Origin of the sequence: Streptomyces sp. Ag109_O5-1, assembly GCF_003814875.1 — a bacterium.
GTDB classification, from domain to species: Bacteria; Actinomycetota; Actinomycetes; order Streptomycetales; family Streptomycetaceae; genus Streptomyces; species Streptomyces sasae.
In genome coordinates, this window is sequence record NZ_RKQF01000001.1 from 7,410,625 (window position 1) to 7,466,256 (window position 55,632).

At 69.1% G+C, this 55,632-nt stretch carries 55 protein-coding genes, 1 tRNA gene and 1 pseudogene (1 of these 57 only partly in view); 29 read left to right on the forward strand and 28 right to left on the reverse strand.

The genetic code is table 11. The annotated features are described in order from the left end of the window. A protein-coding gene (locus EDD90_RS33610; RefSeq protein ID WP_123976641.1) for a PTS transporter subunit EIIC crosses the window boundary here: on the reverse strand, positions 1-170 show its beginning. It extends 1,129 nt beyond the left edge of the window; the window shows 170 of its 1,299 coding nt (coding positions 1-170); the start codon lies at positions 168-170; its stop codon lies off the left edge, out of view. 178 nt (positions 171-348) lie between these two features. Between EDD90_RS33610 and EDD90_RS33615 the strand changes: the two genes are divergently transcribed. From EDD90_RS33615 to rdgB, 4 genes are all read left to right on the forward strand, one after another. Then, positions 349-582: a glucose PTS transporter subunit EIIB gene (locus EDD90_RS33615; protein WP_123976642.1), complete on the forward strand. Its 234-nt coding sequence runs from the start codon at positions 349-351 to the stop codon at positions 580-582. Between the two features lie 77 nt (positions 583-659). Beyond that, complete coding sequence (rph, locus tag EDD90_RS33620; protein ID WP_123976643.1) at positions 660-1,400, forward strand: ribonuclease PH; 741 nt, start codon at positions 660-662, stop codon at positions 1,398-1,400. 129 nt (positions 1,401-1,529) lie between these two features. After that, complete coding sequence (locus EDD90_RS33625) at positions 1,530-1,934, forward strand: hypothetical protein (protein WP_123976644.1); 405 nt, start codon at positions 1,530-1,532, stop codon at positions 1,932-1,934. Positions 1,935-1,995: 61 nt separating this feature from the next. Continuing rightward, positions 1,996-2,598, forward strand: a complete 603-nt coding sequence (gene rdgB / locus EDD90_RS33630; RefSeq protein ID WP_123976645.1) for an RdgB/HAM1 family non-canonical purine NTP pyrophosphatase — start codon at positions 1,996-1,998, stop codon at positions 2,596-2,598. Positions 2,599-2,653: 55 nt separating this feature from the next. On the opposite strand, the gene EDD90_RS33635 is transcribed toward rdgB, so the two are convergent. Further along, a tRNA-Leu gene (locus EDD90_RS33635) sits at positions 2,654-2,736 on the reverse strand. Between the two features lie 184 nt (positions 2,737-2,920). Beyond that, a complete protein-coding gene (gene bcp, locus EDD90_RS33640; protein ID WP_123976646.1) occupies positions 2,921-3,388 on the reverse strand; it encodes a thioredoxin-dependent thiol peroxidase in 468 nt (155 codons plus the stop codon). A gap of 96 nt (positions 3,389-3,484) precedes the next feature. On the opposite strand from bcp, the gene EDD90_RS33645 reads away from it, so the two are divergent. The 3 genes and pseudogenes from EDD90_RS33645 (at position 3,485) to EDD90_RS33655 (ending at position 4,716) form a co-directional block, all read left to right on the forward strand. Next, entirely contained in the window at positions 3,485-3,817 is a 333-nt protein-coding gene (locus EDD90_RS33645) for a DUF3618 domain-containing protein (RefSeq protein ID WP_123976647.1), read from the forward strand. A 24-nt stretch (positions 3,818-3,841) separates the two neighbouring features. Next, a complete protein-coding gene (locus EDD90_RS33650; protein WP_123976648.1) occupies positions 3,842-4,198 on the forward strand; it encodes a co-chaperone GroES in 357 nt (118 codons plus the stop codon). Positions 4,199-4,364: 166 nt separating this feature from the next. After that, a pseudogene (locus EDD90_RS33655) lies at positions 4,365-4,716 on the forward strand (DMT family transporter). On the opposite strand, the gene EDD90_RS33660 reads toward EDD90_RS33655, so the two are convergent. Continuing rightward, complete coding sequence (locus EDD90_RS33660; RefSeq protein WP_123981928.1) at positions 4,710-7,034, reverse strand: transglycosylase domain-containing protein; 2,325 nt, start codon at positions 7,032-7,034, stop codon at positions 4,710-4,712. The pseudogene EDD90_RS33655 and the gene EDD90_RS33660 sit on opposite strands and share 7 nt — an antisense overlap. Before the next feature lie 837 nt (positions 7,035-7,871). On the opposite strand from EDD90_RS33660, the gene EDD90_RS33665 reads away from it, so the two are divergent. The 5 genes from EDD90_RS33665 to EDD90_RS33685 all read left to right on the forward strand — a co-directional run bounded on the left by EDD90_RS33665 (position 7,872) and on the right by EDD90_RS33685 (position 12,990). Beyond that, complete coding sequence (locus tag EDD90_RS33665; RefSeq protein ID WP_185149645.1) at positions 7,872-8,657, forward strand: ABC-2 family transporter protein; 786 nt, start codon at positions 7,872-7,874, stop codon at positions 8,655-8,657. After that, on the forward strand, positions 8,650-9,471 hold the full coding sequence (locus tag EDD90_RS33670; protein WP_123976650.1) for an ABC transporter permease: 822 nt from the start codon (positions 8,650-8,652) through the stop codon (positions 9,469-9,471). The genes EDD90_RS33665 and EDD90_RS33670 overlap by 8 nt, the downstream gene beginning before the upstream one ends. Next, positions 9,429-10,463 (forward strand): ABC transporter ATP-binding protein, encoded by a 1,035-nt coding sequence (locus tag EDD90_RS33675; RefSeq protein ID WP_123976651.1) that lies wholly within the window; start codon positions 9,429-9,431, stop codon positions 10,461-10,463. The genes EDD90_RS33670 and EDD90_RS33675 overlap by 43 nt, the downstream gene beginning before the upstream one ends. A gap of 33 nt (positions 10,464-10,496) precedes the next feature. Further along, positions 10,497-11,237 (forward strand): DUF1707 domain-containing protein, encoded by a 741-nt coding sequence (locus tag EDD90_RS33680; RefSeq protein WP_123976652.1) that lies wholly within the window; start codon positions 10,497-10,499, stop codon positions 11,235-11,237. Positions 11,238-11,691: 454 nt separating this feature from the next. Then, a complete protein-coding gene (locus EDD90_RS33685; RefSeq protein WP_123981930.1) occupies positions 11,692-12,990 on the forward strand; it encodes a DUF445 domain-containing protein in 1,299 nt (432 codons plus the stop codon). Between the two features lie 66 nt (positions 12,991-13,056). Here EDD90_RS33685 and EDD90_RS33690 read toward each other — a convergent pair whose 3' ends face one another. Continuing rightward, a complete protein-coding gene (locus tag EDD90_RS33690) occupies positions 13,057-13,995 on the reverse strand; it encodes an AraC family transcriptional regulator (protein ID WP_123976653.1) in 939 nt (312 codons plus the stop codon). 102 nt (positions 13,996-14,097) lie between these two features. Between EDD90_RS33690 and EDD90_RS33695 the strand changes: the two genes are divergently transcribed. Continuing rightward, positions 14,098-15,009, forward strand: a complete 912-nt coding sequence (locus EDD90_RS33695; protein ID WP_123976654.1) for an MBL fold metallo-hydrolase — start codon at positions 14,098-14,100, stop codon at positions 15,007-15,009. Here the strand turns inward: EDD90_RS33695 and EDD90_RS33700 are convergent. Together EDD90_RS33700 and EDD90_RS33705 are read right to left on the reverse strand one after the other, a co-directional pair. After that, positions 15,003-16,454, reverse strand: coding sequence for an alginate lyase family protein (locus tag EDD90_RS33700; protein WP_123976655.1), 1,452 nt, complete (start codon positions 16,452-16,454; stop codon positions 15,003-15,005). The genes EDD90_RS33695 and EDD90_RS33700 overlap by 7 nt on opposite strands. Before the next feature lie 87 nt (positions 16,455-16,541). After that, entirely contained in the window at positions 16,542-17,000 is a 459-nt protein-coding gene (locus EDD90_RS33705; protein WP_123976656.1) for a hypothetical protein, read from the reverse strand. A 155-nt stretch (positions 17,001-17,155) separates the two neighbouring features. Here EDD90_RS33705 and EDD90_RS33710 point away from each other — a divergent pair, with 155 nt between their 5' ends. Continuing rightward, entirely contained in the window at positions 17,156-18,109 is a 954-nt protein-coding gene (locus EDD90_RS33710; RefSeq protein WP_123976657.1) for a GlxA family transcriptional regulator, read from the forward strand. A 246-nt stretch (positions 18,110-18,355) separates the two neighbouring features. On the opposite strand, the gene EDD90_RS33715 is transcribed toward EDD90_RS33710, so the two are convergent. The 7 genes from EDD90_RS33715 to EDD90_RS33755 form a co-directional block, all read right to left on the reverse strand. After that, complete coding sequence (locus EDD90_RS33715) at positions 18,356-18,658, reverse strand: hypothetical protein (protein WP_123976658.1); 303 nt, start codon at positions 18,656-18,658, stop codon at positions 18,356-18,358. A gap of 297 nt (positions 18,659-18,955) precedes the next feature. Further along, a complete protein-coding gene (locus EDD90_RS33725; RefSeq protein WP_260328278.1) occupies positions 18,956-20,638 on the reverse strand; it encodes an LCP family protein in 1,683 nt (560 codons plus the stop codon). Then, positions 20,626-21,909 (reverse strand): hypothetical protein, encoded by a 1,284-nt coding sequence (locus EDD90_RS33730; protein WP_123976660.1) that lies wholly within the window; start codon positions 21,907-21,909, stop codon positions 20,626-20,628. Before EDD90_RS33730 ends, EDD90_RS33725 begins: the two co-directional genes overlap by 13 nt. A gap of 29 nt (positions 21,910-21,938) precedes the next feature. After that, a complete protein-coding gene (locus tag EDD90_RS33735) occupies positions 21,939-22,451 on the reverse strand; it encodes a SigE family RNA polymerase sigma factor (protein WP_123976661.1) in 513 nt (170 codons plus the stop codon). A gap of 108 nt (positions 22,452-22,559) precedes the next feature. After that, on the reverse strand, positions 22,560-23,102 hold the full coding sequence (locus tag EDD90_RS33740; protein WP_185149308.1) for an MOSC domain-containing protein: 543 nt from the start codon (positions 23,100-23,102) through the stop codon (positions 22,560-22,562). Between the two features lie 570 nt (positions 23,103-23,672). Beyond that, the gene (locus EDD90_RS33750) at positions 23,673-24,845 is read right to left on the reverse strand and encodes a serine hydrolase domain-containing protein (protein WP_123976663.1); all 1,173 of its coding nucleotides are present in this window, start codon (positions 24,843-24,845) and stop codon (positions 23,673-23,675) included. A gap of 160 nt (positions 24,846-25,005) precedes the next feature. Beyond that, positions 25,006-26,925, reverse strand: a complete 1,920-nt coding sequence (locus EDD90_RS33755) for an N-acetylmuramoyl-L-alanine amidase (RefSeq protein WP_123976664.1) — start codon at positions 26,923-26,925, stop codon at positions 25,006-25,008. A 410-nt stretch (positions 26,926-27,335) separates the two neighbouring features. Here EDD90_RS33755 and EDD90_RS33760 point away from each other — a divergent pair, with 410 nt between their 5' ends. From EDD90_RS33760 to EDD90_RS33790, 7 genes are all read left to right on the forward strand, one after another. Continuing rightward, positions 27,336-28,172: an alpha/beta fold hydrolase gene (locus tag EDD90_RS33760; RefSeq protein WP_123976665.1), complete on the forward strand. Its 837-nt coding sequence runs from the start codon at positions 27,336-27,338 to the stop codon at positions 28,170-28,172. Beyond that, the gene (locus tag EDD90_RS33765) at positions 28,165-28,755 is read left to right on the forward strand and encodes a TetR-like C-terminal domain-containing protein (protein ID WP_123976666.1); all 591 of its coding nucleotides are present in this window, start codon (positions 28,165-28,167) and stop codon (positions 28,753-28,755) included. The genes EDD90_RS33760 and EDD90_RS33765 overlap by 8 nt, the downstream gene beginning before the upstream one ends. A gap of 425 nt (positions 28,756-29,180) precedes the next feature. Then, positions 29,181-29,657, forward strand: coding sequence for a DUF6924 domain-containing protein (locus EDD90_RS33770; protein ID WP_123976667.1), 477 nt, complete (start codon positions 29,181-29,183; stop codon positions 29,655-29,657). A 154-nt stretch (positions 29,658-29,811) separates the two neighbouring features. Further along, the gene (locus tag EDD90_RS33775) at positions 29,812-30,714 is read left to right on the forward strand and encodes a hypothetical protein (RefSeq protein ID WP_311737232.1); all 903 of its coding nucleotides are present in this window, start codon (positions 29,812-29,814) and stop codon (positions 30,712-30,714) included. Between the two features lie 155 nt (positions 30,715-30,869). Then, the gene (locus tag EDD90_RS33780) at positions 30,870-31,094 is read left to right on the forward strand and encodes a winged helix-turn-helix transcriptional regulator (protein WP_185149309.1); all 225 of its coding nucleotides are present in this window, start codon (positions 30,870-30,872) and stop codon (positions 31,092-31,094) included. Between the two features lie 153 nt (positions 31,095-31,247). After that, positions 31,248-31,718: a GNAT family N-acetyltransferase gene (locus tag EDD90_RS33785; protein WP_123976668.1), complete on the forward strand. Its 471-nt coding sequence runs from the start codon at positions 31,248-31,250 to the stop codon at positions 31,716-31,718. Positions 31,719-31,807: 89 nt separating this feature from the next. Then, positions 31,808-32,284, forward strand: coding sequence for a hypothetical protein (locus EDD90_RS33790; protein ID WP_123976669.1), 477 nt, complete (start codon positions 31,808-31,810; stop codon positions 32,282-32,284). Positions 32,285-32,321: 37 nt separating this feature from the next. On the opposite strand, the gene EDD90_RS33795 is transcribed toward EDD90_RS33790, so the two are convergent. Next, on the reverse strand, positions 32,322-32,945 hold the full coding sequence (locus tag EDD90_RS33795) for a DUF4097 family beta strand repeat-containing protein (protein ID WP_185149310.1): 624 nt from the start codon (positions 32,943-32,945) through the stop codon (positions 32,322-32,324). An 898-nt stretch (positions 32,946-33,843) separates the two neighbouring features. On the opposite strand from EDD90_RS33795, the gene EDD90_RS33800 reads away from it, so the two are divergent. Then, a complete protein-coding gene (locus tag EDD90_RS33800; protein ID WP_260328778.1) occupies positions 33,844-35,799 on the forward strand; it encodes a polyprenyl synthetase family protein in 1,956 nt (651 codons plus the stop codon). Between the two features lie 363 nt (positions 35,800-36,162). Here the strand turns inward: EDD90_RS33800 and EDD90_RS33805 are convergent, their stop codons facing one another. Then, on the reverse strand, positions 36,163-36,735 hold the full coding sequence (locus tag EDD90_RS33805; RefSeq protein ID WP_123976672.1) for a hypothetical protein: 573 nt from the start codon (positions 36,733-36,735) through the stop codon (positions 36,163-36,165). A gap of 38 nt (positions 36,736-36,773) precedes the next feature. Next, complete coding sequence (locus tag EDD90_RS33810) at positions 36,774-38,993, reverse strand: MMPL family transporter (RefSeq protein WP_311737233.1); 2,220 nt, start codon at positions 38,991-38,993, stop codon at positions 36,774-36,776. Between the two features lie 761 nt (positions 38,994-39,754). Between EDD90_RS33810 and EDD90_RS33815 the strand changes: the two genes are divergently transcribed. Then, a complete protein-coding gene (locus EDD90_RS33815) occupies positions 39,755-40,546 on the forward strand; it encodes an IS5 family transposase (protein WP_123976674.1) in 792 nt (263 codons plus the stop codon). On the opposite strand, the gene EDD90_RS33820 is transcribed toward EDD90_RS33815, so the two are convergent. Beyond that, positions 40,503-41,039 (reverse strand): hypothetical protein, encoded by a 537-nt coding sequence (locus EDD90_RS33820; RefSeq protein WP_123976675.1) that lies wholly within the window; start codon positions 41,037-41,039, stop codon positions 40,503-40,505. The two genes, EDD90_RS33815 and EDD90_RS33820, sit on opposite strands and share 44 nt — an antisense overlap. Before the next feature lie 510 nt (positions 41,040-41,549). Further along, positions 41,550-42,404 carry a helix-turn-helix transcriptional regulator gene (locus tag EDD90_RS33825; protein ID WP_185149311.1) on the reverse strand — a complete coding sequence of 285 codons (855 nt, stop codon included), beginning with the start codon at positions 42,402-42,404 and terminating at the stop codon, positions 41,550-41,552. Between the two features lie 301 nt (positions 42,405-42,705). Here EDD90_RS33825 and EDD90_RS33830 point away from each other — a divergent pair, with 301 nt between their 5' ends. Further along, a complete protein-coding gene (locus EDD90_RS33830; RefSeq protein ID WP_123976677.1) occupies positions 42,706-42,921 on the forward strand; it encodes a tautomerase family protein in 216 nt (71 codons plus the stop codon). Between the two features lie 25 nt (positions 42,922-42,946). Next, a complete protein-coding gene (locus tag EDD90_RS55765) occupies positions 42,947-43,087 on the forward strand; it encodes a hypothetical protein (RefSeq protein WP_185149312.1) in 141 nt (46 codons plus the stop codon). 25 nt (positions 43,088-43,112) lie between these two features. On the opposite strand, the gene tgmC is transcribed toward EDD90_RS55765, so the two are convergent. Genes tgmC through EDD90_RS33845 form a run of 3 tightly spaced genes read right to left on the reverse strand, consistent with a single transcriptional unit; the run spans position 43,113 to position 45,564 of the window. Further along, positions 43,113-44,312 carry an ATP-grasp peptide maturase system methyltransferase gene (gene tgmC, locus EDD90_RS33835; RefSeq protein WP_123976678.1) on the reverse strand — a complete coding sequence of 400 codons (1,200 nt, stop codon included), beginning with the start codon at positions 44,310-44,312 and terminating at the stop codon, positions 43,113-43,115. After that, positions 44,296-45,327, reverse strand: coding sequence for an ATP-grasp ribosomal peptide maturase (tgmB, locus tag EDD90_RS33840; RefSeq protein ID WP_123976679.1), 1,032 nt, complete (start codon positions 45,325-45,327; stop codon positions 44,296-44,298). Before tgmB ends, tgmC begins: the two co-directional genes overlap by 17 nt. 3 nt (positions 45,328-45,330) lie before the next feature. Next, the gene (locus EDD90_RS33845; protein WP_123981935.1) at positions 45,331-45,564 is read right to left on the reverse strand and encodes a putative ATP-grasp-modified RiPP; all 234 of its coding nucleotides are present in this window, start codon (positions 45,562-45,564) and stop codon (positions 45,331-45,333) included. A 269-nt stretch (positions 45,565-45,833) separates the two neighbouring features. On the opposite strand from EDD90_RS33845, the gene EDD90_RS33850 reads away from it, so the two are divergent. The 3 genes from EDD90_RS33850 to EDD90_RS33860 are packed head-to-tail and all read left to right on the forward strand — an operon-like array spanning position 45,834 to position 47,474. Then, positions 45,834-46,094: a hypothetical protein gene (locus EDD90_RS33850; RefSeq protein WP_123976680.1), complete on the forward strand. Its 261-nt coding sequence runs from the start codon at positions 45,834-45,836 to the stop codon at positions 46,092-46,094. Next, positions 46,066-46,599, forward strand: a complete 534-nt coding sequence (locus tag EDD90_RS33855; protein ID WP_123976681.1) for a DUF6879 family protein — start codon at positions 46,066-46,068, stop codon at positions 46,597-46,599. Before EDD90_RS33850 ends, EDD90_RS33855 begins: the two co-directional genes overlap by 29 nt. Positions 46,600-46,622: 23 nt before the next feature. After that, on the forward strand, positions 46,623-47,474 hold the full coding sequence (locus EDD90_RS33860) for a helix-turn-helix transcriptional regulator (protein ID WP_123976682.1): 852 nt from the start codon (positions 46,623-46,625) through the stop codon (positions 47,472-47,474). A gap of 61 nt (positions 47,475-47,535) precedes the next feature. On the opposite strand, the gene EDD90_RS55770 is transcribed toward EDD90_RS33860, so the two are convergent. From EDD90_RS55770 to EDD90_RS33880, 5 genes are all read right to left on the reverse strand, one after another. Then, positions 47,536-48,048: a nucleoside deaminase gene (locus EDD90_RS55770; protein WP_185149313.1), complete on the reverse strand. Its 513-nt coding sequence runs from the start codon at positions 48,046-48,048 to the stop codon at positions 47,536-47,538. A 40-nt stretch (positions 48,049-48,088) separates the two neighbouring features. Next, positions 48,089-48,634: a hypothetical protein gene (locus EDD90_RS55775; RefSeq protein WP_185149314.1), complete on the reverse strand. Its 546-nt coding sequence runs from the start codon at positions 48,632-48,634 to the stop codon at positions 48,089-48,091. Continuing rightward, entirely contained in the window at positions 48,631-50,349 is a 1,719-nt protein-coding gene (locus EDD90_RS33870; protein WP_123976684.1) for a hypothetical protein, read from the reverse strand. Before EDD90_RS33870 ends, EDD90_RS55775 begins: the two co-directional genes overlap by 4 nt. A gap of 141 nt (positions 50,350-50,490) precedes the next feature. Beyond that, on the reverse strand, positions 50,491-50,709 hold the full coding sequence (locus EDD90_RS33875; RefSeq protein WP_123976685.1) for a DUF397 domain-containing protein: 219 nt from the start codon (positions 50,707-50,709) through the stop codon (positions 50,491-50,493). Next, complete coding sequence (locus EDD90_RS33880) at positions 50,709-51,554, reverse strand: helix-turn-helix transcriptional regulator (RefSeq protein ID WP_123976686.1); 846 nt, start codon at positions 51,552-51,554, stop codon at positions 50,709-50,711. The genes EDD90_RS33875 and EDD90_RS33880 overlap by 1 nt, the downstream gene beginning before the upstream one ends. Positions 51,555-51,776: 222 nt before the next feature. Here EDD90_RS33880 and EDD90_RS33885 point away from each other — a divergent pair, with 222 nt between their 5' ends. Further along, the gene (locus EDD90_RS33885) at positions 51,777-52,424 is read left to right on the forward strand and encodes an ATP-binding protein (RefSeq protein ID WP_123976687.1); all 648 of its coding nucleotides are present in this window, start codon (positions 51,777-51,779) and stop codon (positions 52,422-52,424) included. Here the strand turns inward: EDD90_RS33885 and EDD90_RS33890 are convergent. Continuing rightward, on the reverse strand, positions 52,411-55,494 hold the full coding sequence (locus tag EDD90_RS33890; protein ID WP_185149315.1) for a DUF3427 domain-containing protein: 3,084 nt from the start codon (positions 55,492-55,494) through the stop codon (positions 52,411-52,413). The genes EDD90_RS33885 and EDD90_RS33890 overlap by 14 nt on opposite strands. Between the last annotated feature and the right edge of the window lie 138 nt (positions 55,495-55,632).

Sequence of the window (55,632 nt, forward strand, 5' to 3'; positions counted from 1 at the left end):
CCCTGGTCGCCGAACACATCCGGCTGGCCCAGCCGGTTCAGGATGCCCGCCGCCGGCAGCACCGCGATCGGCAGCTGAAGACTCCGCCCCATCTTCTGCAGCCCCTGGAAAAGGGTGTGCCACCGCTCCCGCGCGGGACCGACCGTACTGCCGGCGCTCTCGGCACTCATGGACACGTCCTTTGGGCCATGGGGGGTTTGTCGACCGGGTGTCAGCTGGTGTAGACCAGTCGACAGACGGTTCCGCCGCGATGCTCGCCATCATTCGGCACGCGCGGCACGACCGCTCGCAAAGATGGGCCAACTGTGGGTTACTGCGACAAAGCGGTTCGGATCAGGGAGAGAACACATGGCCACCAAGGCTGAGAAGATCGTCGCCGCACTGGGCGGCCTCGACAACATCGAGGAGATCGAGGGCTGCATCACCCGGCTGCGCACCGAGGTCAACGACGCCTCGCTGGTCGACGAAGCCGCCCTGAAGGCCGCCGGAGCCCACGGCGTCGTCAAGATGGGCACTGCCATCCAGGTCGTCATCGGCACCGACGCCGACCCGATCGCCGCGGAGATCGAAGACATGATGTGAACCTCGCGGTTCACCCCGAAGGGGCTCCTCCCACCTAGGGAGGAGCCCCTTCCGCCGCTCCCGATAGGCTCATGGCCATGTCTCGAATCGACGGCCGCACCCCCGAACAACTCCGCCCGGTCACCATCGAACGCGGCTGGAGCAAGCACGCCGAGGGCTCCGTCCTCGTCTCCTTCGGCGACACCAAGGTCTTCTGCACCGCCTCCGTCACCGAAGGCGTCCCCCGCTGGCGCAAGGGCAGCGGCGAGGGCTGGGTCACCGCCGAGTACGCCATGCTCCCCCGCGCCACCAACACCCGCGGCGACCGCGAGTCCGTCAAGGGCAAGATCGGCGGCCGCACCCACGAGATCTCCCGCCTCATCGGCCGCTCCCTGCGCGCGGTCATCGACTACAAGGCCCTCGGCGAGAACACCATCGTCCTCGACTGCGACGTCCTCCAGGCCGACGGCGGCACCCGCACCGCTGCCATCACCGGCGCCTACGTGGCGCTGGCCGACGCCGTCGCCTGGGCCAAGGAACGCAAACTCATCAAGGCCGGCCGCCAGCCCCTGACCGGCACGGTCTCCGCCGTCTCGGTCGGCATCGTCGGCGGCGTCCCCCTCCTCGACCTCTGTTACGAGGAAGACGTCAGGGCCGACACCGACATGAACGTCGTCTGCACCGGCGACGGCCGCTTCGTCGAGGTCCAGGGCACCGCCGAGGCCGAGCCCTTCGCCCGCGACGAACTCAACGCCCTCCTCGACCTCGCGGTCACCGGCTGCACCGAACTCGCCGCCATCCAGCGGGCCGCGCTCGAAGCCACCCTCGCGGCAAAGTAAAGGGCGACCAAAAAGCGGAGGTACGGCAGGGCAACCCGAGCGGCGGACCCCGCGTCCCTATGGATACGGGCGCACGGCATCACCACCGTGCGCCCGGCCAGTCGTACACAACGGGAGGGGAACACCGTCATGGCCGCCGACCGACGCCGAGGCCGTCGCATCACCGCCATCGCCGCCGCAGCCGCGACCACCGCGCTCACCGCCGCCCTGCTCACCGGCTGCGACTCGATGAACAAGGCCCTGGACTGCGTCCAGACCGCCGACACCATCGCCGACAGCGTCACCGACCTCCAGCAGGCCGTGGAGAAGGCGTCGAACGACCCGACCCGGATCGAAGCGGCCATCACGTCCATCGGGAACAACCTCGACAAGATCCACAACAAGACGGACAACGTCGACCTCGACAAGGCCACCCAGGACATGCGCCAGGCCCTGGCCAAGGTCCAGACGGCCGTCCACAACGGTGACAACACACCCGACATCAGCGGGGTCACGGACGCGGCCGGCGAACTGACGAAGGTCTGCAAGCCGTAGCGGGCGACCGGCGGGTGGAACCCGGCGCGGGGGCCGCGGCGCTGCCGGGATACTGGTCCCCATGACCCGCCTGATCCTCGCCACCCGCAACGCCGGAAAGATCACCGAGCTCCGTGCCATCCTCGCAGCGGCCGGCCTGCCCCACGAGTTGGTGGGCGCGGACTCGTACCCCGACATCCCCGACGTCAGGGAAACGGGCGTCACCTTCGCCGAGAACGCGCTGCTGAAGGCCCACGCCCTCGCCCAGGCCACGGGCCTTCCTGCCGTCGCCGACGACTCCGGCCTCTGTGTGGACGTCCTGAACGGCGCCCCCGGCATCTTCTCCGCCCGCTGGGCCGGCCGCCACGGCGACGACAAGGCCAACCTGGACCTCCTCCTCGCCCAACTGTCGGACATCGCCGACGAGCACAGGGGCGCCCACTTCGCGTGCGCGGCGGCCCTTGCGCTGCCCGACGGGCGGGAGCAGGTGGTCGAGGGCCGGCTTCGCGGCGCGCTCCGCCACACCCCGACGGGCACGAACGGCTTCGGCTACGACCCGATCCTCCAGCCGGAGGGCGAGACGCGGACCTGCGCGGAGCTGACCCCCGACGAGAAGAACGCGATCAGCCACCGGGGGAAGGCGTTCCGGGCGTTGGTGCCGGTGGTGCGGGAGTTGTTGGGCTGATTGCCCGCACGGAAACGGCCTGCGTATCGCTCCTTGGATCCGCAGGCCGTTTGTGTGCGGCGGAAGGGATTCGAACCCTCAAGCCCGTTAAGGGCCACAGGACCTAAACCTGCTGCGTCGCCGTTGCGCCACCGCCGCCAGCGCCTGTCATCGTACCGGGAGTTGTCCGCTGCCGTTCGCCTCCCCTGCGTCATGTGCTGGTGATCGCGTGGCAGTTCGGGTACGGCACGGGCTTGTCGAGCCGGCCGGGACCGGAGAAGAGGAAACGGCTCGCACCAGGTCGATCCCGGTGCGAGCCGTCAGTGGTGGATGAGGGTGGGCGTCAGATGCCCAGATCCTTGATGATCTTGGCTACGTGGCCGGTCGCGCGGACGTTGTAGAGGGCCTTCTCCACCTTGCCCTGCTCGTCGACGATGATCGTGGAGCGGATGACGCCCAGGTAGGTCTTGCCGTAGTTCATCTTCTCGCCGAAGGCGCCGTACGCGTCCAGGACCTTCTTGTCGGGGTCGGCGAGGAGGGTGACCTTGAGATTCTCCTTCTCGCGGAACTTGCCGAGCTTCTCGGGGGCGTCGGGGGAGATGCCGAGGACGTCGTAGCCGGCGTCGGCCAGGAGGGAGAGGTTGTCCGTGAAGTCGCAGGCCTGCTTCGTGCAGCCGGGGGTGAGCGCGGCCGGGTAGAAGTAGACGATGACCTTGCGGCCCTTGTGGGCGGAGAGGGACACCTCGTTGCCGTCGGCGTCGGGGAGGGTGAAGTCGGGGGCTACGTCCCCGGGCTGGAGTCGCTCGCTCATCGGTCTAGCGTAACGGGGGGTCCTGGCATGGCGGCGGCGGCGAGAGCTGACAGACTGTCCGGAACAGGCAGTACGGCAGACTTCGGAGGGCCTACGGTGGCGGAGACGTCGGACACCAGAACCCCGGCGCAGATCGAGGCGGACATCAAGCGCCGCCGCGACGTGCTGGCCGAGACGCTGGACGAGATCGGGGTGCGGGTGCACCCGAAGACCATCGTCGGCGATGCGAAGGCCAAGGTCGCGGCCAACGTCGATCACACGATCGGGCGGGCCTACGTCCAGGTCAACCGGGTCGTGAGCGATGTGAGGGCCCAGTTCGTGGACGAAGAGGGCGCGCCGCGGCTGGAGCGGGTCGTGCCGGTCGCCCTCGTCGCCGTGGGTGTGGTCGGGCTGCTGGTCTTCAGCAGCACCCGGCGGCGTAAGAGCTGACCAGAGGCAGGTAGGTTCAAAGCCGTGAGCGCCAAGAGAGACGAGCAGAGCAGCCAGCACGACAAGCTGCCCATCCGGATGCTGCACGACCGGGTCCTGGTCAAGCAGGACGCCGGGGAGGGCGAGCGACGGTCGGGCGGGGGCATCCTGATTCCCGCCACGGCGGCCGTCGGACGCCGGCTGGCCTGGGCCGAGGTGGTCGCGGTCGGGCAGAACGTGCGGACGGTGGAGCCCGGCGACCGGGTGCTGTACGACCCGGAGGACCGTGCCGAGGTCGAGGTGCGGGGTGTCGCGTACGTGCTGATGCGTGAGCGCGATCTGCACGCGGTGGCCGCCGACCGGTTCGAGGGCTCGGAGGACTCGACCGGCCTGTATCTGTGAATCGACGGTAGAAGAGGGCTGGTGGCTGCGGTCACCAGCCCTCTTTGTCATTTCTTTGCTACCTTCGAAGGAGCGAGCCCGACGAGACGCGCCGTACCGGAACCGTGAGAGCAGCAGGGCAAAGACGACGCACCCCGTTCAGACGTGTGTCCCGGAGGTGTCTGTCATGGCCTGGGTTCTGCTTGTCGTCGCCGGTCTGCTGGAGGTCGGCTGCTCCGTCGGCATGCTGTGCTTATCTGGGGGACACCCCCAGACCCCCGTACACCGACGGGTTCACCCGGCTCGTGCCCAGTCTGTTCACCGGCGGCGGGATCGTCGCCGGCATGGTGCTGCTGTCGTACGCCGCCCGGTCCCTGCCCATCGGTACCGCCTACGGCGTCTGGGTGGGGATCGGGGCGGCGGGGGCGGCGGTGTTCGGGATGGTGGTGCTGGGGGAGCCGGCCACCGCCGCCCGGATCTTCTTCGTGTGCCTGTTGCTGGTCGCCGTGGTGGGGCTCAAGGCGACCAGCGGTCACTGAACGAACCCGAACCCGCCTCCGTCGCCCGCTGTGGTGCCCGTGGTGGTGCCGGTATCGGTGCCCGTCGTCGTACCGGTACTGGTGCCGTCGGTCGTGGTCCCGGTGGAGGTGCCGGAGTCGGTGCCCGAGGTCGTCGTCCCCGAGCTGGTGCCCGAGGTCGTCGTACCGGACGTGGTCGTACCGGAGGTGGTGGAACCGTCCGTGGTGGAGCCGTCGGTGGTGCCGCCGTTGTTGTCACCGCCGGTGGTGCCGCCGTTGTTCTGGTCGCCTCCGGTGGTGCCGCCGTTGTTCTGGTCACCGCCGGTGGTGCCACCGTTGTCCTGGCCGCCGGTGCCCGGCTGGGTGGCGGGCTGGGTGGCCGGGGCCTGGGTCTCGGCGCCGGCCTGGAGGTCCAGGTCGAAGGCGAAGGGCGCGGTGCCCTTCAGGGCGGCCTTGGTGTACTGCGCCCAGATCTCCGTCGGGGCGCCGCCGCCGTTGATGCGGGCGAGGCCGAGCGCGCCGTACAGCGACTTGTGGGCGGCGGTCACCGGGTCCTGGCCCATCACCGAGACGACGGTGGCGAGGTCGGGGGTGTAGCCCGCGAACCAGGCGGCGGTGTCCTCCTCCGCGGTGCCGGTCTTGCCGGCCGCCGGACGGCCGGCGCCCTGGGCGGCGGTGGCGGTGCCGTTGTCTACCACGCTCTGCAGTATCGAGGTGGTGGTGTCGGCGGCCTGGCGGCTGACGGCCTGGGTGGTCTTGGACTCCGGCAGCTTGATCTCCTGCGTACCGTCCTTGGTGATCTTGTCGATCATGGTGTACGTGCCGTGCTTGCCGTGGTTGGCGAGCGTGGCGTACGCCTCCGCCATGTCCAGGACGCTGGCGGTCGCGGTGCCCAGCGCGATCGACGGGTACGGCTGGAGGTCCTTGGTGTCGGAGGGGATGCCCAGGCCGACGGCGGTCTGCTTGACCTTGGTGGGGCCGACGTCGACGGCCATCTGCGCGTACACCGAGTTCACGGACAGGTCGGTGGCCTTGCGGACGGTGATCTGACCGTACGACTTCTGGTCCTCGTTGTCCGGTGCGTAGGAGCTGCCGGGCCAGCCCTGGACGGAGCGTCCGTTGGTGCCGTCGTAGTAGGTGTTCGGGGTGATGGTCTGGCCGGACTGGGTGGTGGAGCCGTTGTCGACGGCGGAGGCGAAGACGAACGGCTTGAAGGTGGAGCCGACCTGGAAGTCACCGCGGGTCGCGCCGTTGGTGTACTGCTTCACGTAGTCGATGCCGCCGTACATGGCGACGAGCCTGCCGGTCTTCGGGTCGACGGAGGCGCCGCCGGCGCGCACGTAGTTGTCGGCCTTGTTGCTCTTCTTGTCCAGCTTGGAGATCAGCTTGTCGTTGACCGCCTTGACGAAGGCGTTCTGCTTGTCCTTCTCCAGGGTGGTGGTGATGCGGTAACCGCCGGCCTCCAGGGAGTCCGAGTCGACGATCTTGTTCTTGATCAGATAGTCGTTGACGGCGTTGACGATATAGCCGCGCTGCCCGGACATGCCGGTGGAGACGGTCTGCTCCTTGGGCATCGGGAAGGTCATCCCCTGCCGCTTGGAGGCGTCGAGCCAGCCCTTCTTGACCATGCCGTCCAGGACGTAGTTCCAGCGGGCGACGGCGGCGGCCTTGTTCTCCGGGTGTGCGACGACGTCGTACTCGCTGGGCGCGTTGACGAGCGCGGCGAGGTAGGCGGCGCGGGCCGGGTCGAGGTCCTTGGCGTCCTTGCCGTAGTAGGCCTGGGCGGCGGCCTGGATGCCGTAGGCGTTGCGGCCGAAGTAGCTGGTGTTGAGGTAGCCCTCCAGGATCTGGTCCTTGGAATCGCTGCGGTCCAGCTTGATCGCGACGAACACCTCCTTCACCTTGCGGGTGACGGTCTGTTCCTGCGCGAGGTAGTAGTTCTTCACGTACTGCTGGGTGATCGTCGAGCCGGACTGGGTGCCCTTGCCGGTCGCGGTGTTCCAGGCGGCGCGCAGCATCGCCTTGGGGTCGACGGCGGACTCGGTGTAGAAGTCCCGGTCCTCGGCGGCGAGCACGGCGTGCTGGGCGTCCATGGAGACCTGGGCGAGGGTGACGTTCTCCCGGTTGACCTCGCCGTCACGGGCGAGCTGGGAGCCGTCGGCGTACAGGTACACGTTGGACTGCTTGGTCGCGAACGCGTTGGCCGCCGGGATCTTCACCATCGAGTAGCCGACGAAGAACAGGCCGATCAGCAGCAGTGTCCCGACGAAGAAGGTGCCGAGCAGCATGCGCCAGGTCGGGAGGATCCGTCGCCACCCGGTCCGCTTGGTCCGCTTCATCTTCTTCCCGCCCCCCTTCGTCTCCAGGCCGGTCACGGACGGTTCCGCCGTGGCTGCCGTGGCTGCCGTGACCGCCTTGGCCGCGGTGGCCGTGCTGGGCGCTTGTGCCTTCGGCGCCCTGATCGCCGCGAGTTGCCGTGTCTGCGTGTCCGGGGTGTCCTGCCCGCCCCGCGTGTACCGCGCGTCCTGCCTGTCCTGCCGGTTCTCGGCCGCCGCCGGCGGCCGCGCCTTCGGTGCCGTGACCGCGGTGAGCTGCTGCGTGTGCGTGTCCTCGGCAGCGGCGGCCGGCGGTGCCTTCGGCGTCTTCGGTGCCTTGATCGCGGTGAGCTGCTGGGTGTGCGTGTCCTCGGCCGCCGCCCGCGGCGGTGCGATCTTCTTCTCGCCCGCCGGCGGCCGGGGGCGCGTGTCCCCGGCCGCCGGCCGCTGCTCCGTCCTCGCCTCCTCGGCCGCCGCGGGCGGTTCCGTCGTCTTCTTCTCCCCGGCCGCCGCGGACGGCTCCGGCTCCTTCGCCTCGGCCACCGGCTGCGGCGGGTTCTTCTTCTCCTCGGCCGCAGCCGGAGGCTCCGTCGGGCCTCCGCCGCCCTGGTTCGGCTGTTGCGGCTGCGGCTCGTCGCTCATGTCGTGCACGGACTCCTGTTTTTCGCGTCGTACGTTCCCGTACGACCTCGTACGCCTTCTGCGCCCCCTGCTGAAGACTCTCGCACCACGCGAACCGTTCCCGGATTCCGGCACTCTTCGGTCACGGATATTGCGTGGCCTGCGAGGTCGCCCGCGCAGTAGGCTCCTGCGCTTCGTGTCGGGTGGTCCGGGAGGTCGGTTGGTGTGGGTGCGGGGCGGTTGTACACGGCCGTCGCGGCGGGGGGTTTCAGACGTTACGCGACGTATCGGGCGGCTACTGCGGCCGGGGTGTTCACCAACACGGTCTTCGGGATCATCCTCGTCTACACGTACTTGGCGCTGTGGGACGAGAAACCGCACCTCGGAGGCTATGACCAGGCGCAGGCGGTGACCTATGTGTGGCTCGGGCAGTGCCTGTACGCGACGCTCGCCATCCAGGGCGGGGGTGTCGAAAAAGACCTGATGGAGCGTATCCGTACGGGTGAGATCGCTATCGATCTCTACCGTCCGGCCGATCTTCAACTGTGGTGGCTGGCGACCGATTTGGGTCGCTCGCTGTTCCAGATGCTGGGACGGGGGGTGATCCCGTTCGTGTTCGGCGCGGTGTTCTTCTCCATGTACCTGCCGACGGACGTGGTGACATGGATGACATTCGCGGTGGCCCTCCTCCTCGCAATGGTCGTCAGCTTCGGCATCCGCTACCTCGCGGCGCTGAGCGTGTTCTGGCTGATGGACGGCATGGGCGTCAGCCAGGCCATGATGGTCCTGGGGATCTTCTGCTCGGGCATGACGCTGCCGCTGAACGTCTTCCCGGGCGCCTTCGGCGAGGTCGTACGGGCCCTGCCCTGGGCGGCGCAGCTCCAGGTACCGGCGGACGTCCTGATGGGGGAGAGCACTCCGCTGCGGGCGTTCGCCTTCCAGGCGGCCTGGGCGGTGGCGCTGCTGGCGGCGGGGCGGCTGTTGCAGACGGCGGCGACCCGGCGGGTGGTGGTGCAGGGTGGGTGAGGTCACACGGCTCGGGGAGGGCCTGCGGGCGTACCGGCTGATCGCCGGGATGTGGATCCGGTCCTCCCTGACCTACCGCGCGTCCTTCTTCCTCACGCTGATCGGCAACCTGGTGGTGACCGGTCTGGACTTCGCCACGATCCTGCTGATGTTCACACAGGTCGACCGGCTCGGTGGCTGGACCATGCCCGAGGTCGCCTTCCTCTACGGCCTGTCCGCGACCGCGTTCGGCTTCGCCGATCTGGTGTTCGGCTCGCTGGACGTGCTGGGCACCCGGATCCGCGACGGCTCCTTCGACACGCTGCTGGTGCGGCCCGCCCCGGTGCTGGCGCAGATCGGCGCGGACCACTTCGCGCTGCGCCGCCTGGGCCGGATCTCCCAGGGCGGGCTGGTGCTGGCGTACGCGCTGACCGCCATCGATGTCGACTGGACGCCGGAGAAGGTGCTGCTGGTGCCGGTGACGGTGGCCGGCGGTGCGGTGATCTTCTGCGCGCTGTTCCTGATGGGCGCGACGTTCCAGTTCGTGGCGGGGGACGCGGCCGAGGTGCAGAACGCGTTCACGTACGGCGGTACGACGCTGTTGCAGTACCCGCCGACGGTGTTCGGGAAGGACTTCGTGCGCGGGGTGACGTTCCTGCTGCCGCTGGCCTTCGTCAACTGGATCCCGGCCGCCCACATCCTCGGGCGGCCGTATCCGCTGCGGCTCCCGGAGTGGACGGCGTGGGCGCCGCCGCTGGTGGCGGTGGCGGGCTGTGCGCTGGCAGGTCTGGCGTGGCGGGTGGGTCTCAGGTCGTATCGGAGTACGGGGAGTTGAGCGTGTTCATCGAGGTCGACGGGGTCGAGAAGGTCTTCGAGGTCCGCAAGAAGACGGGTTTCCTGAAACGGGAGCGCCGGCAGGTGAGGGCGGTCGACGAGCTCTCCTTCACGGTGGCGCGCGGCGAGATGGTCGGCTACATCGGCCCGAACGGTGCGGGCAAGTCGACGACGATCAAGATGCTGACGGGGATCCTGACGCCGAGCGGCGGCCGGCTGCGGGTGGCCGGCATCGACCCGTCCCGCGAGCGCACGAAGCTGGCCCACCGCATCGGCGTGGTCTTCGGCCAGCGCACCACCCTGTGGTGGGACCTCCCCCTCATCGACTCCTACCGTCTGATGCACCGCATGTACCGCATCCCGGACGCCCGTTACCGCGAGAACCTCGACCGCCTGGTGGAACTCCTGTCCCTGGACACCTTGTTGGACGTCCCGGTACGACAGCTCTCCCTCGGCCAGCGGATGCGCGGCGACATCGTGGCGGCGCTGCTCCATGACCCGGACGTGCTGTACCTGGACGAGCCGACGATCGGCCTGGACGTGATCTCCAAGTCCAAGGTCCGCGATTTCCTCCGGGAGTTGAACGAGGAACACGGCACCACGGTCCTGCTGACCACCCACGACCTCCAGGACATCGAGCAGTTGTGCTCGCGCGTGATGGTCATCGACCACGGGCGGCTGATGTACGACGGTCCGCTCGCCGGCCTGCACGAGGTGGGGGAGAGCGAACGGACCCTGGTCGTCGACCTGGAACGGGAGCTGCCACCGATCGACATGGGCGGGGCGGCGCGGGTGGTGAAGGTCGAAGGCCCCAGGCAGTGGCTGGCGTTCCCGGCGTCGGAGTCGGCGGCGCCGCTGGTGGCGCGGGTCGCGGCGGAGTATCCCCTGGTCGACCTGTCCGTTCGCGAGCCGGACATCGAGACGGTGATCGCGAAGATGCTGCATTCATTGGGAGACACCCCCAAACCCCCGTCGGACAGGACTACCGCATAGTGCCGGCCGACCATAACTCGTAGTCTGCTCTGTATGACCGACGATGCCCCGGAGCTCCGTGCCTCCGACGCCGATCGTGAACGAGTCGCCGAGGTCCTCAGGGACGCCCTCGCGGAGGGTCGGCTCGACATGGAGGAGTTCGAGGAACGGCTGGAGGCGACGCTCAAGGCCCGTACGTACGGGGAGCTGACGCCGATCACGCGGGACCTGCCCGCCGCGGCCGCCTCGGCGCCGGTGTCGTTGAACAAGGCTCCCGTGGACAGGGGTAGTTGGGGAAGCCGGATCGTGGGCGGCGAGGGCTCGTCGACCTGGGCGGTGGCGGTGATGTCCGGGTTCCAGCGCAAGGGGCGCTGGACCGTGCCGAGGCGCTTCGACTCCTTCGTGTTCTGGGGCGGCGGCGAGATCGACCTGCGTGAGGCGGACTTCGCCGACGGGGAGGTCGTGCTCAACTGCATCGCGATCATGGGCGGGATCAGCGTGATCGTGCCACCGGGCGTCCAGGTGGTGATGCGCGGCATCGGCATCATGGGCGGTTTCGACGAGCGTGAGCACGACATGGCGCCGGACCCGGGTGCCCCGCGGGTCATCGTGACGGGCTTCGCCTTCTGGGCCGGCGTCGAGGTGAAGCACAAGATCACAAAGGCGGAACAGCAACGCCTGAAGGAAGCACGCCGCCAGGAAAAACTCGACCGCAGGTCGGCCCGCCAGGAACTGCACGCGGCAAGGCAGGAGTGGCGCGACGAACGCAGGCGCCGAAGGCACGGCGACTACTGACGAGGACCGGGCGCAGCCGACCTGGGCGCGGGGCCTACCGGCGAGGGCCAGGCGCAGCCGACCCAGGGGCGGGGCCTGCCGAGCGACGGTGACGCAGCCGACCTGGGCGCGGGCCTGCCGAGCGACGGTGACGCAGCCGACCTGGGCGCGGGGCCTGCCGAGCGACGGTGACGCAGCCGACCTGGGCGCGGGGCCTATTGAGTGACGGTGACGCCAGTCAACCCAGGGGCGCGGGGAACTGCGCGACCAGCCCCAACCGGCCCGCGGGTGCCCACCGGCCGGTTCGGCACCGCCGAAATCCGCCGTCGTGGCTGATCGCCGTTGCGGCGGGATTGTTCTCGGCGTCGGCTGTAGGCGCGGCGGGAACTCTTGTTCCGTTCCGGGAGTAGTCAGGAAGGGACAATATGTGCGGGATCACCGTGAGGGTGTGACCGGCTGCGAACGGGTGGAGCAGATGGCGGAACCTACGGATACGGCGTCCTACAAGTCCATGAACGCCTTCACACCCGCCGACGAGGAGCGCCAGCGCGGCGTACGGCGCATGAAGCGCACGGCGACCGGCCTACTGCTGCTCGTCGCCGTGGTGTACGCCCTGGCCAAGGTGGCGTCCGGCGCGGGCGCCGGCGTCTGGGCGGACTATGTCGCCGCCGCGGCCGAGGCCGGCATGGTCGGCGCGCTCGCCGACTGGTTCGCGGTGACCGCCCTCTTCCGCCACCCGCTCGGCCTGCCCATCCCGCACACCGCGATCATCCCGACGAAGAAGGACCAGCTCGGTGTCTCGCTGGGCGAGTTCGTCGGCGAGAACTTCCTCTCCCAGGACGTCGTACGACAGCGGCTGCACTCCGTCGGCATCGGCAGCCGGCTCGGCGCCTGGCTCGCGGAGCCGGCACACGCCGACCGCGTGACGGCCGAGCTCGCGACAGCGCTCCGCGGCGCCCTGACCGTGCTGCGGGACTCCGACGTCCAGGCCGTGGTCGGCGAGGCGATCAACCGGCGGGCCGACGCGCAGGAGATCGCCCCTGGCATCGGCAAGCTGCTGGAGCGGATCGTCGCCGACGGCGGCCACAAGCGGGTCGTGGACCTCGTCGTCACCCGCGCGCACGACTGGCTGGTGCTGCACGGGGACTCCGTGATGGACGCCGTGCAGGGCGGCGCCCCCGGCTGGACGCCCCGGTTCGTGGACCGCAAGGTCGGCGAGCGCGTCTACAAGGAGCTGCTGCGCTTCTGCGCCGAGATGCGGGACATGCCCTCCCACCCGGCGCGCGGCGCCCTCGACCGCTTCCTCACGGACTTCGCGAACGACCTCCAGTCCGACACCGACACCCGGGCCCGGGTCGAACGGCTCAAGGGCGAGGTCCTGGGCCGGGGCGAGGTGCAGGACCTGATCGCGTCCGCCTGGACGGCCGTACGATCCATGATCGTCTCGGCGGCCGAGGACGAGCGCAGTGAGCTGCGGCTGCGCGTCCGCGCCTCCCTGATCTCTCTGGGTGCCCGGATGGCCACGGAGCCCAAGGTCCAGGAGAAGGTCGACAGCTGGGTCGAGGGCGCGGCCGTCCACGTGGTGACGACGTACCGCAAGGAGATCACGTCCCTGATCACCGACACGGTGGCCGGCTGGGATGCGGAGCACACCACCCGGAAGATCGAGGCGCACATCGGGCGCGACCTGCAGTTCATCCGGATCAACGGCACGGTGGTCGGGTCGCTGGCCGGCGTGCTGATCTTCACGGTGTCGCGGGCGCTGGGGGCGTAGGGGGCTGGTCGCGCAGTTCCTCCCCCAGCCTTCGGCCGGGGGACCCCCAGCGCCCCTGAAGGGGCGCTACGGCTGCTGCTTCTCAGAGTGGCCCGCGGCCTGCTCCCGGTACCGCCCCGGTGTCGTGCCGAACTCCCTCTGGAACGCGTGGGACAGGGCGTACGGGCTGCCGTAGCCGACGCGGTCGGCGATCGTGGACAGGGTTTCCGGGGTGTCGCGGAGCAGGCTCGCGGCGAGGATCAGGCGCCACCACGTGAGGTAGGCCATCGGAGGGCGGCCCACCAGCGCGGTGAACCGGCGCGCCAGGGTGGGGCGGGAGACGCCCGCCTCCGCCGCCAGGCGGTCGTTGCTCCACGGCGCCGCCGGGTCCGAGTGCAGCGCCCGCAGGGCCGCCGCCGTCACCGGATCGCCCAGCGCGGCCGGCCAGGCGCCCGCCGTGGACTCGCTCATCCAGGAGCGGATCATGTAGACGAGGAGGAGGTCGAGCAGGCTCGGCAGCGCGACGCAGGAACCGGGCCGCCGTGCGTCCAGCTCACCGGCGAGCAGGTCGATCGCGGCCCGGAGTTCGGGGTGGCGGCCCACCCGGTTGGGCAGATGGACGACCGCGGGGAGTTCCGTCATCAGCGGGTGCATCCGGCTGCAGTCGAGCCGGTACTTGCCGCAGAGCATCACCGTAGCGTCCCGGTCCGGCGGCCATGCCCGTGGCCCCGTCCCCTCGGACCACCGCTCGAACGGCACCGCCTTCGCCGCCGCGACCGCCGCGTCGAGCGGGGAGTCCGCGAGCACATGGCCGGTGCCGTGCGGCAGCAGCACCGCGTCGCCCACTCCGAGGGACACCGGGTCGCCGCCGTCGGGCAGCAGCCAGCAGCCGCCCTGCAGCACGACATGGAAGCCCGCGCCGTCGTAAGGGTCCAGCCGCGTGCACCAGCTCCCACCGATCCGCACCCGGTTGGAGGAGGGGTGTCCCAGGTGTACGACGGAGATCGCGTCGCTGACCACATCCATCCGCCCAGCGTAATCTCCCGTGCAAGTGTGTGAGACGGACGCGTATCTCCGTGAGCATTGAGCGCATTGAGACGCTCGTCCGGCCTTCCTAAGCTCGGACGCATGACGAACGAGACCGAGAGTGTGCAGAGCATCGTGCTGGGGGACGTCGAGGTCATCCGGGTGGTCGAGTGGCACCAGCCGTTCGTGCCCGCCTCCGGCATGTTCCCGGACGTCGCCGCCCAGGTGTGGAAGGCCAACGAGGACTGGCTGGCACCGGACCACTGGGAGCCGGAGAGTGACCGGGCGGTGCTCGCCCTGCAGACGTGGGTGCTGCGCAGCGCCGGGCGGACCGTCCTCGTCGACACCGGCGTGGGCAACGGGCGTGAGCGGCCGGGCATGCCGCCGTTCCACCGGCGGGAGGGCGATTTCCTCGGCCGGCTGGCGAGGGCCGGGGTGCGCCCGCAGGACGTGGACGTCGTCGTCAACACCCACCTCCATGTCGACCACGTCGGCTGGAACACCGTCGACGCGGACGGGGAGTGGGTGCCGACGTTCCCCAACGCCCAGTACCTCCTCCCGGCCGCCGACGACTTCCACTACGGCCCGGACAACGCCTACGCGAACGGCGAGCGGGAGGACGACCGCCTGATCTACGAGGACAGCATCGCGCCCGTCCACCGGGCCGGACAGACCGTGCTGTGGGACGGCTTCCACCGCATCGACGAACACCTCACCCTGGAGCCCGCGCCCGGCCACACCCCCGGTTCGTCCGTGCTGCGGCTGGCGTCCGGGAGCGACCGGGCGGTCTTCGTCGGAGACCTGCTGCACAGCCCGGTGCAGCTCCTCCAGCCCTGCTGCAACAGCAGCGCCTGCCTGGACCCGGAACAGGCGGTGGCCAGCCGCCGCCAGATCCTCGGGCGGGCGGCCGACGAACGGGAGCTGCTCGTCCCCGCGCACTTCGGCGGTGCGGGTGCCCTGGAGGTCCGCCGGGACGGCGACGGGTTCGCCCTCGGCCCCTGGGCCGCCTACTGACCGCCGCGCGTCCGCTTGCGCAGCAACAGCAGCCCGCCGGCCAGCGTCGCGACCGCCGCGGTCGTGGTCCACGCCACGATCTCCCCCGCTCCCGTCGCAGCGAGGTCATCACCCTTGCCCTTGCCCTTGCCCGCTGCCGAGGCGGAGGCAGAGGCGGAGGCGGAGGCCAAGGGGGCCGCCGACCCCAGCGCACTCGGCGCCGCCGCCGGACTCGGCGACGCCGAGCTCCTCGGTGTACTCACGGCCCGGTCCCGCGTGAACGCCAAGGTCCCGAAGCCCAGTTGGTCGAACCCGCCGCTGTTCGGCCCGTAGTCCCCGCCCCCGCCCTCGGGGGCCGCCTTCGCCGCGATCTGGGTGAGATACGTCGCCGATATGCCCCGCCGCTTGGTGTAGTGGTTGGCGATCATCGCCCAGATGGGGCGGGTCATGGCCGGGTCGGCGGCCGCCGCGGCGGTCACCGTCTCACTCCCCGACCAGCCCCCGATCGCCCCCTTCCGCCGCGTGCTCGCGGTGAACGGCACCTGACCGCCCATGCTCCACTTGGCGACGTACTGCGCCCCCTTGAGGAACCGGCTGTCGTCGTAGCCGTACAGGTCGAACCCCTGGTTCCACGCCATCTCGCAGAACGTGCCCATCAGACCGACCCCGAGCAGCGCGTGCCCCTGGTCGCGCCCCGCCTCCAGCCATTCGCCCAGCCCGTCGTCGTACACGACCGGGATCGCGTTCCTGATCGCCCCGAGCCCGGCGCCGTTCTTGAAGTAGTCGACCGCGCGGGCCACCTGGGCGCGGTCGTCGCAGAAGATGCCGGTGGCGAGGACACAGGCCATGTTGGCGAGGTCCCAGTTGGTCCAGTAGTTGGAGACGACGGCACCGTTGTGCTGGACCAGGAAGTCGTCGCTGACCGCGCCGAACAGCTTGCTGAGCATCTCCTGGAAGCGGGCGAGCTCGAAGTCGGCGTGGTCGCGGACGAGTTCGGCGGCGTTGGCGAACTGGTAGCCGTACAGGCCGGCGGCCAGGAACCGGTCGGCGGAACCGTTCACGGCGGTGAGCGTCGAGGACCAGGCGTTGAGGATCGCGACGGCGGTGTCGGCGTACGCGCTCTCGCCGGTGACGTGGAAGCGCAGGGCGTTCTGGTAGGCGGCGTGGATGTCGTTGTAGAGGATCGTGTAGTTCTGCGGGGTGCCCGAGCCCCGGTACACGACGGCCTGCGGCCGCGGCTGCCAGCCGCTCTGCGCGTGCCGGTTGGCGGTGAGCCTGGCGAACCCGGCCGTGTAGGGCGCGGCGCCCGCCTTCACCTTGGCGGCCATACGGTCGAGATCGGTACGGGTGTGCAGCAGGCCGGGATGGGCGAAGGAGCCGGACCCGGTCCCGGCGGCGGTCGCGGTACCGCGCGCGGCGGCGATCCCCGCGGCGGCCCCCACCGCCACTCCCGAGGCCTTCAGCATGCTCCGGCGGCTGATCTGTCGAGTCGTGTGCATGCCCTGGGAGACGGGCCGGCCAGGCCCGGATAACAGAAACCGGGAAGACCGCCTTCAGGCGCCGGTCGTCGACCCCGGCCGCACTATCATCAGCACCGTCACGACGGCCCAGAGCAGGTTGAACAGCCCGGTGAACATGGCGAGTCGGGCCGTGGCCTGCCGTGTCCCGCCCGCGCCCCCGCCCTCGACCAGCGCGGTCTGCCGGGGCAGCACCAGCGCGGCGAGCACGACCGCCGCCAGCGCGGTGAGCGCGATCGAGGTGATCAGCCACGCACTCCCGAGCACATGCATGTTGCTCGCGGTGGCGAACCCGAACACGGGGACGGCGACGCCGACGACGGCGTACACCCGGCAGATCCGGTGCAGCAGCTGAAGCGTCTCGGCGGCCCGGACGTCGTCCGGGGCCTCGATGACGCGGCGGGCGGCGGGCGGGAACATGCTGGCGGCCACGGTGACGGGACCGACGGCGACGATCGCCGCGAGGACATGGACGGCGAGGAGGAACTTGGTCACGGCGTCGACCGTAGGCGGCCGGCGGATCTTGCAGAAGCGGCAATAATGCCACCACTCGACAGATTCTCGCCATCGGTGCCTAGAACGTCGTGCGGGTGGCTGCCGTGACGGGAGCCCTGATTGGCGAAATCCCGGCGACCGGCTACGTTCCTGCCATGCACACCGTCGCCGTACTCGTCCTGGACCAGGTCGTCCCCTCCGATTTCACCGTGCCGATCGACACCTTCGGCTGGGCCCGGCTGCCCGACGGCCGGGACGCCTACCGGGTGCGGGTGTGCGGGCCCGCGGACGAGGTGACCGCGGCGGGCGGCGCGTTCACGATCAAGGCGCCGTACGGGCTGGACGCGCTGGCCGAGGCGGACACGATCATCGTGCCGGGCGTCGCGGACCCCGCCCTCGCCCTGCCCGCCGAGGTGGTCGACGCCCTGCGCGCGGCGGCGGCGAACGGCACGCGGATCGCGTCGGTCTGCGTCGGCGCGTTCGTCCTCGCGGCCACTGGCCTCCTCGACGGCCTGCGCGTCACCACGCACTGGGCCGCGGCCGACACCCTGGCCGCGCTGCACCCGGGGATCGAGGTGGACGCGAACGTCCTGTACGTCGACAACGGCCAGTTCCTGACCTCGGCGGGCGCGGCCGCGGCGATGGACGTGTGCCTGCACATGATCCGCAAGGACTACGGCTCGGCGGTCGCCGCACACGCGGCCCGGATGTCGGTGATGCCGCTGGAACGGGAGGGCGGCCAGGCCCAGTTCATCGTCCACGACCAGCCGCCGGCCCCCGCCGGTGCCACTCTGGAGCCGCTCCTGGGCTGGCTGGAGGACAACTGCGACCGGGACCTCACCCTGGACGAGGTCGCGACGCGGGCCGGCATGAGCACCCGTACCCTCAACCGCCGCTTCCGCGACCAGACCGGCACGACCCCTCTGCAGTGGCTGCACCGGGCGAGGGTGCGGAGGGCGCAGCACCTCCTGGAGACCACCGGTCACCCCGTCGAGCGCATCGCGGTCCAGGCCGGCTTCGGCTCGCCGACCGCGTTCCGGGAACGGTTCCGCAGGGTCGTCGGGACGAGCCCGCAGGCGTACCGGCGGTCGTTCCGGAGCGTGGACTGAGGCGGCTCAGGCCCGGTGGTCGTTCCGGAGCGTGGACTGAGGCGGCTCAGGCCCGGTGGTCGTTCCGGAGCGTGGACTGAGGCGGCTCAGGCCCGGTGGTCGTTCCGGAGCGTGGACTGAGGCGGCTCAGGCCCGGTGGTCGTTCCGGAGCGTGAACTGAAAGGGCTTAGGCCCGGCGGTCGTTCCGGAGCGTGGACTGAGGCGGCTCAGGCCCGGTGGCCGATCCGGAGCGTGAACTGAAAGGGCTTAGGCCCGGCGGTCGGCGACGGCCCAGGACGCCAGCGCCACCGCGCCCGCCACCCCGAACACGGACGGCCAGGCGCCGACCTTCTTGGCCAGCGGATGCGACCCGGCGAACGCGGCGACATACGCGGCGGACAGCGCCCCCGCGGCCTTCCCGCCCGCCTGCTGTCGCCACTGCTGCGCGGCGGCGGCCCCGGCGACGGCCAGCACGGCCCCGCCCAGCGGCCGCTTCTTCGTCCACCGGGCCACGCCGTACCCTCCGACGAGCCCGCTCGCGGCGATCACCGAACTGGGAACCCTGGCCATGCCTGTCTCCTTCTGTCTGGATCTCCCGAGGCTAACCCCCCGTCATCCGAAGGGCCCTCAGCGCCCCTCTTCTTCACCACCCGGGACGGCACCCGTATCCCCTACCGCGACGAGCACGGCGGCGACGCGGGCCGGCGAGCAGCACCGGCGCAAGTCCGGCGGAGGCCGTCGCCCCAGCGATCAGCCCACCGGGAGGGATACCGGCCCAGGCCGGCGAGTCACCGAGCGCGCTGGCTCGGCCCGGCATCCGGCGCGGCTCGTCCCGCAGACGCTTCGCCGAGGTGGGCTGCCTGACGGTCACTGGCTCCTGGTCTTGTCGGAGTCCGGGATGCCCTCCTGGGTGGCCTTCGCGTAGGCCTGCTCCACGGTGAGGCCCCGGTAGGCCGCCCCCGAGGCAGGGAGGCCGCCCAGCGGCCAAGGGGAGGCTTTGGCGCACTGAACAGTGTCGCCGGCGATCTCCGTGTGGGCCTGGGCGGTCGCCGCGCCGATGTCCACCGGGGGCTTGGAGCCGGACGAGGAGCCGCCGCCGACCTTGAGGTCCGGGCCGACGACCACGTGGACGGTGGTGAGGCCGGGGACTGTGGTGAGGGAGGAGGGAGACAGACCCAGGGCGCTGGCCACCTGCTGCGCCTCACCCTTGTAGCGCGGGTCGGCGGCCGAGTACTCCACCTTGCTTGCGCTCACCGTCGTGGGGGTGTGCTCGAAGACGGAGTTGGAGTAGCCCTTGCCGGCCAGCTCGCTTTGCACGGCGGCCGCACGGCCCGGGATCCCGGTGCCGTTGAACACGTGGACCTCGACCGTGGACGGATCCACCGACTGGTCGGCGGAGGCGGTCGCGCCCGCGGACGGCTTGGGCGAGGACGAGGTGGTCGGCGTCAGCGACTGGTCGTCGGCTATCGAGTCGAAGAGTTGCTGCGCGCCCGGCCCCGGCACCAGCCAGGCGTTCGGGTTGTAGGGGTCCTGACCCGTCGGCATGGTGGCGAAGGTTATGTGGTCGGTCGGGATGCTCCCGAGCGTGTTGGCGAGGCCGACCAGGCTGCTCACACCGGCCAGCCCGTCGTCCACCGCGAACGCATGCGAGGCGGCCTCCGCGAGCTTGAAGACGTGCGAGGGGTCGGCCAGTGTGCCGGCGCTCTTCATCTTGTGGATCAGCGCGCTCAGGAAGATGTGCTGGGTCTCGGCGCGGTCCACGTCGCTCGCGCCGCCGAACGCGTGCCGGGTGCGCAGGAACTTCAGCGCGCCCTGGCCGACCAGGGTGTGTGTGCCGGCGGACAGCTTGAGGTGCGAGCCCGGGTCGTAGACGTTGTGCGTGGTGCAGACCTGCACACCCCCGACAGCGTCGGACATGTTCACCACGCCGGAGAAGTCCACCACCATGAAGTGATCGATGTGCACCCCGGTGAGGGCGTTGACCGCCGCCACCGTGCAGCCCGGCCCGTAGTTCAGGCTGTTGGTGATCTGGTCGTTCGAGGGGAAGTCGTGGGGCTTGCCGTTCTGCGTGCACGACGGCATCCGGAGGTCCGTGTCGCGTGGGATGCTCATCACCGTCGCGTTCTGGTGGTCCGCCGAGACGTGCACCAGCATCTCGACATCCGCGTGCGGCAGGGACTGGTCCGAGCCACCCAGGCGGCTGTCCAGCGCGCTGTTACGGGTGTCGGAGCCGATCACCAGGAGGTTCAGCGCACCCGGGATCACGGCGCCCTTCTGCGGCTGTGTGCCGGCGTCCAGGGCGCTGTGCTTGATGTTGCTGTCGAGCTGGTAGACCCAGGCACACCCCGCGGCCGCGACGAGCACCACGAAGGCGCCGACGCCCATGGCTATTCGCTTCGCCCTCTTCTTGGCCTTCGGCTTGCGTCTCCCACCGGGAGTCGGCTTGCCTCGCGGTGCCCGGACCACCGGGGGCAGGGCGTCTTCGGAGGTCCGGGACCCGCCGTAGGAGATGTACGACACGATCGCGGCCTTCCTGACTACGCGTGCCACGTCGGGCTGAGGGCGATGGCACGCAGCTGCTTCATGGAGAGCGCGGGGGCCTTGCGGGTCGCGGCGGTCTGCTGGGAGCCGGAGTTGAAGGCGCTGACCACCACGCGGAAGCCGTCGGTGCGCAGGGTGTCGACGGTCCACATGACGACCCCGTCACCCCCCTTCTCCCCGGGCCCCTGCCGCTCGGCGACCTTCGTCCCGTCGGACAGGGTCTCGGACCCCCTGCCGAACAGGTCATCGGCCACATCGGACATGTCCGGCTGCACATTGATCTGAACGAGACTCCTGCCCTTGCCGTCGTCGACGACCACGTAGGTGAAGCCGCTGTCGTCAGCGCTCCCGTGCGCCACCACCTTCAGCCCCTTGGGGATCAGGGAGGTGAGGGTCTGCAGGATCCCCTTGCCGTTCTCCTGCGCGGCGGGGGGCTCCTGGGTCTGCCGGGGATCCTCGGGGATGGCGTCGACGACCCCGCGCCAGTCCTTCGCGGCCGCCAGCTCCTTCAACTGCGCCGCGGACAAGGGAGGTTCCTCCCGGCTGATCGGCGCGTCCTTCTCGGCGGCGGCGTTCCACTCGCTGACGGAGACGTGATGGCCGTCCGGGGTGACCAGGTTCGCGGTCCAGAGTTTGGTGTCCACGCGCCGGTCGGGGTACTCGTACCCCTTGGTCACCGTGACCACGGAGGCGTCGGGCAGATGGCTGGGGACACAACTGTCGTACGGGATATAGACCTTGTCCGGGCACTGGACGGCCTGCCGGGCGTCGTTCCCGCCGGGCAGCACCCGGTTCACGGCGACGCTGATGGCGGCGGCGCCGTGCCCGTCGTCGTACACGACCTGTGCGTACGGCGCCACGAGCGGGTCGTTCTCGTCGACCCCGCGGCCCTCGGCCTTGCTGAACTTCCCCTTGGGCAGGAGCCTTTCCAGCGTGCGGATCATCTCGTCCGAGGTGACGCCGTGGCCGGCGGGGGACGAGGTGGCGTGCGGGGTCGTGCTCACGGAGGAGGGCGGCCGCGCGACGGACGACGATCCGCCCCAGGGCACCGCCAACGCGCCGCCCACGCCGACGAGCGCGACACCGGTGGCGCCGCCCAGTACGGCGGCCCGCCGCCGCTGCCGTAGCCGCCGTCCACGGGCCGTACCGGCGGCGGCGAGCGCGGCCCGGTCGGTGTCGAAGTCGCCGCCGGTGTGATGCAGGGCGGCGGAGAGCTCACGCTCGAAGGGCTCGAAGGGCTCGAAGGGATCGCTGTCGCTGTGCTGCTGCTCGACGGGCATGACGAACCACCGTTTCCACAAGGTTGAGGTCAGGGGCGGGCGTACTCGGCGAGGTCCTCGCCCAGCAGCTCGCGCAGTCGCGCGAGGGCGCGCACGCACCGGGTGCGGACGGCGGCCGAACTCACGTTGAGCGCGTCCGCGGTCTCCTGTATCGACCGGTCCTCCCAGTACCGCAGGACGACCACGGCCCGGTCCTTGGCGGGCAGCCGCGCGAGCGCGTCGAGGAGGGTCAGCCGCAGCGAGGGGTCGGTGCCGGTGCCGCTGTCGGCCTGTTCGGGGAACGAGTCCCTGGTTCTCTCACCGCTGCTGAACCGCCGCCGGTGGGCGAGGAAGGTCCGGGTGAGGACGGTCTGCGCGTACCCGGCGGGGTTGCCGACGCGGGAGACCCGCCCCCAGCGGACGTAGATCCGCCCGAGGGCCTCCTGCACCAGGTCCTCCGCGAGATGGGTGTCCCCGGCGGTGAGCAGACAGGCGGACCGGTACAGATGCCCGGCCCGCGCCGCGGCGAAGTCGGCGTAGTCCTCCACAGGCCCCTGACTCATCCGCAAGCTCCCCGTCCCCGTCCCCGGCGCTCTGCCGCTCACCTCATTGATGCGGTGGGCCGGGGAAAATGTTTCAAGGGATTTTCAGAGCAGGCTCACTGCCCCCTCTCAGACCCGCTCCAACGGCCGATGCTCCCCCACGGGCAGCTCCACCCGGACCACGTCCCCCGGCCGCACCACACCCCCCACCTTCACCACGCTCATCACTCCGGCCTTGCGCACGACCTGCCCGCTCTCGTCCCGCCCGACGACCTGCTTCAGCAACCCCTGCTGGAAGCCGTCGATCTGCAGACACGGATTCCGCAGCCCGGTCACCTCGACGACGGCGTCCTCCCCGATGTGCAGCAGCGTCCCGGTCGGCAGCGCCAGCAGATCGACGCCACGGGTGGTGATGTTCTCCCCGAGCTCCCCGGCTCCGACCCCGAACCCGGCGCCCCGCACCTCCTCGAACAGCTCCTCGTGGATGAGGTGCACCTGCCGCAGATTGGGCTGACTCGGATCCTGCGCGACCCGGGACCGGTGCTTCACGGTCACCCCGGAGTGCACATCGCCCTCCACCCCGAGCCCGGCGAGCAGCGTGATGCTCTCCCGGTTCGGCTTGGTGAAGGAGTAGACGTCATTACGACTGACAGCTGTCACGACCCCGTTCATACCGCCGACCCTAATCGGCCGACCGCGGGGTCGGAAGATCGGCGACCAACAGCCGGGGCCTGACGTCGGGGGAGCCGGAACCGGGTGGACCGCCGTGCCGCGTGCCGCCGTGCCGCCGTGCCGCCGTGCCGCGTGCCGCCGTGCCGCCGTGCCGCGTGCCGCCGTGCCGCCGTGCCGCGTGCCGCCGCCGTGCCGCGTGCCGCCGTGCCGCCGTGCCGCCGTGCCGCGTGCCGCCGTGCCGCCGTGCCGCGTGCCGCCGTGCCGCCGTGCCGCGTGCCGCCGTGCCGCCGTGCCGCGTGCCGCCGTGCCGCCGTGCCGCGTGCCGCCGTGCCGCGTGCCGCGTGCCGCCGTGCCGCCGTGCCGCGTGCCGCGTGCCGCCGTGCCGCGTGCCGCCGTGCCGCGCCGCCTACCGCCTTGCCGTCTGTCGTACCTCCCGCGCCGCCTACCGCCTTGCCGTCTGTCGTACCTCCCGCGCCGCCTACCGCCTTGCCGTCTGTCGTACCTCCCGCGCCGGGCGCCCGCCGTAACGCCGAGCGCCCCGCCGTAACGCCCGCCGCCCGCATCAGCCGTTCAAGCCGTCGCCTCTCGCACCGCGTCGACGAGCGTGGACGCACGTGTGTCCTCGGCGCCCTCGACGATGCTGTTCATGACGTAGCCGAAGGCGATGCCGTGCTCGGGGTCGGCGAAGCCCAGCGATCCGCCCCGTCCGGGGTGGCCGAAGGCACGGGGGCCGGTCAGGGGGTTCGTCTCGATCGGCAGCATGTAGCCGGAGGCGAAGCGGACCGGGAACATGATGACCTTGTCCGGCCCGGCGGCCTGCTCCGCGGTCGCCGACGCCAGGGTCTCGGGGCTGAACAGCCGTACCCCGTCCACGTCCCCGATCAACGCGGCGTACATCCGTGCCAGGCTGCGCGCGGTGCCGATGCCGTTGGAGGCGGGAATCTCGGCGGCCTGCACCTCGGCCGAGTTGAAGTCGATCTCGGCGGGATCGGTGAGGGTGAACGCTCGGTTGCTCAACGACTCCGGGTCCTGCAGCGCGGCGACGTACTCGCGCGCCTCCGGCGGAACGGCGTCCAGCGGTACGGTGCTCAGGTCGAACTCCGGCTTCGGGTAGACCATCCGGCTGACCCGCCCACGCTCGGCCGCCGGCAGCCCGATGAAGAAGTCCAGTCCGAGCGGCCCGGCGATCTCCTCCGCGAAGAACCGGCCCGGCGTACGGCCGGACACCCGCCGGATCACCTCTCCGACCAGCCATCCGTAGGTCCGCCCGTGGTAGCCGTGCCCGGTCCCCGGCTCCCACTGCGGCCGTTGCGCGGCCAGCGCGGCCACCATCGCGTCCCACCCCAGCGCGTCGCCCAGCGGCACCGGCCGGTCCAGTGCGACCAGCCCGGCCCGATGCGACAGCAGCCACCGCACCGGAATCCCCGCCTTGCCGTTCGCCCCGAACTCCGGCCAGTAGTCGGCCACCGGAGCGTCGAGATCCAACTCCCCGCGCTGGGCGAGCAGATGAGCGACGGTGGCGGTGGCTCCCTTGGTCGCGGAGTACACGAGTTGCAGAGTGTCCCGCTCCCACTCCCGCCCGGTGTCCGGATCGGCGACACCGCCCCACAGATCCACCACGGGCCGCCCGTCCCGGTACACGCAGACGGCCGCCCCGACATCCCCCCGCCGCTCGAAGTTGGCGGCGAACGCCTCCCGTACACCCTCGAACCCGTCTGCGACTTCCCCGTGGATCATCGTCATGCCCACATCCTGGCACCGCGGCCAGGGCCCTGCGAGCCCTGGACGACCCAATCCCGCCGTCATTCACGCCAGTTGACGGCCGGACATGGGTGGTGCCCAGGAGGCCGGAACCTCCTGGGCACCACTTTCCGGCCGGCGTGCCGTCAGCGGACCGTCATCCTCATCCGTCCGTGGCCGTGACGTCCGAGGAGTACACGAGGGCGACCCGGTGGTTGTACTGGATGGTGTACATCGCCTTGGCGCCGGTGACGACCGTGCCGCTGGAGGGGAAGAAGTCGTCCGTGAGGGACGGCGCCACGGTGGCCACGTAGGCCTGACCGGCCGGGACGGTGTACATGCTGAGCGGTGCCTGCGTCGACGGCGACAGGCCCGCCGGGTACTCGGCGGCGTCCGGGTAGCTGGAGCCGTACACCGCCACCGGGGGGTCACCGGCCGCCGTGATCACCTTCACCCCGTGTGCGGGCGCGGTGTTGCACCCGTGCGGGTTGGAGAACCACACCTTCGAGCCGCTGTACCACACGGCGGTCCAGTCCCCGTCCTGGTCGGCGACCACGAACTGCTGTCCCGCCGCCGCGGTGCTGCCCCAGTCGTTGATCCGGTCGGTGCCGGCCGCGCCGGGGTGCAGCGCCTGGTCCCCGAAGAGGGGTGCGGTGTCGCTGGGCGCGGTGCGCAGGTAGACGAAGTCCGACGGCTGCTGCGTCTCGGTGCACGCGGTGGTCGCGCCGGTCGGGTCGTCGGAGGGGCAGATCTGGACGGTCTGCAGGTTGTCCTCAAAGCGCGGGGCGATGGTGACCACCGAGCCGACGGGACCGACGCCGTGCCGCCCGGTGTGCACACCGAGCAGGTTCATGAAGTGGTTCCAGTCCCAGGACGGGCCCGGGTCCCAGTGCATGCCGGAGACGAGGGACGACTTCGGCCCGGCGACGTTGTCATGGCCGATGATGTGCTGCCGGTCCAGCGGTATGTCGAACCGGTCGGCCAGGTACTTCACCAACTCGGCCGTGGCCTCGTACTGCGCCTCGGTGTACCAGGTGGCACCGTGCGCGGCGTAGCCCTCGTGCTCGATGCCGATCGAGTGCATGTTGGTGGAGTAGTTGCCCGCGTGGAAGGCGAGGTCCTTCGTGGGCACCATCTGCGTCACCGCGCCGTCGGAGGACCGCATGACGTAGTGCGCGGCGGAGCCGCCCGCCTTCTCGAAGGTGGTGATGGCGGCGTCGTACGAGCTCTCGGTGTCGTGGATGACGATGCTGTCGATCCGGATGCCGTTGGCGGGGCGGTTGGAGACCTGGCCGTTGGACGCCGCGGCCGGAACGAAGGTGCAGGCGACAGTGGTCGGGCACTCGGTGTCCGTGGCCGCCGCGGACTTCAGGTCCAGGGCGTTCAACTGACCGGTGGCCGGGTCGACATCGCTGTCAGCCGCCAGGCGTACGTGCTCGCCGTCGGCCGTGGTGCGGCCGGCGCCCTTCTTCACCGTGGCGAACACCCGGTCGGCGAAGGCCCCGGCCCCCTGCCGCCGGCTGGACTGGCTGTAACGGGCCACGGCCGCATACCAGTTGCCGGGATCCGCGGAGGTGGATCCGGTGACGGCCTTCTGGTACGAGGCGAGCAGCGCCGCGCCGCCGCGGATGTTGGCCGTCGGGTCGGTGCGCAACTCCTCGGCCGACAGCCCGGTCAGCTTTGCGGCCGCCTGGAGGGTGTGCAGGGCCGGATCGGCGGCGAGCTTCGTCAGATCGGCGCGGCCCGCCGCGCCCGCGTCGCCCCCGGCCATCATGGCCGGGGTGACGTCCGTCAGGTGCATCGGCCCGTAGCCGCCGTCCGTGCTGTGCTTCCCGGCGTGCGTGTCCCACGCCGACTCCTGGTACGCCACCGCCAGCAGCACCTGCTGCGGGACGTGGTAGGCGTCGGCGGCGGCCGTGAAGTCCTGCTGCAGAGAGGTCACCGGCTCTGCGGTGTCGCCGGCGGCGAGGGCCGGCATCGGCACGGCCGCCCCGCCCGTGACGGCGAGCGCGGCGACGGCGGTCAGCAGGGCCGCACGGCGGCGCTTCGACGCGTCTGCGCGTCTGGGATTGCTCGTTCTCATAAAAGGGTCCCCGGACCTCAGAGAGATCAAATAAGAGATCAACTGGCCGGACGGACAGGGCATACGACGGGGTATCGGTTCGTCGACCGGGCCGGTACGCGCTCAACTCCGTTGGTCTGCTCGGGGCTTCGTCCGTCGGCGTCTGGCAGTGGATGATCCCCCTCCGGGGCGACGCACGTCAACCTCGGCTAAGTGCGGGGGACTTGTGCAGAACGCGGCGATTGCGCCGCGGAGCTCGCTCGCGGGTGGCCCGTCGACCCAGGCCCTCCGACGGCCAGGCGCACCGCCACCCCGGCACCTCCTCCTCGATCCCGGTACGGGCCCGACCCCTGCCCTGCCCCGCCGTTGACAGCGTTTGGCTAACAGGGTTAGCTTGTGGCTAACACAGTTAGCCAAGCCCGAGGAGTGTCATGACCGAGTACCTTGCCGTCGACGGCGGCACGATCGCTTACGAGGTCGCGGGCTCCGGCCCGCTGATCGTTCTCGCACACGGCATGGGCGACAGCCGCGCCGCGTACCGTGCCGTGATCCCGGCGCTGGTGGCGGCGGGTCATCGCGTCGCCGCGGTCGACCTGCGCGGCTGCGGCGAGTCCAGCGCCGACTGGCCGGCCTGGAGCCGCACCGCCATCGCCGGCGACCTGCTCGCCCTGATCCGCCACCTGGGCGGCCCGGCCGTGCTCGTCGGCCACTCGATCTCCGGCGGCGCCGCCACCATCGCCGCGGCGCAGGAACCCTCGCTGATCAGCGCGGTCGTCGAACTGGCGCCGTTCACCCGCAAGCAGTCGCTCCGCCTCGGCGACCTGCGGGTCAAGCGCTTCCGCCAGGGCATGCTGCGGCTGCTCGGCACGGGAGTGCTCGGCAGTGTGCCGCTGTGGCGCTCGTACCTCGACGTCGCCTACCCCGGCGTGAAGCCGGCCGACTGGGCCGAGCGGCTCGACCGCATCGACTCCCTGCTGCACGAGCCGGGCCGGATGAAGGCCCTGCAGGGTATGGGCCGCAGCACCCCGGCCGACGCCGGCGTGCAGCTCGGCAACGTCCGCTGCCCGGTCCTGGTCGTGATGGGCACGCTCGACCCCGACTGGGCCGACCCGCACGCCGAGGGCTCGGCGATCGTCGACGCCCTGCCGTCCGGCCTCGGCCGCCTGGAGATGATCGAGGGCGCCGGGCACTACCCGCACGACCAGTTCCCCGACCAGGTGGTTTCACTGATGCTCGCCTTCCTCCGACCGGGCGCCGCCCGTGCCTAGGGCCGGCCTCGACCCGACGGCCGTCGTCGCGGCCGGCGCCGCCCTCGCCGACGAGGTGGGCCTCGCCAACCTGACGATGGGTCTGCTGGCCGAGCGGGTCGGCGTACGCACCCCGTCCCTGTACAAGCACGTGGACGGCCAGGAAGACCTCAACCGCCGCATCGCCGCCCTGGCGTTGAACGAGGCGGCCGACGCCGTCGGCGGCGCGGTCCGGGGACACGCGGGCCGCGACGCCCTGGCCGCCGCGGCCCGCGCCTTCCGCGCCTTCGTCCTGCAACACCCCGGCCGCTACGCCGCGACGATCGGCATCGAACCATCCGGCCCGGACGACCCACTGGCCACCGCGGGCCGGCGGCTGCTCGACTCCTTCACGGCGGTCCTGCGCGGCTACGAGATCGCGGAAACCGCAGAAACCGCAGAAATCGCAGAATCCGACGTGGACCACGCCCTGCGCACGCTCCGCAGCCTCTGCCACGGCTTCGCCACACTGCAGTCGGCCAGCGCCTTCCAGCGGAGCGCCGACATCGACGAGAGTTTCGACTGGCTGATCTCCTTCGCGGACCGCGGCCTGCGCGCCAGGTGAGAAGGGCGCCGCCGTCGACCGCTTCGACCTCATCGGCGCCACAGGGCACCGACCTGGCGGACACGGCAGTATTCCGCGACGTCCGGCCTGTCGGCCGTGAGCTGCCCTGGGCCGATGCCCTTGACCGGTTCTCCTGGGTTGCCGGTTCTCAGGACACCGAAGCGGACTCCCGTCGTTCCCCTCGGGCTCCTCTACGATCCCGACCGACGGCGCGGCCCCCGAAGAACCCCGCTGGCCCCTCACCCTCCTGACCCGAGAAGGCCACCCGGCCGAACCAGAGCCGACCGCAGCCGTCACCGAGGCGACGAAAAACGGCTCACACCAGCAGGAGTTGGCCCGCTGGACGGCTCTGGCGCAGGCTGGCCCGACTGGGGCGTGAGAGAGTCGGGTACGGGCCACTGAGCGCTGCCGTAAAGAAGAGGATCATGAGAACGTTGCCCGCCGTCACCGGCCGTGATGAGTTCGACGTTCTGGTCGTCAGGACCGACTACCACGACGACCAGGCGTGGCAGGACGTGACGGCGGCGCTGACGGAGCCCTGGGGGGACAGGCAGTACGAGGCACACGTCCACTTCATAGACGACCCGGCCTGGGCAGAAGTGACCGTTGACGAGGCGCTGAATGCGGTCTGCGCCGACGAGAACCTGGCCGTTGTCTTCCTCGCCGACCGGACAACCATGCAGGCTGAAAGCCACGCGTTGCTGGCGGTCACCACGCTGACGCGGGAGGAATGCCTGGACGACGAGGACTACGAGCAGTTGACCGAGTTCGGCCGTGAGTTCCGCACCGTCCCCGCAGGGGTCCACGACGTCCACGCAAACCTGAGCATCGGCAACCTGGGCTTCGAGGAGTACGCCGCATGGGCTCACGATGATCCCGAGGGGATCTACCGGTCCCTCTGAACAGGGATCACGGAACTGACACTGTTGGTGATCTCTACGCGGGTGCCGAAGGCGCGCATGGCTGGTTCCGTCTCCGCCTTGTTCCCAACCGGTCCCGTCGCCCGCTAGTTGTTGTCACAGGGCAGTTCCGAACCAGGGCGAGAGGGAACACGTGATGACCCATGAACGGTCGAACGGCTCACCAGCACCCGTGGTCAGCAACTCCCGGCAGACGCCTGCCCTCGCGGCAGGGACCATGACTCCGTTCGACGACATCTACGACCAGCCGGACCCTCGCGCGTACTTTCGTGAGCTGGGCCCCTGGGAATACCAAACCCCTCATCATGCGCAGCCCGTCTTCCGCCGCATGCTCACAGCGTGCCGGCCCGCGGGCCCGGCCACGGTGCTGGACCTGTGCTGTTCCTACGGCATCAACGCCGCCCTGCTCAACCACGATCTCACCCTGGCGGACCTGTACGCCCGCTACACATCGCCGCAGGCCACCGAGCTGACCACCGCAGAGTTGATCGAATGGGACCGGGCCTACTACGCGGCGCACCGGCGCTCAGACCCGGCCCGCGTCATCGGGCTCGACGCCGCCCCCCATGCTGTCTCCTACGCACACGCTGTCGGCCTGCTGGACGAGGGGTTCGCCGAGAATCTGGAGAGCGCGCCGCCCAGCCCGGCCCTGCGCCAGGCCGCCCGCCACACCCGCCTCATTACCGTCACCGGCGGAGCCAGCTTCCTGTCTCCTCTCACCTTCGAGCCGCTCCTGGACTGCGTCCCCAGCCCGGTGTGGGTCGCCGCGTTCGTGCTGCGGACCCACTCCTACCGCCGCATCGCCGAGTGCCTGGAACCGTACGGCCTCAGGACCGAGAAAGCCGTCCCCCACACGTTTCCGCAACGCCGCTTCACCAGCAGGCAGGAGCAGCAGTACGCGATCGACGCGGTGACCGCGGCCGGCGAGGATCCGCAGGACAGGGAGACTCACGGCTACTTCCACACCGCGCTGTACCTGTCGCGTTCCGCGACAGACGCCGCACAAACTCCCCTGACCACCCTGGTCCAGGCATCCTGACACCTTCCACATCCCCTACCCGGAACAGCAGCCGGAGATCACCAACAGCATCCGGAAATGCGGGCAGAGCCGTTTTCAAGGCTCTGCCCGCATTTCCGTGAACAGGCGCACTGGTCAGTGGGTGGTGTCCCTCACGCTGTCAGTAGGCTCGCGACGTGACGGATCACGGCATTGAGTTCGACAGCCGCCTGGTCCGCCTCTGGCTCACCGACGCGGGCCGCGCCCTCCAGAAACCGGTCGGGGAGGAACGCCGACGCATGGAGGAGGCGGTGACGGCGGACCTCACGGAGGTGGAACGACAGCACCTGCTGAGCGCGTTGACGAAGATCAACCGCGCGGCGAACGGGCTGCTGGAGGGGCCGGATCCTGAGGACCGTTAAGGGGACCGGGCCTCCCGTTGTTCCGAGGTGTCGTCGTCCTTGTCCAGCTCGGCCGTGTCGATCACAGATTGAGGGTTGTCCCGTAACGGTGAGTTGGGCCTAGTCTGAGCCAGTCACCTGGGTACCGATCTTGTGGAGGCTGAGACTGCCCCTATGGACATATCCCTGCGCGAGCTTGAGGACAGCGACCTGCCGATCTTCTGGCAGCAGTTGACGGATCCCGAGTTGCAGCAGATGGCAGCTGTGACCAGGAAGTATCACTACGACCGTGGCCACTTCGACCAGCACTGGGCGAAGGTGCGCGATGACCCGTCCGTGATCTTGCGAAGCGTTCTTGCCGACGGCGCTGTAGCAGGACACGCCGCTGTCTTCGGACCGCCGTCGGAGTGGGAGGTCACGTACGTCATCGGGCGAGCACATTGGGGCCAGGGCATCGCCACCGCGGCCCTTGCCGAACTGATCAAGCTGGAGCCCGCCCGGCCGCTGCACGCCGATGCCGCCGCTGACAATGCCGGCTCCATCCGAGTGCTGGAGAAGTGCGGCTTCGTCATCACTGGGAAGAGCCGGTGCTTCGCCCAGGCTCGTGATGAGGAGATCGACCTGGTGCACTTGACGCTGAGGTGAGCGAGGCGCACCGCCGCCTGGGCAGCTCATCCGGCCAGTGAGAGGTTGTGCCACAGCGTGATCGTCCCAAAGGTCGACCACATGGCACGATGACCACCATGGCAGGTCAGGTCTGGGTGTCACTCATATCATTGGGTGGCGTTGTCCTCGGCGGGATGTTGTCCTACCTCGTCCAGCACAGGACTCAACTGTCAGTGGAACGCGCCGAACAGCAACGGCAGCAGAACACCCTGTCGGAGGCTCGGCGCGCGGAACGGCTGGCCCTGCTGGAGCGGTTCATCGAGGTGGCGGCCGAGGCCGAACGCTCCGCGTTCAGCCGGCCTTCCGATTTCGACGACACCCACCCCTGGTACCTCAAGACCCAGGATGTCATGAACAGGCTATGGGTCGCCGAGCGGCTCATCCGCATCCAGTTCCCGCTGCCTGTGCATGACGCGGCACGTGCGTACTTCCTCGACCTCAACCGGACGGTATGGGAAGGCTTGCCCGACGGCGAGAGCGTACGGGACTACCTGGAGAACAACCGGCTGGCGTTCCTCGACACGGCCCGAACGGTCATGGGATAGCCCACCGCCGAGCCCTGTAGATCTTTACGGGACAGTCCTAGGCTGCCGACTTCACAGTCAAGTCACCGCTCGTTGTCGACAGATCCAGGAGGTACGTGCCTGACGGGTCGTCCTTGAACGCCACGTTCTTGTCACCGTGGGAGTCGTTCGCCGAGATCCGGTACTTGGCAGGCGGTGCGGTGACCGTGAGGCTGCCGTTGGTCGTGCGAGCCTTGACGTCCTGCGGGGTGGCCGTCCGGATCGTCACCTCGCCGTTCGATGTCTGCGTGTCGACGCCGCCGCCCTTGGCGTCCTTGACGTCGACGTCACCGTTGGACGTGCGTAGCTTCACAGGGCCCGATGCATTGGTCACCGCGATCTCACCGTTGCTTGTGTGTACATCGACCGCGCCGACATCGGTCAGTGTGATGCCGCCGTTTGAAGTGCCTCCCGTCACGGCAAGACCGGCAGGCACTTTGACGGTGTAGTCGACGCCGCAGTTCTTGCCGCAGCCGGACAGCACCAGGACGCCGTCCCTGACGCGGAAGGACGTGCCACTCGGCTTGTCACCGCGGTAGTTGACCTTGCGGTGCACGGAGATCGTGGAGGCGTCGGCCGAAGCGTCCACCTTCACATCTCCGTTCCCGTTGTCGAGACGGATCGAGGTGATTCTCTGAGGCACCTTGGCGTCGTCCTCGAAGCTCTTCTGGCTGAGGGCCGAGCACGAGGACAGCCCGCTGACTGTGAGAAGCCGTATCTCTATCGATCATGAGGACGGTTCTGACCGAACAGGTTCCCTGGCCGGGTGACCTCGGCCGGGTAGATGTATGAGGACAGAGCCCCTGGTAGCTCGATCGAGGCTGCGGCACCAATCGAGGCTGCGGCACCAAACGAGTCCCAGGCCCTGTTGTCCAAGTTTTGCGGGCCGGTCTTCATCCCGTCCAATTCCCGCGTGTCGTCGTGCCATTGCCTCGCGCGCCGGTTCGGGAGCGCGGCCGACCGCCCGGAGAAGATGCCGGTGCATCAACCGTCCTACCTGTCACCTACGTAGCCACTCGGCCTCGGTCGTATTCTCTGGCTGGCAGCTCCGGCTATCGGCGTTGAACGGTCGCGGTCGTTGTAAGGACACGGCCGGTCAGTGGTTTCGCAGTCAAGATCACCCTATGGCGTCGTCGTTCGTGCAAGCTCGGCAGCTTGCGATGCCGGGCGCCTAGGTTGGGCCTGTGATCAACGCCACTGCTTATTCGACCTCCGGTGTCCGCCTGCCCGGGCCTGCGAGGACGTCACTGTCCATTCCCCCTGCTGCGCATGGCACGCCGCATCCTGCTGCCGGTTTGGAGTGGTGGTACCTCAATGGGCACCTGAGCGCGGACGATGGTCGCGCGCACCACTGGGCGGTGCTCCTCGTTCGGCACGAGGCGGTGGACAAAGATGTGCCGGAGCCGGGTTACGGTTACGTCGCTACCTGGGCCGGCGACATGGGGACGGGCGCGGGATCGTGGCTGACGCCCGGCGGGCTTCGGGTAGTCCGCGACTCGATCCTCGGTGACCAGCTGGGTGACCCGCGTGTTCGCGCAGCCATGGAAGAGGTTCTCTCCGAAGGCGTGCCGCTGCCGGACCGGCTCCTGCAGGGCCCTGTCCGAAGTTCGGCCTCCGAATTGGACATCGTCCTGGGCGATCTCGCGGCGCTGCGTGCCGAGGGGGATGGCAGCTACCGTCTCCGCTTCCACAGCGAAGGCCACCCGAGTCTCGATCTCCGGCTGGTGCCCTGCAAGCCGGCCGTCCCTCAGGTGAACGTTGACGGGCGGGTGCCCGGCCGGTTTTCCGACGGTGGGGACGAGATCACGACGCACGTCATCTCGCGGCTCGATGTGCAGGGAACGGTGACCCCGGGGACGGGCGAGTCGGTCGCCGTGCAGGGGCATGCGTGGTTCGAGCACTCGTGGGGCGGTGCGTGGAATCGGGCCGAACGCCCTGTGGGTGTTGGGGACCGCTCATGGGAATGGGCGGGAATCCAGCTGGACAATGGCTGGGATGTCAGCGCCATTCAGTTCCGCATCTGCGACCCCGCTACCGGTGCGCGTCACAGTGAGACCTCGACGGCCACGGTGACCGCGCCCGACGGGTCGTGGCGCCTGTTCGAGATGGTGTACGAACCCCTGCGGCACTGGACGTCGGCAGCCACGCTCAACACCTTCCCCACCGCCGCCCGCATGCGCGTTCCCGAACTCGCGCTTGAGCTCGACGTCATCGGGCCCGCTGCCAGGGGCGAGATCCGCAGCATCGGCAGCGTCCTGAGCTGGTGGGAGAGCCCGGCCACGGTGACCGGGACCATGGGCGGAGAATCGGTCCGTGGGCAGGCTTTCCTGGAAGCTGTCCCGTCCAACACCATTACCGACGTCGAGCAGTACACGCGCCGCGCCTACGCCATCGCCCGCGAGGAGGTTTCCGCCGTCTACCCCGCGGGCCCGGACGAGGACCTCACCCCCCTCACCGGCACGGAATGCGGGCCGGCCCTCGACACGTTCACCCGGCAGCGGCTGCACGCCACCCTCGTCCAGCCGGTACGCCACCTCCTGGACATCCCCGGCCGTGCCTGGCGCCCCTACGCCGGCATGGCGGTCATGTGCCTGTTCGGCGTCGACCCCGAGCCCTACCGTCCGCTGGCGGCAGCCCCTGAACTTCTGCACACCGCCTCGATGATCATCGACGACATCCAGGACAACTCGCCGCTGCGCCGAGGCCGTACCGCCGTCCACGAGCTTTTCGGAACGCCTGCCGCGATCACCGCCGGCACCACCGCCTACTTCGCGTTCGACCCGATCCTCGACCGCATCCCGCAGCACGACCCGGCCACGATGCTGCGCTGCCACCGCATCTACCTGCGTGGGCTGCGCGCGGGCCATGCCGGCCAGTCTCTCGACCTCGCCGGTCACTGGGAGGTCTTCGAGCAGGCCGTCGTCAGCGGAGACAACTGCCGTCTCCTTGAGCAGCTCCGCATGGCGCACCGGCTCAAGACCGGCGTGCCGGTGGGGTGCATCGCCGAGGCCGCCGCCGTGCTGGCCGGCGCGGACGAGGAGCAGATCCGCGCCGTCAGCCACTACTTCGCCGCGGTCGGGACCGTCTACCAGATCAGCGACGACGTCGCCGATCTCGATGGTGTCAGCACCGCCGAGGACCTCAGTCGGGGTCGCACGGCGAAGGTCCCCGCTGAGGACCTCCTCAACGGCGAAGTCACCTACCCCGTCGCCCATGCCATCGCCCTGCTCGATGCGCCCGACCGGCGCCGACTACGAGACGCCCTCTACCTCCGCACACCCGAGGGGGCCGCCCGCGCTGCCGAGTTCCTCGCCCACAGCGGGGCCCTGGAGGCATGCGCAGCCGAAACCAAGGACATGATCGACCAGGCCTGGACAGTCCTTGGGCCTCTGCTGCCACCCAGTCAGCACAAGGCGATGATCCGTGCCCTGGGCTGGTACGCCGCACAACGCGTCCCTGACCGCCCCGGACCCGCCCCCGAGCAACCGGCACACTGAGACGCCTGCGGGTGCATCCGCGCCCTGTCGAGCGGATCCACCCGACAGGGTCGACCGCGGTGTTCCGCCCTCCGATGCGTTCGGCCCGCCCGTGGAGCAGCGTGCTGGTCCCGTGGCGCTTGCACCGGGGCTGTCGGCTGCCCGGGCACCGAGCGCGGCGATCGCCCCGGCGGACACTCTTGCCGGCGACGGCGAGAGAGCCGCCTGCTGCCCGGCCGGAGCCGCGGGCCGGGTGGCTGCGACATGCTCGGCCGCGCCGGGCGGGCTCCGCGCGGGCCTGCCGTGTGGTCCGCTCGGTGCGGGAAGCGGCTTCCGCCTCCTGCTCGGGCCGACTGCGCGGGCCCGAGCAGGAGGCGGGCGCCGTCAGCGCATGAACTTGATCTTTCCCGCGGCGTGCAGAGTGGCCAGTCCCCCGGTCGCGCAGGAGGTGACGTCGCTGGTGGGGGTGGCGGAGCCGACGACTCTCCTGCCGGTGAGGACGCCGTGGGTGACGGTGCCGCCGAGGAGGGCGTCGCCTGGGTTGTAGCCGCTGATGGAGCGGCGGGTTGAGGTGATCGCCGAGGTGCCGGCCCGGTGGCCGGCACCGTCGCGCCAGGTGATGGTGGCCGTGCCGGTGATGTTCGATGCGCCGCTGCAGCTGGCCTGTCCGGAGCCCTTCATGGTCAGGGTCGCGCTGCGCAGACGCTGCTGGGAGCCGTCGGGGGAGGTGCAGGCCGTGAGCTTGAGGGTGCCGGTGATGTTCACGTGCCGTGGGCGCAAGGCGAGTTTCGGGGAGAACGTCACCGGCTGGCCGGCCGGGGTCGCGGCCCGGCAGGCCAGCGCCGCGGCACGTGGGGCTGCCACAGGAGTGCGGGTGGGAGCGGGAGCGGCGCCGGCCGGGGTGGTCAGGACGGCGGTGGCGACCAGCGAGGTCGCCACGCTTGCCGTCCGACGCATGAGGCGCGTGGTGGTCCAGGCGCGGCTGGGTCGAGGTGTCACAGAAAGTGTCCTTTTCGTGTGCCCGAGAGGGGGGTGGTAGCCGGGTCGGCGCCGCTGCGGGGCGCGGGGATGGGAAGGAGAGGGGAGTGCAGGCGGTGAAGAGCGGGCGGCAGCCACCAGTTGCGGTGGTCGAGCAGGCGCATCAGGGCCGGCACGAGGACGAGGCGGACGACGGTGGCGTCCAGGAGCACGGCCGTGGCCACGAGGAAGCCCAGTTGCTGAAGGTCCTGCTGACGGGTGGTCATCAGCACGGCGAAGACGCAGGCCAGGGTGGCGGCCGCGGTGGTGATGGGGCGGGCGGTCTCGGCGAGGCCGTCCGCGACGGCCCGACGGCAGTCGCCGTGTGCGCGGTAGTGCTCGGTGATGCGGTGGACCAGGAAGATCTCGTAGTCCATGGACACACCGAACACGATGGTCAACGCCACTAGGGGAATGCCGAGATGAACGCTGTCCGCAGTGTGCCGTGTGGTCCAGGCGAGCAGGCCGAACGACGCTGCCAGGGACAGCGCGTTCATGAACAGGGCCTTGAGGGGGATCAGGACGCTGCGGAAGGCGAGGAACATGAGCGCGAACGACGTGGCCAGCACGAGGGCGGCGACGTGCCACAAGGCGGCGTTCATCGCTGCCCGGAAGTCGGCCACCATGGCGGCCGGGCCGGTTGCGTAGAACTTCTGGCCGGCAGGCAGGAATTGACGGGCAGCCGAGCGGATGGAGGCAGTCAGCTCGGCGGCGGCCGGGGCGTCGACGGGGACACGGTCGGTGAGGGCCAGGACCGTCAGGTCGTGGCCGTTGTCCAGGGTGGCGACCGTGGAGATACGCGGATCGGCGCGCAGGCGGTCGGACAGTGCGCCGGTGTCCACCGGCCCCTGCTCCGCGGTGTGAGGAAAGGCGAGGAAGGTGATGTTGGCCAGGCCGTCGGCTTCGATCTGCCGCATGCCTCGTCCGGCTTCGGTGTCCACCAGCGCGGTGCGGTCGATGCGCACGCCCAGCCTCAGGTCGCTCAGCGGGGTCGCGGCGATCAGCAGCACGGCACCGGCCGCGAGCAGGTAGCGCCAGGGGCGGCCCATCAGATGGTGCGCCCAGCGCAGCCAGACCTTGGTGCCGTGGTCCGGGCGGTGCCTTCGGGGCAGGCGGCCGAACTCCAGCATCGGCTCGATGCACGGGAGTACGGCGGGGAGCAGGGTCGTGGCGGTGGCCGTGGCGACCAGGGTGGCCACGGCCACCGCCAGCCCCATCGTGCGGAAGACGTCCACCCCGACGACGAGCAGGGCCGCACTGGCCAGGACGACGGCACCCGCACACCAGGCGATCGCGTGGCCGGCTGTCCCCCTGGCCCGGCAGGAGGCTTCATACGGGTCGGCGCCCTGTTCCCGCGCATGGCGGTAGCGCAACAGGAACAGCAACGCGTAGTCCAAACCAAGGCCGAAGCCCACCGACGTGGCCACAGCCAGGGTCAGCGTGTCCACGTCCGACACCAGCGCGAAAGCGAGCAGGGCCCCGGTACTCACCAAGACGGCGAGGCCCGCCGCCAAAAGCGGCACCAAGGCGGCACCGAGCGATCCCAGGCCGGCCACCAGGAGCACCAACGCGAGGGGGACCGCCAGCACCTCGGCACGCTGCAGGGACCGCAGATCGGTGTGGACCAGGGCGTCGTAGACAGGTGCGGGACCCGTCACCGCGACACTGACGTGCCCCCGGGAGGCGGCAGCCGCAGCCGCATGCGCGGCTTCACGCACCGCCGGGATGCTCTCCTGCGCCGATTCGGGACCGCCGGCAAGCCCGACTAGAAGATAGGCGTGATGCGGATCAAGGCCCGGAAAGTCCGGCACCGCCATGATCCGGCCCACCCCCTCCACCGAGGCCACAGCTCCGGCCACCGCTTCCACGGACCGCTGGTACGGCTCGTCCACCCGGACGCGCAGGGACGGCGAGCTGAAGGCCAGGACGAGACTGCCGTTACCCAAGCCGGGCATATCGCGTTCGATCAAGACGGCAGCCCGGGCGGATTCACTGTCCCCCACCTGCGGAACGCCCCCGCGCACATGGCCGACACCAACAGGCGAAACCAGCAAAGCCGCCACAGCCGCAATCGCCCATACCAGGCCGACCCACCCACGCCATGAAACCCGCACGCCCACCTCCCGATCAGCCTCTCGCCCACACGGCACGCCCGGACGGCCGTCGCACCGCTGCCCCCAGCGGGACTCATTCACCACATACTTGAGAGAGTTCTGATGAACTGCCCTTAACGGTCCGGCCCGTACGCGTGAGGAGCGACCGCACCCCCCATAGCCGTGCAGGGCCCGGACGTCGAAGGTCAGCGGCTCCCAGAAGGCGGATCAAGGAGTTCGCCGAGCGTGAAGCCGAGCAGCAAGCTGACCTGCCGCTCAAGTCCGGCAACCTCCGTCTCCACCGGTTCGCCTTTGCCCTGAACCGATCACCACGGGCGATGATGCAGGCGGTGCCATCCGCCATGCCCTGGCACGCCAGATCCACGACCGCATCCAGCCCGTCCTCGCTCGCGCGGTCGGCGAAATCCGACAGCGCGGCCCGCACGGCGTCGCCCCCGCGTTCGAGGATGCTCCAGAACTCGTAGTCCATCGGATGGTCAAACGATCAACCCACTGATCAGGCACGGGGATCAGGTACTCAGAAGCCGTGCCTCTACTGATCATGGGTACGCTTCTGATCGCAGAGATTCCACGGCCGGTTGATCTCGACCACCGATCATGGAACGCACGGGTCGAACAAGCTCCTCGCCGCGGTGATCTCCCGGCGGCACGCGCATGAAGGCGGGGCCTCTCGGTAGCTCGGGGATGCGAATCGAACCGAGCAATGCCGGGAGGCCATGATGTCGTTGTCGTACGCGTCCGAGTCCGTCCAGTTCAACTCGGTTGCTCCATCGTGTGATTGCCTCGCGCATGTGTACGGCAACGCGGCCGATCATCCCGATCGGGTGCGCCGGTATCCGTCGGACATGACGGACGCGGAGTGGGCAGTGGTGCGGGACGCGATGCCGGTGCCGGCTTGGCTGGAAGGCCGCGGCGGGCAGCCGGAGGGCTACTGCCACCGCGTGATGCTCGACGCGATCCGGTACGTCACCGACAACGGCATCAAGTGGCGGGCGATGCCGGTGGACTTCCCGCCATGGGACCGGGTCTACGCGTTTTTCCGCCGCTGGCGCGATCACGCCCTGGTCAGGGAGTTCCACGACCGGCTCCGGTCGAAAGTCCGCGAGAACCTGGGCCGCGATGCGGAGCCGAGTGCGGGTGTGATCGACTCGAAGTCGGTCAAGGCGGACGCCGTCGTCGGTGCGGACAGCCGTGGCTTCGACGGCGGGAAGCTGGTCAACGGGCGTAAGCGGCATGTCGTGGTCGACACGCTCGGCCTGCTGCTGGGTGTGATGGTCACCGCAGCGGACACCGGTGATCGCGCCGCCGCGCAGGTCCTGCTGCGGCAAGTCGCCGACACACACCACCAGTTGGAACTGGTCTGGGCCGACGGCGGCTACACCGGCGGCCTCGTCGAGTACTGCCTGGCCACGTTCGCGCTGGTGTTGGCGATCGTCAAGCGCAGCGACGACACGCGCGGCTTCGTGGTGCTGCCCAAGCGGTGGATCGTCGAGCGGTTCTTCGCCCACCTGATGCGCACCCGCCGCCTGGCACGCGACTTCGAACGCCGCACCACCAGCGCCGAGGCGATGGTCTACTGGTCGATGACCCTGCTCATGACGCGCCGCCTTGCCCGGCCGGGCCCTGGGCCAGGGTGAACCGGCCCGGCTGCCGCTCGGCCAGCCAGCCCCGCGCGACCAGGCGTTTCGCCTTCGACCGCAGCGCCTCCACCTTGGCCGGCACCGCGACTAGGCCGAACACCACGGCCAACTCCTGGCAGGTCAGCGGCCCTTGATGGAGCCGGTGCCGGTCCGCGAGGGCCTGGAGGATGCGCTGATAGTCCACCGACAACACCGACCAGGCCAGTCCCTCACGCCACACAGGCACCTGCGATTTCGCCTTCGCCGCCTGCCCGGGCGCCGAGCGCGCGTCCGCGTCCCGTGGGCCGGGTGCGGCCTCCTCATCAGCAACGCTGCCGCCGCCCGGAGCCAGGACCGTGCCCACTCGCCTGCGGGCGATCACCCACTCCTGCCATTCCTGCTCGGCCGCGGCCAGTTCCGCCTGGATGCGGTCGGCTTCCTCACGCAACCCGTCGACACGACGGCGAGCGGCGAGCTCGTGCTGTTCCAGCAGTCCGACGACTGACGGCATCCGCAACCTCCCGGGGAGCGACGACACGACACGCCACCACTCCCACCGAATCACCGGCCCTATGCCTGACCAGCGAAAACACCGCCCTCAGATTCGGAACGACAACAACCACTGAGAGCGGCCAGAGCCGCTGCTGTAAGAATGCGCGCCTGTGGGCGTTGCATAAAAGTCCCCCGTGTGAAGCGAGTTGAATAGGTGATCAGTCACCACAACCCTACGCAGCCGCTTTCCCGCCGCCACTGGGGAAAACCCCCCAATGCCAGGACTGGGCCGCCCTCGACGGCCGCCCGGGAGGGAGCTTGCGATACCGCCGGGCTCCACCGGAAGGGTCCGCTGCAACCGACTGCGCGCGCCCACCAGGAGACGCACAGTGCGATCTGCCGCATGACGGCTCCCGAGCCGCTGGAACGGATCACCGCGCGACGCGCGGAGCGCGAACCCGGGTGCTGGGCTTCTACTGTTGGTTCACGGCTACTCGCGCTCTGACGAGCGGTCGTCTTCCCGTGCCCTTCATGCGGGCGTCGAGGGTGTCATGTCCTGCGTGCCGATGACGGAGAGCAGGCTCAGCTGGGCCGCACCCTCGGTGCCGGGTGGGGCACTGAACCACAGCAGGCGCTGGCGTCCGTCCTCGCTGAACAGGCTGTGGCAGTCCAGCTCGATGACGCCCAGGGCGGGATGGACGATGCGTTTGCGGTCGGTGCGCCGCAGGGCGACGTCGTGGGTGTCCCAGAGGGTGGCGAACTCCCGGCTGCGTCCGTGCAGCACGGCCACCATCCGGTTCACCTCCCTGTCGCTGCCGCGCCGGGCGGCGACAGCCTGGAGGTCGGCGACGAAGACCCGGGAGTGGTGGGGGTGGTCCTCGGGCGGATAGAGGGTCCGGGCCTGAGGGTCGGTGAACCAGCGGTGGACGAAGCTCGCCTCAGGACCGCGCAGCGCCGGGGGCCGGCCGACGAGGGCGGCGGCCAGCGGGTTCTGGACGAGGGTTTCGTGCAGGTCGGTGATGACCTGGGCAGGGGTGGTGGTGAGCTGGTCCAGCAGGCCGAGCAGACCGGGCTGGACATGCGCGGTGGGGCCATGCGCCGCAGGGGGGATGGGCCGGTCGGCGAGGTGGAACAGATGGTCGCGTTCGTCGCCGTTCAGCCGCAGTGCCCGGGCCAGCGCGGCCAGGACCTGGGCCGAGGGCTGAGCGCCGCGCCCGCGTTCCAGCTCGGTGTAGTAGTCCGCGGACAGCCCGGCCAGGTGGGCGACCTCCTCGCGCCGCAGACCGGGCACCCGGCGCCGCGGGCCGGTGGGCAGCCCGACGTCGGACGGGCGGATCCGGTCGCGCCGGGACTTGAGGAACGCGGCGAGTGCGGAATGGTTCACGTCTCCTATCGTCGCGCGCACCGGTGGACGCAAGCCAGGGGATGGCAACCCCTGGGTGGGGACAGCCCTGGCTGGGGCGGGCACACCGAACCACTCTGGAGCCACGAGCGGGGCACCGCACCGGCGCCCGCTGGCCATGATCGATCGGCTGCCACGCCCACACAGACCCAGACCCCGACAGCGGTGAACCCCACTCCGCGCTCGCCGCCGGTGTCCGCGCCGAGTGCATCCGCCGCGCCGGGCTGGGCGACCTGCTCACCGCAGGCAACTTCCCGCAACCACACATCGAAAGAGAACCACCATGCCGTTCGCGAACTTCAAGGTCCCTGCCGGAACCCTCGACGAGAAGCAGAAGGAGACGATCGTCACCCGTACCACCGAGCTGTACGTCGAGATCTACGGCGAACGCGCCCGGGCCAACACCATGGTCCTGGTCGAGGAGGTCACCGACGGCGGTTGGGGCATCGGCGGCAACGTCCTAACCCTGGCCATACTCCAGCAGCCCACCGAAGACTGACGACTCGGGACGATCCAAGGCTGGGGTGAAACGGCCGCCGGAACCGCCCCAGCCCAAACCGGGCCGCCACCCGGTCGTCGGACAGATCGGGGACGGCGGATCGAAAGGGACGGGCATGCAGGCCGGATTCGACCTGCTGCGCCTCCAGATCCTGCACATCGACTGAGTACCGCAGCCGACTGTCACGCGGCTCAAAGCCCGGGCAAGTCAAGCCGGGGCAGATACGGATGAAGCAGCTGCCGCTCATCACCGTACGCCCGCAGCTTGAACGACTCGGGCCCGGGCCGACCGGCGGAGTCGAAGGCCTCCACCACGTCCTCGACGCGCTCCCACAATTTCACCGGCCCGCTCTCCCGCACCTCCCACCCAGCGTCGCAAGGCCTCAGCGAGGCCGCAGAGCCACGGACGACATCGACGAGGTGCACGACCTCACCTACGGTGGTCATCTGAGCGTCGGGAATCGCGCATTGGGCAAGAAAGCGCAGGTGAAACCCTTCCGGACTCGCGGCTGTGATCCGCTCGGGCCCGTACCGCGCCGGCCTGCCCTTCTCCGGCAGCCCCGCACCCCAGTGGGCGGGGTTCCCGAAGGCCGGAGCCGCGTGGGCCCGAGCCGACATGAAGGAGACCGTGCCCGGCAGCAGCGGTCCCTCCGCCGTACCGTCCTCGGCGACCGTGAGGAGGACGCGCGCGTAGCCGTACAACCAGCCCGACAGCGTGAGAAGAATCTTCCCGCCCGGCCGGGTCTGCGCGATGAGCGCGCCGGGCACGGACCGGAAGGAGCAGGCGGCCACGATCCGGTCGAAGCGTGCCTCGGGCCAGTAGCCGTACAGCCCGTCCGCCACCGCCAGGGTGGGCGTGTACCCGCAGTCGTACAACGCGTCGGCCGCCACCGCCAGCCGGTCCGGATCGACGTCGATGCTCGTGACGTCGGCAGACCCGAGGCGCTCGCAGGCCAGCGCGGTGGAGTAACCGCTGCCGGTGCCGATCTCCAGCACCGTGTGTCCTTCCTCCAGGTCGGCATCGGCCCACATCCGCAGGACGAGTGACGGCAGGGTCGACGAGGAGGTCGGCGCCCCACCGTGCCGCACCCGGGGCGCGCTCCAGTCCGGCTCCCGGTCGTCGAACTGGGTGATCAGCGTGGCGTCGGAGTACGCGGCGGCCAGCCACCTGCCGTAGTCGAGTTGGGCGGTGACGGGCTCCCACACGGTCAGCCCGTGCTCGTCGGTCTCGTCGGCGGACAGATAGAAGCCCGGCACGAACCGATGGCGGGGCACCTCTTCCACCGCCGTCAGCCAGCGGGGATCATCCACCGAACCGTTCCGCGCGAGTTGCTTCGCCATCGCCCGCCGGAGCGGAACGGCATGGGTCTCAAGGTCACTTCGCGTCGTCATGGACTCCGGTTTCCTCCCTGCTCAGGATGGAGATACCGGGCGTCGGCTCGGGACGCCGGCTCAGGATTTCGGCGAACGTTTCGGCGATGGCCGGGGCGTCCGGAAGCCAGCCCCACTGCCCGTTCGGATTGCACTCGATCGCCCACCAGTCCTCCGGAGCCGTCCCGTCACCGGTGAGCGCGAAGTCGAAGCAGCCGAAGACCAGCCCGAACGAGGCCAAGTAGCCGTGCAGAGCGCCCTGGACGCACTCAGGGACGGCGACGGGAGTGTGGACGAGACGGTCCCAGTCACCCCGCCGCCAGTCCAGCGCACCGTCCGGCGTGGTGATCCGCTGCGCGAAGACACGACGACCGACGACAGTGACCCGAACATCCCCGCTCTTCGGGATCTCGGCCTGAAAGAGATGCGCGGTCACCGAGAGCGCGTCGTCCAGCGCACCGGGCTCGATCCGCTGGGCCCAGATCGCCCCGGCGCGCCCGTCCGTACCTTCCGGCAGCCCACGGAACGACTTGTAGATGACACGCTCGTACTCGACCGCGAACTTCCGCGCCTCCTCGACGTCGTTGGTGACGAGGGTCGCGGGAACACGCAGCCCGAGAGCGGCGAACCGCTGGAGCTGGGCCGGCTTGAAGTCGGCGCGGGCCACTGCGGCCGGGTGGTTGACGTACAGCGCACCGCGCAGACCGTTGAGCACACCCCCGAGCCCATGGCGTGCCTCGGCGACAGCGAACTCCCGCTGCTGCACGGGCAGATGACGGAAACGGTCGGCGTACGGGGTGGGCCGACGACAGTAGACCGCCGTCACGGCCTCGGCATCCACCTCCCGGCTGGCAGTTCGCAACCGCCCACTCCAGGTCGAGCCACCTTGACCGAGTCGGAACCCGAAGCGGAGCCCCGGCCCGACATCCCCCGGATCAACGCGTACGACGGTCACACCGCGCTCGTTGAGAGCCGCGACGACCCGATCCGCGGTGACGTCCTCCAACGCGGTGAGCACCAGAACAACGGCCCCCACCGCTCAGTCCGACTCGTAGTCGGTCGTGTTGTCGTCCTGCGTCTGCGGCTGGGGCTGCTGCCCGTCCCCACCACCGGAGACCGAGGCCGTGCCCGTCGTCTTCGACGTCCCGTGCTTCCCCATCTCGACCACCTGACCGGCGGAGTCCCGGTAGACGGCGGTCTGCGAGGCGGCGTCCAGGACTACGGAGGCGTAGGGGGGAGGCCCTACCGGCAGCCGGTCGGTCACCAACCGCATGGCCCAGGGCACTTGAACGGCCGTTGTCGTCATGTGTTTCCTCACCAATCCTCAGCCTTCTCAAGCTGTGCCGACGTGGTGTGCTGACCTCTGCCGACGCGAGGCGATGTGAACGCTAGGAGCATGGTGTGCGGCACAGCCAGCTATGTGCATAGATGTGCATGACGGGCCTCCAAGGGTTGCTTGACCACGTCATCTCCCTTGAACCTGATGAGGTCACGTGAGGACTTGATGCACTTCGGTGCACACCATCGACGCGAAAGGCAGCCATGCGCTTACAGTTCATCGGGATCGACCCGGACACCGGCAAGAACGGGTCGCCGACAGCATGGGTGGACCTGGACAGCACGGACATCGTGATCCAGGGCTACACGGCCGACGATGAAACACGGGACCAGTGCGCGGAGAACACAGCGCCCGGGCACGCGAAAGGCATCCCTGATCACGAGACGGTGATCCGCATCCCCGCACGCCTGGTGCCCATCCTGAGGGAGGCCTGTGATGTCGCAGAACGTACCCAGCTTCGATGAACTGATGGAGGCGGCACAGCACTCAGCCGTCCACCTGGAAATGCGGGACCAATACGCGGTAGGTGACGAGGCGGACGACTTCGACACGTGGCTCAGCACGGGCCGACGCGACTCCGACCCCACCTCGGAGTACTGGGCTCCCTGGGTGGACATGATCTCCCGCGCGACCGCCCGCGGAGTTGTCGTACGACGTGCTCGCATCGTCTCCGAACCGGTCACCGACTACATCCGGTACGAGCACGCCGGAACCGTCGTCAATATGCATGCCGGCGAACAAGTGCGCTGGTTGCCGCGAAGCCGAGCGGCCGACCTGATGCTTCCCGGCGCCGACCTGTGGATCTTCGACGGGAGCCGCGTCCTCTTCAACCACTTCACCGGAACCGGTGACTGGGGAGACCCGCCCATGGAGTTGAGCACCGACCCGGTCATCGTGAAGCAGTGCTCGGACGCCTTAGAAGCGGTCTGGGCGCGGGCCATCCCGCACGACCAGTACGAGATCCACTGACAGAAGGCGCCACTGGCCAGCTCATGCCCATATCTCCGTCATCCTCGGCCCAGACCGCCCGTGAGAACGTGGCACGGCAACTCCGCGATCTGAGGAGGAACGCCGGCCTGACGGTCACCGAGCTGGGCTCCCAATGCGGTTGGCACCATGCCAAGACCTCCCGAATCGAGAACGCGCGGACACCACCGTCACCCACCGACATCCGCCTCTGGTGCCGCGCGACGGAGGCCGCCGACCAGATCCCCGATCTGATCGCCGCGTCCCAACACGCGGAATCGCTCTACCGAGAGTGGCGGCAACGCGTGCGCTCCGGCCTGCGGAAGCTCCAGGACAGTTACGTGGAGCTGTACCGGTCGACGCGCCTCCTACGCATGTACTCCCCGGTCCTGGTCCCCGGGCTCCTCCAGACCGAGGGATACGCGCGGGCGCTTCTCAGCACCAACGCCCGTCTCCTGGACGTTCCGGACGACGGAGCCGAGGCAGCTGCCGCACGCCTCCAACGCTCACAGGTCATCCACGAACCCGGACACCGCTACGTCTTCGTCATCGAGGAAGCGGTGCTCCACTACCAGCTCGGCGATGCGGATGCGATGGCCGCGCAGCTGGGCTACCTGCTGACCGCTGGCGCGCTGCCGCAGGTCTCGTTCGGCATCATTCCCATGGCGACCCGCGAGCGGGTGCTGTGGCCACAGGAGACGTTCGACGTGCACGACGACACGCTCGTCTCTGTCGAGCTGATCTCTGCCGAGGTGAACGTTACGCAGCCGTCGGAGATTGCCCTGTACGTCAAGGCCTTTGAGCAGCTGCGCAGCATGGCTGTCTACGGCAGTGAGGCACGCGGGCTGATCGTGAAAGCGATCGAAGCCCTGCGCTGACGCTGTAGGCCCTGAGTTGGCCACCCGTAGGGGGCCGTAAAGCCTGGGCGTATCGGCAGGCTCAGAGCTTGGGCTCCACCGGGAAGGGCATCTTGTCGGCCCAACTGGCCAGGGCTGCCGCCGCGATCTCGCGGGCCTCTCCGTCGACGGCAGTCTCCTCAAGGAGGGTTCGTTCGGCGTTGGGGACGGTGAGTTCGCGGTAGAACCGGAGGTCCTCGAAGCCGTTGACCGCCGAGTCCTGCCTGGTGGCGGCGTAGACGAGGCGCGAGATACGGGCCCAGTAGCAGGCAACCAGGCACATGGGACACGGCTCGCTGCTGGCGTACATCACGGCGCCCTCCATCAAGTGGCGGCCGAGTTTGCTGCCCGCAGCACGAAGAGCCATGACCTCGGCGTGCGCGGTCGGGTCACGGAGCTCGATGACCGAGCTGGTGCCCGTGCCGACGACCTCCCCGTCGATGACGACCAGGGCGCCGAACGGAGTCTTGCCCTCGTCCTCCAGGGCGTGCCGGGACAGCTCGATGGCCTGGGTGAGAAAGGCGTGGTCCGCGGGGATCTCGGGGGAGAAGGGCACCTGGTCTCCAAAGTCTCTGGTGGGCCGCACACGGCCGCGCTCACATGTAGACGGAGGGGTCGGCGTCGCCGAAGGGGCCGTCCAGGGGCATGTCGTAGCCCGTGAGGGGCGTGGTGGCGCCGACCGTATGGATGATGTCCAGCGCCAGCCCGGCCCGCTGGTGGTCGGTCCAGTCGCCGTTGTCCAGCACTTCGACCATATCCGGGATGGGCGCCGACGACTGGTCGCCGTCGAGGATGAGGCGGTGGATCTTGGGTGCCGGACGGTCGGACGCACAGAGCAGGAGGCTGGTGGCCGACAGCCGGTGATGCCACTCCTCGAACGCCCGGTCGGCGGAGGCGGGCCGGGCAGCGGCACCGGAATCGACAGGCAGATTGTGCAGGATCACACGGTCGACGGTGAGGCCAGCGCCGCGACGCAACAGGGCGTTCATGACGGCTCGATCGATCTCATTGCGGAGACCGACGAGACCGGGTTGGAGCCACATCAGATCGCACTGCACGATGACGGCGGCCGACACCTCGCTCGACTGGAGCGCGGCGAGGCGCTCGCGCCAGGCAGCCACGTCTATGAGCGGGTCCGTCACGTTCCCTCCCGGGTGTGCGCCCCGACCAGGGTAAGGACCTTGAGCCCCGTGACGATGGCTTCGAGTGGCCCGTTCTCGTCGGCTGCGCCGGGGAGAACACGGGCAGCCAGACCGGCCGTGGCCGTCAGGCCGGCGGAGGGAAGCGTGGCGAGGAAGCCGCGCAGCTCCGAGTCGTCCTCATCGGGCGCAAGCGGAGCCAGGCGGCACGCGACGGCGAGAATCATCGCGGCGGGCCGCTGATGCGGCTCCACGTGCGGGGCGGGCACGCGATACGTACGGCCGACCCGGCTGTGGTGCACGCGGTCACTCGCCGACCCGGCCGGAGCGGTACGGGAGAGGAGTCCGAGGAGGGCTGTACGCCCCTGATCGGCTGTGGTGAAGTAGCGATGGGCGGCGAACGTACGCAGGTAGGCGCCCAGCAGTTGATGGTCAGGGGTGAACTCGGGACGTACGAGTTCGGGCGGATGGGCGACGCGACAGTCCCGCAGGGTGGCGAGCGCGGTTACCGAGGCCAGGGCCCAGAAGTGGTCGTACTCCTCGACGCCGCCGAAGGCCGCACGAGCCGCGTCCGCCGCCGCGGTGGTTACGGCGTCGTTGCCCCCGAACAGCGACTGGCGCAGCTGGGTGAGGATGGACGCACCGTCCCAATAGTTCCCCATGAACTTCGTGCCGGTGAGGATCTCGTACACGCCATACATGGCACTGGCCTGGTGCGCACCGTGAAACTCGGCGAAGTCGGAGCTCCACAGCAGGACTTGGAGCGGCTCGGCGAGGAGCGTGCCGAGTTCGTCGCGGTCGGTGGCGGACTTCGGGTCAGGATCGACGCAGCGCAGGATCTTCAGCCGGGCGTCGGTACTCAGAGCGACCAGCTCGCGGGCGGATCGGTTGGATGCGACCCCTCGTACGGACATCAGCAGCGCGGTGTTGGCCAGCCAAGCCAGATAGCGGCTGAGGGCGCCGAGTGGCGGGGCGGGTTCGGGCAGGAGCCGACACAGCCGCACGACGGAATCGACCAGGGCGTGAGCACAGGTGGTCGCCTGGATCGGATCGGCTCCGCTGACCAGGGCGGCGCGGGCGAGCCGGTGCAGGACGTCGATATGGAGGGTGATCGCGTCCTCGGCTGCGTCCACCGCTACCTCGGCCTCGACCAGTTGGTCCACGAGGTCTCTGACAGCGCTCGGATCATTGCTGGTCACGGCCTGGCTGATGGCGCCGAGGTAGGTGTTGACGATCGGGCTGTTCTCGAAGCCGTGGGATAAGGAGCCGACGCCCGCGCCTGCCTGCCCAAGTGCCTCAGCGAGCGTGCGGCACAGCAGTCGGTTACGACCGCCGACGCTGGCCAGACCGAAGAGTCGTATGAACGAGAAGATCCCGAAGATATTGGCCAGCAGGAACAGCAACGCGCCGTAGGTCGCGCTGATCCTGTTGTCGCCCAACAGGCCACAGGCGGTGAAGAGGGCGGCGAACCAGCCAATGAGCACCCATTCCCGGAAGGCGATGTGGCTGTCTATCGCCCGTAGGGAGGGCCAGGAGCTGGCCGCGGAGAAGGTGAGCGCGAAGATCACGGCTTCGCCGGTCAGCAGCGTTGCGAAGAAGGCGATGCTGAACTGGGTGCCGGCCACGACGTCATCGGGACTGCGCGGATATCCGATCGCGACAAGCGCGAGTACGACAGCACACACGCACAGCACGATCTGCCGACGCCTCTGCACCACAGCCCCGCTCATTCCCCCGCGTCTCAGCCGACGCGTCCAACTCTCCCAGGGACTTGGGGTGTTGCCAACAGGGAGGTTGTTGCCCGACGGCCGGGCCTTCGGGCGTGGACGGATAAAGGACCATGCGGTAAGGGATCTGGCCTACTCTTTGGAAGGCCGGTGTTCGAGGAGACCATCTCGGCGCAGCGCACTTACGAAGACCCCCCAGGCGCTGTCCTGAACAGCCAAGATGGGTCCGTCGACATGCTTGGAGTCGCGTACGAGCGTGGAACCACCCGCATACGCGCACTCGACGCACTCAGTGCCACTTCCCGCGCTGTAGGAGGACTTGAACCACTGCTGTGTCGAGGACGCGGTCATCAGGGCTCCCTGCTTATACGGTCGACAAGCTCCGCCGATGAATCGAGATCGAGTGCCTGTGCGCTTAGGTATTCGAACGCCAACCTATAACGCTCCAACTCGGTTTGCTTCTCCATGAAGAGGCCGCCGCCGAGGAGGTCCATGTAGACCACGTCAAGCTCGGGACTCGGACCTCGAAGGATGGCGAAGCTGCCAACAGCCGCCGAATGTGCACCCGTTGAGAACGGCAGCACCTGGATGGTGACATGCGGTAGCTGTGACGTGGCGAGCAGGTGGTGGAGCTGCTCCCGCATCACGTCGCTCCCACCGACCTTGCGTCGTAGGGCCGCTTCATCGATCACGCACCAGATGTGCGGTGGCTCGTCCCGCTGGAGAAGTTCCTGCCTCTTCATGCGAATGTCGACCATGTGCTGTACTTCCCGCTCCCCGCACTGCACTTCGGATGCGCGGTGGACGGCCTCTGCGTAGGCTCGCGTCTGTAGGAGTCCAGGGATGTACACGGATGCGTAGTGGTCTTCGCGTACGACCTCGTCCTCAAGTGTGAGCATCAGGTTCATGGACTCAGGGATGGGGTCCGCCAGCGACCTCCACCAGCCCTGAATCTTCGCTCCCTTCGCGAGCTCGACGAGAGCGAGGCGTTCCTCGTCGGACGCGCCGTACTCACGGCATAGTGCGTCAACCGCAGGCCACTTGACCGTGCCTTCCTTCGTCTCGTAGCGACTGAGTGTCGCCTTCGAGATGCCGACGCGAGCGCCTGCCTCCTCAAGGGTCAGCCCCTTGAGTTCGCGAAGTCGGCGTAGGTCGGCGCCCAGTTGGCGCCGGCGAGTAGTGGGTCCGACTGGCATGTGATGACCCCCTTCATGTCGATCCATCAGATCGTCCTGGCCGCCCGGCCGTGACGGCAAGACAGGGTGCGCCGGGGGCGCGCGATCACCATCCGCGCTCCCATGAGCACGAGATGAGAGTTCCATTTTGAGAGTTCCAATGCAACTCTGGATGTGGAATCAACTGCGCACAGCAACTGAACGCCTCGTGTTGGGAGTTGAGCTATGGAGTGCACTACATGCATGCCGAGAAAGTCCTGGGATCTTCCGTTCCTGGCGGAGCCCCAGGAATTAGCGGCTCTACGACGCGTCCTACGTATCCATCTGGCCATGTGGGGGTTGCCTGACATCACCCCTGCCGCTTTGCTCTGCGTCAGCGAGCTCGTCGCGAACGTGATCAGCCACGTTGGCTGCGGAACCCCCACCACCCTCGCCGTCTCCATGAACGGCAGCCACCTGCGTCTGGAAGTCCACGACCCCGACACTCGCGCTCTGCCGACACTGCTCCATGCAGACCTGGAAGCTGAAGCCGGTAGGGGAATGGCACTCATTGATGCCACGGCCGACCGTTGGGGCGTCGAACTCCGTGCCGATCGGAAGGTGACGTGGTGTGAGCTGGACGCGGGCTTGTCGTCTGTCTGTATTCACATGGCGCGCTCCCCGGTCACCGGAGTCGAAGAACTGCTCAACAGCTACAGAGCGAAGAAGGCGCCGAACGCCACGGGCTCGGAATCTGAACCGCTGGCACTGACCATGGCGGAGGAAGCAGCGATCGACATCATCGCCGACCTCCTCCGCTGGATGCAGGCGCGTGGCCGTGACGCGGATGACGTGCTCGACCAAGCCCAGACACACTTTGAAGCGGAGACCGAGAACGTCACCCGCTGGTGATCGCGGCCGAGTACGACCACACATCGGCGGGAAGTTCATGCTGTAGATCCCAGGTGATCGCCATGGGCTTGCTGCCGGTGTGCTTCTCGTACGTGGCCGGACCTAGAAGCATCCAAGGCTCGGACTTGCCGATGCTATTGCGCTTGTAGCGGCGGAGGAAGAGCAGGACATGGCTTCCTTGCTCAGCGTGTTGCTGGTAGCGCAAACCGGTCGCGGAGTTCTCGGGGGTGGTGCTTTGGGACTCCCAGTGGAACAGGGTTGGGCTGAGGGCGTAGTCCCGGTACCGGACGGTGGGAGAGAAGTCCCGTTCGTTCTTCTCCAGGGTGATGAGGAGGGCGTCGGTCTTGAGCTCTTCCACCCAGCGCACACCTTGTCCGAAGTCCCTGGGCATCTGACCGCCCAACTGGGCGATTCCCAAGGCTGAGAGGATCTCGGAGCGGTTGTAGGAGCTGTGGATCTTCAGGGGGACGTGGGCGAGCGGGCCGTCCAGAGGGAGGGGAAGGTGGTCAGCCTCTTCGAGGGCGTACGACAGGACCTGCTGGAGTTCGTCACGGAACACGTGCTGGCTGCGCAATGCCGCGAGGCCCTCGCGGTAGCTGGAGAAACCGCCGGCGTTGTCCCAGAGGTTGAAGAAGAGCATGCGGGCGTACCCCTGCTCTTCCGGGAGCAGCGCGTTGTAGTCGGGGGCGTCGTCTGCGAGTAGTCGGAGGTACGACTGGATGCGGTCCGGATCGTCGACATGTAGGAAGGCGTGGACGCGCTTGAGGAGTTCCGCCTCGCCCGCGGGCGCCTCCTCATCGATGAGGCCAGCCTTGCGCAGCACCTTGGTCCAGGAGTTGTCGCTCTTGTAGACCTCTTGGATATTGCGTCGGCTCTCGCGGAGGTAGTCCGCCAGCCGCGGGGTGCTGTAGTCCTTGGCCTCCTTGGCCAGCGTGGTGATGGTGGCCTTGAGCTGAGTGCGGATGTTGTCGAGGATCAGGTCTTTGGACTTGCCCTCCAGGATGATCTGGCAGCCGGACGGTAGCTGGGGGAAGCCCTGCTCGATGCTGTCTACGAGGCGGTTGCGAGAGAGATTGGTCAGGGCCCGGAACTGCTCTTCGAAGCGGAACTCGGCTCGGTGCTGACCGATGAAGTCGAGCACGGTAAGGACAGGTTTGTTCGGTGTGCGGCGCAGGCCACGGCCTAGTTGTTGGAGGAAGACGGTCGCGCTGTTGGTGGGGCGCAACAGGAGCAGTGTGTCGACGTCGGGGATGTCTAGTCCCTCGTTGAAGAGGTCGACAGAGAAGATCACCTGGATACGACCTGCTTTGAGATCGCCCAGTGTCTGCTCGCGTACCTCAGGTCTGGAGTCGCTGTCGAGGGCTGCGGCTTGGAACCCTGCTTCCCGGAAGCACTGCGCCATGAAGTGGGCATGGGCCTTGGACACGCAGAATCCGAGGGCCCGCATGGCGGCCGGAGAAGAGATTTTGTCCTTGACCTGTTTGATGACGATGCGGGCGCGAGCCTCGTCACCTGTGTAGAGCTGTCCGAGCTGATCGCGGTCGTAGGTACCCGAACGCCAGTCAAGGCGCGTCAGATCCGTCCCATCGGGGAGCCCGAAGTAGTGGAACGGACACAGTAGGTCATTCTCCAGTGCCTCCCACAGCCGGAGCTCTGCTGCGATCCGTCCATCGAAGAACTCGTCCTGCACATTGCGGCCGTCCATCCGCTCCGGAGTTGCAGTGAGTCCCAAGAGCTGGTCCGGCTCGAAGTGCTCGATGATGCGTCGATACGTCTCAGCGGTGGCGTGATGGAACTCATCGATGACGATGACGTCAAAGTGCCCTGGGTCGAGTTGCTCCAGTCGCTGGAGGTTGAGCGATTGGACGCTGGCGAATACGTGCGTCCACTCGCGAGGCTCCTTGCCGCTATGAAGCAGTTCCCCGAAGGAGGCGTTGTCGAGCACCTCTCGGTACGTCCGCAGCGACTGCTTCAGAATTTCCTTGCGGTGGGCAACGAAGAGTAGACGGGGAAGCTTGCCGCGCTGCTGGTCACGCATCCTTCGGTAGTCCAAGGCGGCCATGACAGTCTTGCCTGTGCCCGTAGCCGCTACGAGGAGATTCCGGCCGCGGCCACGGATCTCCCGTTCGACGTGGAGGCGCTCCAGCATGTCCTTCTGGTGCGGGAGGGGATGGACCTCAAGGCCGGAGAGGCTGATCTTGAGGTCCTCTGTCGTACCGGTGCCGCTGGCCTGCGCGAGGGCGTTTGCGAGCCGCTCACCGTCGTGATCGGGGTCGTACGACTCGAACGCTGCGTCGGCCCAGTAGGCGTCGAAGGTCGCCTCGAACTTGTCGAGCACCCTGGGGGTGGAGACGGAGGATAGCCGTACGTTCCACTCCAAGCCGTCGAGCAAGGCGGCCCTGGACAGGTTAGAGCTGCCCACGTACGCGGTGTCGAAGCCGGTGTTACGGCGGAACAGCCAGGCCTTCGCATGCAAACGCGTCGACCTGATCTCGTAGTTGACCTTCACCTCAGCACCGAACTCGCGCACCAGCCGGTCCAAGGCATTGCGGTCCGTGGCACCGATATAGGTGGTCGTGATGACTCGGATCGGAACCCCGCGTTCCTTCGCCGAGCGGAGGGAGTCCTCAAGGACCCTTATCCCGTACCACTTCACGAAGGCGCACAGCAGATCGATGCGATCGGAGGTAGCGAGCTCTGCCCGCAACTCCGCTCCCAGGCTCGGGTCATCGGGTGCGTTGGTGATGAGCACGGTCTCCGACAGGGGAGTCAGGGGTCGGATCGCGTAGACGCCGGGAGTCTCCTGTTCCGCCAGGGCAAGGAGCTGTCGCGGACCATCGACGATGGCCGTCACCGACCCGTCCACATCCGGATCCGGCACGCTGCTGACGAGCGCCTGCATGATCTCGTTGGCCGCGTTGACCTGCTTGTCATGGGGCAGTTGGCTCAGCCGGCGTCCTACGGCTTCCCCGATGAAGCGGGCCAGAACGTGCGGAGACGACTCGGCGCTGACCTCCATCTGGATTGGCTTCCAGCCGGAAGCGTTGAGCTGATCAATCTGTGCCTGCATCCCTTCGGTGATGAGCTCCTCGTATACACCTGCGACAGGCTGTGACAGATCCCCTGACTGAACCACGTCGGTCCCCCTCGATCGCTCGCTTCGCCTTGACCAGTTCTAACAGGGGCCACTGACAGGCGCGGGCTGAGT

Excerpts from the sequence above, each read along its gene's own strand:
- EDD90_RS33615 (WP_123976642.1), top strand. The coding sequence starts at position 349 with ATGGCCACCAAGGCTGAGAAGATCGTCGCCGCACTGGGCGGCCTCGAC.
- rph (WP_123976643.1), top strand. The coding sequence starts at position 660 with ATGTCTCGAATCGACGGCCGCACCCCCGAACAACTCCGCCCGGTCACC.
- EDD90_RS33625 (WP_123976644.1), top strand. The coding sequence starts at position 1,530 with ATGGCCGCCGACCGACGCCGAGGCCGTCGCATCACCGCCATCGCCGCC.
- rdgB (WP_123976645.1), top strand. The coding sequence starts at position 1,996 with ATGACCCGCCTGATCCTCGCCACCCGCAACGCCGGAAAGATCACCGAG.
- bcp (WP_123976646.1), bottom strand. The coding sequence starts at position 3,388 with ATGAGCGAGCGACTCCAGCCCGGGGACGTAGCCCCCGACTTCACCCTC.
- EDD90_RS33660 (WP_123981928.1), bottom strand. The coding sequence starts at position 7,034 with ATGAAGCGGACCAAGCGGACCGGGTGGCGACGGATCCTCCCGACCTGG.
- EDD90_RS33680 (WP_123976652.1), top strand. The coding sequence starts at position 10,497 with ATGACCGACGATGCCCCGGAGCTCCGTGCCTCCGACGCCGATCGTGAA.
- EDD90_RS33685 (WP_123981930.1), top strand. The coding sequence starts at position 11,692 with ATGGCGGAACCTACGGATACGGCGTCCTACAAGTCCATGAACGCCTTC.
- EDD90_RS33690 (WP_123976653.1), bottom strand. The coding sequence starts at position 13,995 with ATGGATGTGGTCAGCGACGCGATCTCCGTCGTACACCTGGGACACCCC.
- EDD90_RS33695 (WP_123976654.1), top strand. The coding sequence starts at position 14,098 with ATGACGAACGAGACCGAGAGTGTGCAGAGCATCGTGCTGGGGGACGTC.
- EDD90_RS33700 (WP_123976655.1), bottom strand. The coding sequence starts at position 16,454 with ATGCTGAAGGCCTCGGGAGTGGCGGTGGGGGCCGCCGCGGGGATCGCC.
- EDD90_RS33710 (WP_123976657.1), top strand. The coding sequence starts at position 17,156 with ATGCACACCGTCGCCGTACTCGTCCTGGACCAGGTCGTCCCCTCCGAT.
- EDD90_RS33715 (WP_123976658.1), bottom strand. The coding sequence starts at position 18,658 with ATGGCCAGGGTTCCCAGTTCGGTGATCGCCGCGAGCGGGCTCGTCGGA.
- EDD90_RS33730 (WP_123976660.1), bottom strand. The coding sequence starts at position 21,909 with ATGCCCGTCGAGCAGCAGCACAGCGACAGCGATCCCTTCGAGCCCTTC.
- EDD90_RS33735 (WP_123976661.1), bottom strand. The coding sequence starts at position 22,451 with ATGAGTCAGGGGCCTGTGGAGGACTACGCCGACTTCGCCGCGGCGCGG.
- EDD90_RS33740 (WP_185149308.1), bottom strand. The coding sequence starts at position 23,102 with ATGAACGGGGTCGTGACAGCTGTCAGTCGTAATGACGTCTACTCCTTC.
- EDD90_RS33750 (WP_123976663.1), bottom strand. The coding sequence starts at position 24,845 with ATGACGATGATCCACGGGGAAGTCGCAGACGGGTTCGAGGGTGTACGG.
- EDD90_RS33755 (WP_123976664.1), bottom strand. The coding sequence starts at position 26,925 with ATGAGAACGAGCAATCCCAGACGCGCAGACGCGTCGAAGCGCCGCCGT.
- EDD90_RS33760 (WP_123976665.1), top strand. The coding sequence starts at position 27,336 with ATGACCGAGTACCTTGCCGTCGACGGCGGCACGATCGCTTACGAGGTC.
- EDD90_RS33770 (WP_123976667.1), top strand. The coding sequence starts at position 29,181 with ATGAGAACGTTGCCCGCCGTCACCGGCCGTGATGAGTTCGACGTTCTG.
- EDD90_RS33775 (WP_311737232.1), top strand. The coding sequence starts at position 29,812 with ATGACCCATGAACGGTCGAACGGCTCACCAGCACCCGTGGTCAGCAAC.
- EDD90_RS33785 (WP_123976668.1), top strand. The coding sequence starts at position 31,248 with ATGGACATATCCCTGCGCGAGCTTGAGGACAGCGACCTGCCGATCTTC.
- EDD90_RS33790 (WP_123976669.1), top strand. The coding sequence starts at position 31,808 with ATGACCACCATGGCAGGTCAGGTCTGGGTGTCACTCATATCATTGGGT.
- EDD90_RS33800 (WP_260328778.1), top strand. The coding sequence starts at position 33,844 with ATGGAAGAGGTTCTCTCCGAAGGCGTGCCGCTGCCGGACCGGCTCCTG.
- EDD90_RS33805 (WP_123976672.1), bottom strand. The coding sequence starts at position 36,735 with ATGCGTCGGACGGCAAGCGTGGCGACCTCGCTGGTCGCCACCGCCGTC.
- EDD90_RS33815 (WP_123976674.1), top strand. The coding sequence starts at position 39,755 with ATGACGGACGCGGAGTGGGCAGTGGTGCGGGACGCGATGCCGGTGCCG.
- EDD90_RS33820 (WP_123976675.1), bottom strand. The coding sequence starts at position 41,039 with ATGCCGTCAGTCGTCGGACTGCTGGAACAGCACGAGCTCGCCGCTCGC.
- EDD90_RS33830 (WP_123976677.1), top strand. The coding sequence starts at position 42,706 with ATGCCGTTCGCGAACTTCAAGGTCCCTGCCGGAACCCTCGACGAGAAG.
- tgmC (WP_123976678.1), bottom strand. The coding sequence starts at position 44,312 with ATGACGACGCGAAGTGACCTTGAGACCCATGCCGTTCCGCTCCGGCGG.
- EDD90_RS33845 (WP_123981935.1), bottom strand. The coding sequence starts at position 45,564 with ATGCGGTTGGTGACCGACCGGCTGCCGGTAGGGCCTCCCCCCTACGCC.
- EDD90_RS33850 (WP_123976680.1), top strand. The coding sequence starts at position 45,834 with ATGCGCTTACAGTTCATCGGGATCGACCCGGACACCGGCAAGAACGGG.
- EDD90_RS33855 (WP_123976681.1), top strand. The coding sequence starts at position 46,066 with ATGTCGCAGAACGTACCCAGCTTCGATGAACTGATGGAGGCGGCACAG.
- EDD90_RS33860 (WP_123976682.1), top strand. The coding sequence starts at position 46,623 with ATGCCCATATCTCCGTCATCCTCGGCCCAGACCGCCCGTGAGAACGTG.
- EDD90_RS33875 (WP_123976685.1), bottom strand. The coding sequence starts at position 50,709 with ATGACCGCGTCCTCGACACAGCAGTGGTTCAAGTCCTCCTACAGCGCG.
- EDD90_RS33880 (WP_123976686.1), bottom strand. The coding sequence starts at position 51,554 with ATGCCAGTCGGACCCACTACTCGCCGGCGCCAACTGGGCGCCGACCTA.
- EDD90_RS33885 (WP_123976687.1), top strand. The coding sequence starts at position 51,777 with ATGCCGAGAAAGTCCTGGGATCTTCCGTTCCTGGCGGAGCCCCAGGAA.
- EDD90_RS33890 (WP_185149315.1), bottom strand. The coding sequence starts at position 55,494 with ATGCAGGCACAGATTGATCAGCTCAACGCTTCCGGCTGGAAGCCAATC.